We start from the raw sequence: 57,671 nt of genomic DNA on the forward strand, positions 1-57,671 counted from the left end.
TCTCGCGGAGTAACTTGTGATGCTGATAATCTTGTTGACTATCAGTCTGACTCCACAAGCACCCACACGAATTGCTTGATTCAGTTGTTAAAGAGCGGTTGGTTAAGATCTTTCGTCTCAACCGAGGGGCGCACTCTACAGCACACATCCCCAAGTAGCAACCTTAAAAGTTTCTGATTTTCTAATAAAATCAATTACTTAGACTAGAAGCAACATCAAGCTGCTCGCTAGCGGGAGGCGAATAGTACAGTATTAAAATACGCGGTCAACCCCCCACCTGAAAATTCTTTTCCTTATAAAGGAGCCCAGGGTACCTCTATGAAAACGTCCAAGGTCTGATGCTAACGTTCAGGCGTTTCCCTATCCAGGTCCTGGACAACCATCCAAGGGCGGCCAATAGAACAGCACTGCCCGCGGCAGGCGCAATTGTGGCCAGAGCGAATTCATCCGCGTACTGCCCAGTGGGCATATGAGCTATTAGGATCACCTGGGCACGGAACAAGAACGTCCCCCTTGGCCGTGTCGGTAAGATAACGCTCGAGCAGGCCCGCCAGGAAACCGCCCGCTATTTGGCCGATACCCACGAGCACGGCGAACCACTGGCAGTCCCCCAAGGCCGTAAAGGTGCGACCTCCCCTACCCTGCGCGCCTTTATACCTAACACCTATCTATCGTGGTTCGAGCAGCCATCGAGACCGGCATGACGGGTATCCCAACGTTTATGACTCAGGCAGCCCACTTCCCATTGGGGTTTCAGCTCATTCGAGACACGCCATTGTTGAGCGCTCACGACCCATTCGCCAAAAACAAATCGACATAATATTGACACCAAAATACCCATCCGTCGGAATATTGGCACGCCGCACTGTTAACTGCGCTTAACACCTTTACAAAGCCTGACCCCACAACTAAACAACATCAAACTGATATCAGGAAAGGCCGTATCCCTGAGTCGGTGCTACCCCAAAACACGGCCTCACCCAGCCTTTCTCCAGGAGACCCTTCCACATGGGTACTCTCAGTCTATTGCGTGCCATGCGCAGCGCAGCCCCAGGCTGGCGTCCACGTTCGCCCGACTTGTCCTGCGATCCGCGGCTCAAGCGCGGCGAACATTTCCACCCCCGCAATACCCGCGCGGCTCTACCGGCAGCGCTTGTCCCGTCAGCTGGCCGACGATGTCCGACGGCCGCCTCGCACCGCCCCAGAACAACCTGAGCGGCGCAAGAACGGGACATCGTCCTGTTAGCAGTCCCTAACGATTCTAAAAATAAAAAATGGCATTTCCGGGAGAAAGACATGGCTACCACCACAACGACCAGCGGCGGCACCGTTACTTCGCTTTCCAACACTGCGCAAGCGCAGGACGACATTTTCACTACCGGTGTTATTGGCGCGAGCACCGCGGCCATCACTGAAGACCTGCTGGGAGTCGTATACCTGGACGTCATGTCCAATGACCTCGGCGGCAACGCAAAGACACTTTGGTCACTCGATGACGCGACCAGTCTTTCTACTGCCACCAAGATTTATGCGCCGGCCGACCTCCTGATCCAGGACACGGGCAGAATTGAGGCGACGAGCACTGACACCAGTTTCAACGGGGCGAAGATCTGGATTTCGTCGGATGGCAAGGTCGGCTACGACGCCGCTACGTTGTCGACTGCTTTCAAGGCACAACTCCAGTCACTTGCTGCCGGAGGCTCCCTGACAGACAGCTTTACCTATGCGATTCGTCTGGGTAACGGCACGCTCAGCTGGGCCACTGCGCAGGTGCAATTCGCTGGCGTGAATGACGCTGTGACAATAGGCATCGGCGCACAGTCCGGCACGGTAACCGAGGAACCAACTACAACGTCGAGCCTGACCGACTCGCTGAATGCGACAGGCACTATTGCTTTTAACGATGTCGACCTGAGCGACACACATACCGCCTCTTTCGTGGCGGCGGGAGGCAACACCACAGCGCTGGGCAACTTCGTCCTTGCGCCAGTGAGTGAAGCGGCCAACGCGGCAAACGGCACCGTTAACTGGACTTACACCCTGAATAATGCGGCAGCCCAGCATCTGGCCCAGGGTCAGACTGCTACCGAAACCTATGTGGTCACCCTCAATGATGGGCATGGCTCGACGACAACGCAGAATGTAACTATCACCATCACCGGCACCAACGACCAAGTGCAGATCACCAGCGGCGTGCAGGCCGGCGATGCCAAGGAAGACAGCGGCGACTACGCAGCCAACGGCAGCATTACCTTCACCGACGTCGACCGGATCGACACTCACAGCGTCAGCGTCACGCCGGGCGCTTCCGGCTACTTGGGCAGCTTCACCCTCCATCCACTGAGCGACAGTACCGGAACGGGCAGTGGTTCGCTGGATTGGAACTTCGCGGTGAGCAACACCGCCCTGCAGTTCCTCGGCGAAGGCCAGAGCGTCACTCAAACCTATAACGTGGTGATCGGCGACGGCGCGGTACAGACCGTGACCATTACCATTACCGGCACCAACGATCAGGTACAGATCACCAGCGGCGTGCAAGCCGGCGATGCCAAGGAAGACAGCGGCGACTACGCAGCCAACGGCAGCATCACCTTCAGTGACGTCGACCTGATCGACACCCATAGCGTCAGCGTCACACCGGGCGCTTCCGGCTATTTGGGCAGCTTCACCACCGATCCATTGAGCGACAGCACCGGCACGGGCAGTGGTTCGCTGGGATGGCACTTCGCGGTGAACAACGCCGCGTTGCAGTTCCTCGGCGAAGGCCAGACTCGCACCCAGACCTATAACGTGGCGATAGGCGACGGTACGGTGCAGACCGTGACCATTACGATTACCGGCACCAACGACCAGCCGACGCTGACGATTGTCGACAGCACTGGAGCGATGAACGAAGGCAACGGCACGGCCACCCTGAGTGACAGCGGAGCCCTGAGCTTTGCCGATCTGGACAGCACCGACACAGTGACCGTGTCGCAGACCGCTAACAACGACATCGTCTGGAGCGCTGGCGTGCTCAATGCGGGCGTGGCCTCGGCGCTGGTAGCCGGTTTCTCGGTCGACCAGAACAGCTGGGACTACAGCAGCCATCAGAACCTCGACTTCCTCGGTGCAGGTGAAACCATCACTTTCTCCTACGCGGTGGTCGCGACCGACGATAGCGGCGCGGCTAACGCTGCCTCGGCGACGCAGACTGTCACCATCACTATCATCGGCACTAACGACGCGCCCGTACTCAGCTTCGCAACGGGCAATGATGCCGGTGCAGTGCAGGAAGACACCACGCTCAGCGTGAGTGGCCAGCTCAGCTCGGCCGACATCGATCACGCTGCCACGTCCACTTGGACCATCAATGGCTCGGCTTCGGGCACTTACGGTTCGATCGCGGTGGACAGCACCGGAAAATGGACTTACACCCTGGCCAATGGCACCGATGGCGTCGCCAGTGCGGTGCAGTCGCTGAAGGCGGGCGAGAGTCACGATGAAGTGTTCAGCGTGCAGGTCAGCGATGGCCAGGGTGGCGTGGACACTCAACTGGTGACCGTTACCGTCAGCGGCACCAACGACGCAGCCGTGCTGTCCTCGGCCAGCGTCACGCTGACCGAAACCGATGCCCCACTGACCACCAACGGCACCCTGGCCATCAGCGACGTCGACAGCGCCGCGACCTTCGTCGCCCAGTCCAACACCGCCGGCAGCTACGGGCAGTTTTCCCTCGGCACCGATGGTGCCTGGAGCTACGTCGCCGACTCTGCTCACAACGAGTTCGCCGCCGGCACCACCTACACCGACACCTTTACGGTGAGCAGCGCCGACGGCACCCTCACCTCGGTCACCGTGCATATCAACGGGACCAACGATGCCGCGGTGCTGTCCTCGGCCAGCGTCATGCTGACCGAAACCGATGCTCCACTGACCACGGCTGGCATCCTGACCATCAGTGACGTCGACAGTGCCGCGACTTTCGTCGCGCAGAGCAACACCGCCGGCAGCTATGGCCAGTTCTCCCTTGGCACCAACGGTGCCTGGAGCTACGTCGCCGATTCCGCCCACAACGAGTTCGCCGCCGGCAGCAGCTACACCGATACCTTCGCGGTGAGCAGTGCCGACGGCACCGCGACCGCAGTGACGGTGACCATCACTGGCAGCAACGACGCCGCCGCGCTGTCCTCGGCCAGCGTCACGCTGACCGAAACCGATGCCCCACTGACCACCAACGGCACCCTGGCCATCAGCGACGTCGACAGCGCCGCGACCTTCGTCGCCCAGTCCAACACCGCCGGCAGCTACGGGCAGTTTTCCCTCGGCACCGATGGTGCCTGGAGCTACGTCGCCGACTCTGCTCACAACGAGTTCGCCGCCGGCACCACCTACACCGACACCTTTACGGTGAGCAGCGCCGACGGCACCCTCACCTCGGTCACCGTGCATATCAACGGGACCAACGATGCCGCGGTGCTGTCCTCGGCCAGCGTCATGCTGACCGAAACCGATGCTCCACTGACCACGGCTGGCATCCTGACCATCAGTGACGTCGACAGTGCCGCGACTTTCGTCGCGCAGAGCAACACCGCCGGCAGCTATGGCCAGTTCTCCCTTGGCACCAACGGTGCCTGGAGCTACGTCGCCGATTCCGCCCACAACGAGTTCGCCGCCGGCAGCAGCTACACCGATACCTTCGCGGTGAGCAGTGCCGACGGCACCGCGACCGCAGTGACGGTGACCATCACTGGCAGCAACGACGCCGCCGCGCTGTCCTCGGCCAGCGTCACGCTGACCGAGACCGATGCCGCACTGACCACAGCCGGTACGCTGACCATCAGCGACGTCGACAGCGCCGCGACCTTCGTTGCCCAGTCCAACACCGCCGGCAGCTACGGCCAGTTCTCCCTCGGCACTGACGGTGCCTGGAGCTACGTCGCCGACTCTGCTCACAACGAGTTCGCCGCCGGCACCACCTACACCGACACCTTTACGGTGAGCAGCGCCGACGGCACCCTCACCTCGGTCACCGTCCACATCACCGGGACTAACGATGCCGCGGTACTGTCCGCCGACATTGCCAACCTGACCGAGACCGATGCCCCACTGACCACAGCCGGTACGCTGACCATCAGCGACGTCGACAGTGCCGCGACCTTCGTCGCGCAGAGCAACACCGCCGGCAGCTATGGCCAGTTCTCCCTTGGCACTGATGGTGCCTGGAGCTACGTCGCCGATTCCGCCCACAACGAGTTCGCTGCCGGCACCACCTACACCGACACCTTCACGGTGAGCAGCGCCGACGGCACCGCGACCGCAGTGACGGTGACCATCACCGGCAGCAATGACGCTGCGGTGTTGTCCGCCGACATCACCAACCTGATCGAAACCAATGCCCCGTTGACCACCAACGGCACCCTCAGCATCAGCGACGTCGACAGCGCCGCGACCTTCGTCGCCCAGTCTGGCACCGCCGGCAGCTATGGCCAGTTCTCCCTCGGCACCGATGGTGCCTGGAGCTACGTCGCCGACTCTGCCCACAACGAGTTCGCTGCCGGCAGCACCTACACCGACACCTTTACGGTGAGCAGTGCCGACGGCACCCTCACCTCGGTCACCGTCCATATCAACGGGACCAACGATGCCGCCGTGCTGTCCTCGGCCAGCGTCACGCTGACCGAAACCGATGCCGCCGCCGACATCTCCACCACTGGTACGCTCAGCATCAGCGATGTCGACAGCGCCGCGACCTTCGTCGCCCAGTCCAACACCGCCGGCAGTTATGGCCAGTTCTCCCTTGGCACCGACGGTGCCTGGAGCTACGTCGCCGACTCCGCCCACAACGAGTTCATCGCCGGCACCACTTACACCGACACCTTCACGGTGAGCAGCGCCGACGGCACCCTCACCTCGGTCACCGTGCATATTCTCGGCAGCAACGACGCTGCCGTGCTGTCCTCGACCAGCGTCACGCTGACCGAAACCGATGCCCCACTGACCACCAACGGCACCCTGACCATCAGCGACGTCGACAGCGCCGCAACCTTCATCGTCCAGTCCAACACCGCCGGCAGCTACGGCCAGTTCTCCCTCGGCACCGACGGGGCCTGGACCTATGTTGCCAACTCGGCCCACAACGAGTTCGCCGCCGGCACCACCTACACCGACACCTTCGCGGTGAGCAGTGCCGACGGCACCCTCACCTCGGTCACCGTCCATATCAGCGGGACCAACGATGCGCCGGTAATGACGACTGGTGGATCGCTGTCATACACAGAAAACCAGACAACAACGGCGATCAACTCGGCGCTGACGATCACCGATATCGACAGTAGCAACCTGACGGGCGCCACAGTATCGATCACCAGTAACTTCGCCACGGGTCAAGACATACTCGCGTTCACCAACCAGAATGGCATTACCGGCAGCTACAACGCTGGCACTGGCGTGCTGACACTGACCGGAGCCGCGACGGTGGTGCAGTATCAGGCCGCACTGCGCTCGGTGACCTACTCCAACAGTAGCGACAACCCTTCAACGACGGCGCGCACCATTAGCTTCCAGGTGGATGATGGGGCGGCGGCCAACCATGCCAGCAATGTCGCGACAACGACCGTCACGGTGTCGGCAGTCAACGACGCACCGACGACTTCTGGCTTGGCCATAACCGAGACGTCGATCAGCTTCGTCGCGGCAGACCCGGACAATGCGACGCTGTCGCTGCAGAGTCCGTTTGCCGCAGCGTTCGGCAACCCCTCGATCACCAGCGGCGCCAGCACGAATCTGTCCCCCGTGGAGCAAGGCTCCGTGGTATCGGGTACCTTGCAGGTGAAAGATGGCAGTGTCGCGGCGGGCGTAGTGGAGCTCTATCTCGGCACGAGCGCGGGCAACAATTTCTCGGCGGGCAGCTCCGACACAGCGATCTACGGCTTCGGTGGCACGGACAATCTGTCCGGCGGTGCCGGTGCTGACTGGATTTTTGGCGGCGCGGGCAACGACGTGATCGTCGGCGCGGCGAATGACCGCCTACTCGACGGCGGCACCGGAACCGATACCCTCAATGTCGGCAGTGTCTTCGTCAATACGAGCGACAGCCAGATCGCGAATATTGAAAACATACAACTCACCGCAGCGTCAGGAGTACTGACCCTGAACGCTCAAACCGAAAGCTTCACCATCTTTGGTACTTCGGGTGCCGATCAAATCGTCGCAGGCAGCGGGAATGACACGATCTTTGGCACTGACAACGACACACTGCTGGATGGCGGCACCGGTTCCGATACCCTGAGTACGGGGGCCCTCTTCACGAGCACAAGCGACGGCCAGATTACCGGTATCGAGAATGTATTGATCGGAACGGCTTCGACCCTGAACCTCTCCAACCAGACCGAAGGCTTCACCATTACCGGTTCTTCGGGTGTCGACACCATCACCGGCGGCACCGGTGCAGACAGCATTAGTGCGGCGGGTGGCAACGACATCATCAACGGTGCGCAGAACGACACGCTGCTCGACGGCGGAACCAATACCGATACGCTCAACGTCAGCGCGAACTTCACCAGCACCAGCAATGCCCAGATCGCCAATATCGAAAACGTGACGCTGACGACTTCCGGGCTGACGCTCAACCTTGGCAACCAGACCGAGGCCTTCAATATCAATGGTTCATCCGGCGTCGATAACATCAGCGGCGGCAGCGGGGCCGACACCATCAACGGCCAGGCGGGCAACGATACGCTGACCGGTAATGGCGGGGCTGACCAGTTCCGGCTGCGCACCAACGGTGGCACGGACACGATCACCGACTACACGGACAACACCGACAAGATTGGCTTCCTGGGTGGTGCCGTGACGGGTGGTGTCGGCTTCACAACCGTCGGGAGTTCGTCCGGTACAGCGCTGCTCTCCGCCGACTTTCAAACCCGCAACAGCATCAGCAACATCAACATCAATGACGACAACAAGATTGATGTGATCGACTCGAGTTCGCAGACGACGGCACAGATCACAACCGGCACTGGCGGCGGTGCCACCAACACCTACGTGATCGTATTCAACTCGACGACCGGCAAGGGCGAAATCTGGTTTGACACAGACTGGAGCAATACGGCGAGTCGGGTACAAGTGGCAACGCTGAACAACGTTACGACGTTGGCCGGGGTCGCTAACATCACAGCCTCAGATATCGTTGTCCATGACAATACCTTCGGTCCAGCCGGTATTGCCGGCAGCCCGATTAACCTGGGCCTGGCCGATGCGGTGACTCACGCAGGTGTCACCACGGTGAGCATTTCCGGTCTTCCCGCAGGCTGGACCCTGAACCAGGGCTCCGACAATGGTAATGGCACCTGGACGGTGGACCAGAGCAGCCTGGACACACTGACGGTCACGACAGCCGCGGATTTCGTGGGCGCCAGGGTTTTGCCGGTCACCATGACCTGGACCAATGCCGATGGCACGGTGGAAAGCGAAGTCATTCGTGACAATGTCGAGGCCTACGCTCCTGGCTCGCCAATCTTCGCCTTGTCAGCGGACGACAACCTCACCGGTTCCAGCAGCGCCGACCTGTTCGTGTTCGCCCAGCCGATTGGCAATAACGTCATCCATAGCTTCGATGCGGCGGCGGACAAGATCGACTTGATCGGCTTCACCGGTGTCACTGGTTATGCTGACTTGAGCATCGCTAACGACGCAAACGGCGATGCGCTAGTCAACATCGGCTCCGACCAGACGGTCACCCTCAAAGGTGTCGATGCGGCGGACTTGAGCGAAGCGAACTTCCAGTTCGATGTGGACCCGCTCACCAACAACACCGGGACCCTCAGTATTGCCGACGGCGCGATCATGCCGTTCGGTGGCAGCATCCATAACAGCGGCACGATCGAGCTCGGCTCCGCCGGCAGTGCGACCCACCTTGAGATTCTGTTTCGTGGCGCAACCTTGACCGGTGGCGGTCAAGTGCAGCTATCCGACAGCGCGCAGAACGTGATTTTCGGCGGCAGCGCCGACACCGTGCTGACCAACGTCGACAACCGCATTACCGGCGCCGGCCAGTTGGGCGCCGGGCAGATGGTGTTGGTCAATGCGGGGCTGATCCTGGCCAGCGGCGTGAACAGCCTGGTGCTCGACACCGGCACCCACACCATAACCAACAGCGGAGTGCTGGAATCTACGGGTACAGGCGGGATGACGGTGGCCAGTGCGGTCGACAACTCCGGCCACCTGTGGGCCAATGGTAGCGACCTGCACCTGCTGGCCGACGTGACCGGCAATGGCAGCGCCACCATCGACGGCGACGCAACCCTGAGCTTCGATGGCACCGCCCATACCTCAGTCGCCTTCCACGGCGAAGGTGCGGGCACGCTAGTGATCGCACAGGCCGAAGCGGCGGGCTCGCTGGTCGGCATCCTCGGTCTGGAAAGCGATGACATGCTAACCTTCGGCGATCTCGCCTTCGGCGCCAACACCCAACTCAGCTACAACGCCAACGCCTCTGGCGCCGGCGGCCTGCTGACGGTGGATGACGGTGTGCACCGGGCTGAAGTGAATCTGCTGGGCCACTATTCGGTGAATGACTTCCAGGCCACCGACGGCGGCGAGGCCGGTACCCAGGTCAGTTACCACGGTGAATCCAGCGGCACACTGGTGGGGACTATGGCGGCGGACGTAATCAGTGGCGGCGACGGCAACGACATCATTGTCGGTCGTGGCGGGGAGGACACGCTCAGCGGTGGCGCGGGAGCCGATATGTTCGCCTACTTCAACGTGAATGAAGGCGGCGACCATATTCTCGACTACAACTTCGCCGAAGGTGACACAGTCGACCTCTCCGCGCTGCTCAACGCCAACTTCGTTAACGGCACCAGCCAGGTGTCCGACTTTGTCCAACTGGCGCAGTCCGGCAGCGACATCACCGTGAAGGTGGATGTCGATGGCGCAGCCAATGGTACAAACTTCGCCGATGTGGCGGTCCTTGCCAACACGGGCACGAGCGGTACCGATCTGGTGCGCACCTGGTTTGGGGAGGCTGACCATACGCTGACGGCTTGATGTTGGGCTGGAGCTGAATCCACCGCTGCAGACAGCCACAAAAAAGCCCCACCAGATCACTCTGCGTGGGGCTTTCAAATTTATGGTGTCCCAGGGCAGGTTCGAACTGCCAACCTTCCCCTTAGGAGGGGGATGCTCTATCCAATTGAGCTACTGAGACACAGATCGACCACGAAGAAACGCGGTGCGATGGACGGCGTGCATGTTAACGGGCAGGCCTGCTTTTGTCATGTCGTCCTTTGGGCTTTTTAAGTGTAGGCAGACGCCTCGCAGGAGCGTGGCTTTGTTTACCGTGCAAATTGCATCACCGCAAAAGGCCATCATTGCAAAATGCAATGCAGGCACTTCGGGAAAATATCTTAATTCATTGTTTTTAAAGGATTTAATTACCGCTAGACTCTTGGCATGCGGGCTGCTTTAGCTGTTCTCGAAGAACAACGGAGGCAAGCCTCATGAACAGCGCCCTTTTACTCTCGATCGCGACCGCTCTGGCGATTCTGCTGGGCTTTCATTTTGCCCCCGAGAGCGGTGTTCAGCCGGTTGCTCAACGCATGCCTCATTACCTTCAGGTGCAAAGAGCACCTCAACTGGCGGTAATGAGCGATCAGCGCAGCTTTGTCAGCCAAGAGGTGAGCCAGGAGGGCATTCTGCTGCCGGCTCAGTCTTCAGAACGTTTGGTATTTTGAATCACCCCCATCAGGAGCACCGCATGTCCAAATCAGCCGCAGGGTTTTTCATCCTCGCCTTACTGAGTGGCGTTCTTCATCTGTCAGTGGTCCAGGATACGGTCGTCACCCTGCCTTTGATCGCCAGCGGCGTGTTCGGTGCGCTGTTTGTGCTGGCGCTGATTGCCGGGCGCAAGATCAAGTTCGATCCGGTACTGCGTTAATCCTCAACAGGTCCAGCAGATTGGCAACCGTGGTGGACAGTTCGCCTGAATTGTCGAGTCGATGGATCTGCGCGTCACCGATTGAACCCTCTGCCGTGAATAACCCATTGCGGTGCAGCCTCGCTTCAATCTCAGCAAAACTTTCGCGACCACGGCGCAGCAGGCGCTCTCGCAGCACTTCATCCTTGACGGTCAAGAGAACCGGCAATAGCGTTGGATACCGTCGCAGCGCCTGAGCCAGATGGCCGCGAGAGCCGTTGACCAAGACGTGCCGACCGTCATTGAGCCATTGATCTATTTCGATCGGAATACCGTAATCCAGGCCATTGGCGTTCCAGCACAGCGCGAAATCACCCTCGACTCTGTGTTGCTCGAACTCTTCCCGGGAAACGCCAATCGCATCCTCGCCCACTGATTCGGTCGACCGCGTGATGACCCGACGCACCACTTCACAATTGAGCGTCTGCAACGGCTCACGAGCGGCTTCGATGAGGCTGTCCTTGCCGGACCCAGAAGGCCCCATCAAGTAAATCAGCCTGCCATCCATCTTGAAATCACCTCCCACTGCACGTCTTCCCCTAGTAAATCGGCCAATTGCCACTATCCTGTACAAGTAAGGAACGCTGATCGAATCTGCACAGCATGCGCCTTCAGGCGTCTCAGGACATCACCTGTCGGGCAAGAGGAAACGGCCAGCAATACGGACCAGGGCAAACTTTTCAAACCAGTCCGCATTTCTGATAATTGGTGCTGGCATAACGCCTTTATCCAGTTCAATATTTGTCACAGAATTGACGCCAACGAACTGGCTACTTTGAGGCATGATGCGAGCCTCTATCAATTCAGGTTGAACATTTGGCCAGACCGCTTGTCATATCAGACATCCTGCGGCCAATCCCGAGAACCGCTCCCCTGAACTAACCGGTTAAATATATGCGCCCATTGAAACAGGCAATTTATTCCAGCCGTACGGCTGACAAGTTCGTCGTACGTCTGCCAGACGGAATGCGTGAACGCATTGCCGAGGTGGCTCGCAATCATCATCGCAGCATGAACTCCGAAATCATCGCGCGCCTTGAGCAGAGCCTTATTCAGGAAGGCGCACTGGGCGAAGAATTGAGCATGCGCCTGGACAGCCCGGAGCTGTCATTGCACGAACGTGAACTGCTGCAACGCTTCCGCCAACTCTCCCACCGTCAGCAGAATGCTCTTGTTTCGCTGATTGCGCATGATGCCGAAATGGCCACAGACGCTTCCTGATTTCATCCGAAAGTTCAAGCCAGCTTAATCGCTGGCTTTTTTTTGCCTGAAATTCGGACATAAAAAAACCCGCCGATTGATTGGCGGGTTTTTTATATCGATAAGTCAGAGCAGGAAGATCGTCGCCAACCCGAGAAAGATGAAGAACCCGCCACTGTCCGTCATAGCGGTGATCATCACACTGGCGCCCATCGCAGGATCACGCCCAAGCCGCGCCAGGGTCATGGGAATCAACACCCCCGCCAATGCCGCCAGCAACAGGTTGAGCGTCATGGCAGCAGTCATCACTACCCCCAGAGACCAACTGCCATACAGCAGATAGGCGACGACACCGATCACCCCCCCCCAGACCAGGCCATTGATCAGACCTACCGCCAACTCCTTGCGCATCAGGCGCGAAGTGTTGCCGGTGCTGACCTGATCCAGCGCCATGGCCCGAACGATCATGGTGATCGTCTGGTTACCCGAGTTACCACCGATACCCGCCACGATCGGCATCAGTGCCGCCAACGCCACCAATTTCTCGATGGAGCCTTCGAAAAGACCAATCACCCGGGATGCGATGAATGCGGTGATCAGGTTAATTGCCAGCCAGGCCCAACGGTTACGCAGGGATTTCCAGACTGACGCAAAAATATCTTCCTCTTCACGCAGACCCGCCATGTTGAGAACTTCGTTTTCGCTCTCTTCACGAATCAGGTCGACCATTTCATCGATGGTCAGACGGCCGATCAGCTTGCCGTTCTTGTCGACTACAGGCGCCGAGATCAAGTCATAACGTTCGAATGCCTGAGCAGCGTCATAGGCGTCTTCGTCCGGGTGAAAACTCACCGGGTCGCTGGCCATGACTTCAGAAACCTGTTTTTCCGGGTCGTTGACCAGCAAACGCTTGATTGGCAGCACGCCCTTGAGCACGCCGTCGTAATCGACCACGAACAGTTTGTCCGTGTGGCTTGGCAACTCCTTGAGGCGACGCAGGTAACGCAAAACCACTTCGAGACTGACATCCTCACGGATCGTCACCATCTCGAAGTCCATCAGCGCACCGACCTGCTCCTCGTCGTAGGACAACGCAGAGCGGACGCGCTCACGCTGCTGACCATCGAGGGTTTCCATCAGCTCGTGGACGACGTCTCGCGGCAGCTCGGAGGCCAGGTCAGCAAGTTCGTCGGCATCCATGTCCTTGGCCGCAGCCAGGAGCTCGTGATCGTCCATGTCGGCGATCAGCGTTTCACGAACCGAATCGGATACTTCGAGCAGAATGTCGCCGTCGCGATCGGCCTTGACCAATTGCCAGAGCGTCAGACGATCGTCCAGCGGCAAGGCTTCAAGGATGTAGGCGACGTCGGCGGAGTGCAGATCATCGAGCTTGCGTTGCAACTCGACGAGGTTTTGCCGGTGAACCAGGTTCTCGACCCGGTCGTGATGCGGACCTTCCTGGCGGTGAGTCAGGTCTTCGACCACCCGCTGACGCTGCAGCAGCTCAACAACTTGAGCGAGGCGGTCCTGCAAGCTTTCCTGCGTTTTCTTTACTTCAACTTCAGACATAGGCGAACTCCACTCCCAGCAGCGGGGCACGCCGGAAGGATCAATCAGTCAATTCATGATTGGAAAAACGGGGTACTGAGTAACTACTGGGTAAGTCCATGGAGGTATTCCACAAGCCCCGGCGGGGCTGACGGGCGCAATGATACACCGCCCGACGGTTTTAAACGTTAAAAAATCGTGGCTGAAACAAGTGCTTGCAAGACAAACCTGAGCGCCGCCTGATCCACCAAACTGCGACGACTCATCCTGAAAAGAAAACACACCACGACCGAAAAATGTAACGACTACCCTTCAGATGGACCGTCATGGAGGACGTTTGATGCGATCGAATGCACATTGTTTTTTGTTGATCACCCTGCTCTGCCCGTCGCCCTGGGTGCTTGCCACGACCGTTCACCGCTGCGAGGCGGCCAACGGGCGCATCACCTTCACTACGTTGAGCTGTACGGCCGGAGACAGCCTTTCGCTTCAGGATGTCCGCACCTTCACCCCGGGCAGCGTGACCGCTCTCATGCCGGAAGCCGAGAATCGCGAAACATCAGGTATGAAAATCAAAAGGAGAGATCCGACCGTCGTCGGCAAGACCGATGACAAATGTGGAAACCTCATCAGCGCCAAAGAACGCCGCGAAGCGATCATCAATCAGCGGATTGTTGCCGGCATGAGTCAGCAGGACGTCGAGAGCGCCCTTGGCAAGCCAGACAAGATCAGTATTCGCAATTCGGCCACGAGTTACCGTTACGACACCCGGCGAGGTCGTAGCGCACACGTTGAGTTCGATGAGAGAGGATGCACCAAAGGAAAAGCCAAATCCCAGACGGCAAAAAGCCCGCGTTAAACGCGGGCTTTTTGGTGTTTGGTGCACTCGACAGGATTCGAACCTGTGACCGCTCGGTTCGTAGCCGAGTACTCTATCCAGCTGAGCTACGAGTGCATTTGTGTTTTTATACCAGATCACAACTGGTTGAAGCCAAGTCATTCACATTACTGCAGATGACTCTTAAATGGTGCACTCGACAGGATTCGAACCTGTGACCGCTCGGTTCGTAGCCGAGTACTCTATCCAGCTGAGCTACGAGTGCATTTGTTGCCGCGCATTATAGGCCGTCTAATCTCTATGTCAAACACTTTTTCTAGTAATTTCAAACACTTACCGAAGAAGCCAGATTACAACGTACTACGCAAATAATGGCGGAGAACGGGGGATTCGAACCCCCGACACCCTTTTGAGGTGTACTCCCTTAGCAGGGGAGCGCCTTCGGCCACTCGGCCAGCTCTCCGCAACACGGGGCGTATATTAACCAGCTTCTTCCCCGTTTGCAAACATAAAAAACGATAAAAATTAATGGCTTGGTTCTTCGTCCTTCTCTTTCTTTATACGCAGGTAAATTTCCTCACGGTGGACCGCAACCTCTTTCGGGGCGTTGACACCGATACGCACTTGATTTCCTTTGACGCCGAGCACGGTCACGGTGATTTCGCCATCACCAATAATCAGGCTTTCTGCGCACCGACGAGTCAGAATCAGCATACCTTTCTCCTCACGCATTTCATTTCAGGGACAACAGTCTGCAAAAAAAAGGCACTCGACCTACAACCTGAACGATCGCAGCCCTACATGCCTGAGTATTGACTAGCGCGAGCAAAAGAACAGCCTCGAGTCGCGCCATTCAAAAAAACAAAAGGGCGCGGTCAGACCGCGCCCTTCGGTTAACGCATCACTCGCCCTGACGGGCCGGTGCGTCCAGTTCGAAAGCCGTGTGCAGAGCGCGCACAGCCAGTTCCAGGTACTTCTCTTCGATCACTACGGAGACTTTTATTTCCGAGGTCGAGATCATCTGGATGTTGATGCTTTCCTTGGCCAGGGATTCGAACATGCGACTGGCCACGCCTGCGTGGGAGCGCATGCCGACACCGACGATCGACACCTTGGCAATCTTGATGTCGCCAACGACTTCACGGGCACCGATCTCGCGAGCGGTGTTTTCCAGCACGGTTTGCGCGGCCTGGAAGTCATTGCGATGCACGGTGAAGGTGAAGTCGGTGGTGTTATCGTGCGCAACGTTCTGCACGATCATGTCGACTTCGATGTTCGCGGCACTGATCGGGCCGAGGATCTTGAATGCAACACCCGGGGTGTCTGGCACGCCACGGATGGTCAGCTTGGCTTCATCGCGGTTGAAAGCGATGCCGGAAATGATCGGCTGTTCCATGGTTTCCTCTTCATCAATAGTAATGAGGGTGCCCGGACCCTCTTTGAAGCTGTGCAGTACGCGCAGCGGAACGTTGTACTTGCCGGCGAATTCCACCGCACGGATCTGCAACACCTTGGAACCGAGGCTGGCCATTTCCAGCATCTCTTCGAAGGTAATCTTGTCCAGACGCTGAGCCACGGACACCACACGCGGGTCGGTGGTGTAGACGCCGTCGACATCGGTGTAGATCTGGCATTCATCAGCCTTCAAGGCTGCCGCCAGCGCCACGCCGGTGGTGTCGGAACCGCCACGACCGAGGGTGGTGATGTTGCCGTGCTCGTCGACGCCCTGGAAACCGGCGACAACGACCACACGACCAGCCTTCAGGTCGCCACGAATCTTCTGGTCATCAATCTGCAAGATACGCGCTTTATTGTGCGCACTGTCCGTCAGAATCCGCACCTGGTTGCCGGTGTAGGACACCGCTGGCACGCCGCGCTTGATCAGCGCCATGGCCAACAGTGCAATCGTCACCTGCTCACCGGTGGAGACGATCACGTCCAGCTCACGAGGAACCGGTTGGCCGTCGCCACTGATTTTCTTGGCCAGATCGATCAGACGGTTGGTTTCGCCGCTCATTGCAGACAGCACGACCACCAGGTCATCGCCGGCTTCGCGGAATTTCTTAACCTTGTCGGCGACCTGCTCGATTCTCTCGACAGTGCCGACCGAGGTGCCTCCAAATTTCTGTACGATCAAAGCCATTTCAAAGCCGCCTCTGCCCATGAAGGGCGCCCAAATAATCACTCAAACAGCGTTCTGGCCCGCCACTAGACTGCGGGCCGGACACACTGCCTTATAAACCCTGCTCTACAAATGGAACAGTCAGGGCCAATGCCGCATCCAGTGCGCCAGCGTCAGTACCACCGCCTTGCGCCATGTCTGGACGACCACCGCCCTTCCCGCCCACTGCCGCAGCGGCTTGCTTCATCAAATCACCGGCTTTGAGTTGGCCAGTCAGGTCTTTGGTTACGCCTGCAACCAGAACGACCTTTTCCTCATGGACACTGCCGAGCAGGATCACTGCGCGGCCGAGTTTGTTTTTCAGTTGATCGACCAGCGCCAGCAGCGCCTTGCCGTCCTGACCGTCCAGACGCACGGCCAGCACTTTCACGCCTTTGACATCCAGGGCAGAAGCCGACAGATCGTCGCCCGCCGCACTGGCAGCCTTGGCCTGCAGCTGCTCGAGTTGCTTCTCCAGCAGACGGTTGCGCTCCAGCACAGCCGACAGCTTGTCGATCAGGTTGTCGCGGCTACCCTTGACCAGGTTGGCCGCTTCCTTGAGTTGTTCTTCAGCAGCGTTCAAGTATGCCAGCGCCGCGGCGCCAGTGACCGCTTCGATACGACGCACGCCAGAAGCCACACCGCCTTCGCTGATAATTTTCAGCAGGCCGATGTCACCAGTCCGGTTGGCGTGGATACCACCGCACAGCTCGACGGAGAAACTACCGCCCATGCTCAGCACGCGCACGTTGTCGCCGTACTTCTCGCCGAACAGCGCCATGGCGCCCTTCTGCTTGGCGGTTTCGATATCGGTTTCTTCGGTTTCAACTTCGGAGTTCTTGCGAATCTCGGCGTTGACGATGTCTTCCAGCGCCTTCAACTGCTCAGGCTTGATGGCTTCGAAGTGGCTGAAGTCAAAGCGCAGGCGCTGACTGTCGACCAACGAGCCTTTTTGCTGAACGTGGTCGCCCAGCACCTGACGCAATGCGGCGTGCAACAAGTGAGTCGCCGAGTGGTTCAGCGAAGTCGCGTGACGTACTTCGGCATCAACATGAGTTTCTACCGGTGCGCCGATGGTCAGGCTGCCCGAGGCCAGTACGCCGTGATGCAAGAAGGCGCCACCGGTTTTGGTGGTGTCACGCACGTCAAAGCGCGCGTTGCCGACCTGAAGGTAACCGCAGTCACCAATCTGACCGCCGGATTCAGCGTAGAACGGCGTCTGGTTCAGTACGACCACACCCTCTTCGCCTTCACTGAGGACGTCAACCGACTGGCCATCTTTATAGAGGCCAACGACTTTCGCCGAACCTTTAGTCGCTTCATAGCCGGTGAATTCGGTGGCCACATCAACCTTGACCAGGCTGTTGTAGTCCATGCCGAATGAGCTGGCGGAACGGGCACGGACGCGCTGGGCTTCCATTTCGCGCTCGAAGCCTTCTTCGTCGATGGTCAGGCTGCGTTCGCGAGCGATGTCGCCGGTCAGGTCCATCGGGAAACCGTAGGTGTCGTAGAGTTTGAATACTACGTCGCCCGGCACCACGTCACCTTTGAGATCGGCCAGATCCTGCTCAAGGATTTTCAGGCCCTGCTCCAGGGTCTTGGCGAACTGCTCTTCTTCAGCCTTCAGTACACGCTCGATGTGCGCCTGCTGGGATTTCAGCTCTGGGAAGGCTTCGCCCATCTCGGCGACCAGGGCCGCAACGATCTGGTAGAAGAAGCTGCCCTTGGCGCCCAGCTTGTTGCCGTGACGGCAGGCGCGACGAATGATCCGGCGCAGCACGTAGCCGCGGCCTTCATTGGACGGCAGCACGCCGTCGGCAATCAGGAAACCGCACGAGCGAATGTGGTCGGCGACGACTTTCAGGGACGCCTGATTGTCGTTGGTGCAACCGATGGCCTTGGCCGATGCGCTCAGCAGGCTCTGGAACAGGTCGATTTCATAGTTCGAGTGAACGTGCTGCAGCACGGCACTGATCCGCTCCAGGCCCATGCCGGTATCGACCGACGGCGCTGGCAACGGGTGCAACACGCCATCGGCGGTGCGGTTGAACTGCATGAACACGTTGTTCCAGATTTCAATGTAACGGTCGCCATCTTCTTCCGGCGAGCCCGGTGGGCCACCCCAGATGTCAGCGCCGTGATCGTAGAAAATCTCGGTGCAAGGACCGCACGGGCCGGTATCGCCCATGGTCCAGAAGTTGTCGGACGCGTACGGCGCGCCTTTGTTGTCGCCGATACGAACCATGCGCTCGGCCGGAACCCCGATTTCCTTGGTCCAGATGTCGTAGGCCTCGTCATCGCTGGCGTAGACGGTGACCCAGAGCTTTTCTTTCGGCAGGTTCAGCCACTGTTCGGACGTCAGGAAGTTCCAGGCGTAGGTGATCGCATCGCGCTTGAAGTAATCGCCGAAGCTGAAGTTACCCAGCATTTCGAAGAATGTGTGGTGACGGGCGGTATAACCGACGTTTTCCAGGTCGTTGTGCTTGCCGCCGGCGCGCACGCATTTCTGGCTGCTGACCGCGCGGGTGTACGCGCGCTTTTCCTGGCCCAGGAAACAGTCCTTGAACTGGTTCATCCCCGCGTTAGTGAACAGCAGGGTTGGGTCGTTGCCCGGAATCAAAGAGCTGGAGGCTACACGGGTGTGGCCTTGCTCTTCGAAGAAGCGAAGGAAGGCTTCACGGATTTCTGCGCTTTTCATTAGGTTCTTCCACGGAGGCTGCGGCCAAAGGCCTGTGCGAAACGTCAACAGACGAAGCGACGGCAAAGGGCCGCATTATATCGGCCCTGCGCGCGGGGTACAGCGTGTTTATACGATAGAAACGGTCAATTGGACCGCTAACGCTATCAGTTGCGCGAAAACTCGACGAATGTCGCGACGACCTGCTCGATTTGAGCGCGGCTGACGTCCATGTGCGTGACCATGCGCAGACGTCCGGCAGCGCTCAGCTTGATCCCGCGTTCGGCGGCAAACGCCTTGATGGCCTCGGCCTTGTCGCCCATCTGCACGTAAACCATGTTGGTCTGCACCGACTCGACCTCGTAACCCGCCGCTCGCAAGCCTTCGGCCAGCAACTGCGCGTTGGCGTGGTCATCAGCCAGACGCTGAACATGGTTATCCAGCGCGTACAAACCTGCTGCCGCCAGAATCCCGGCCTGGCGCATGCCGCCGCCGACCATCTTGCGCAGGCGTCGCGCCTTGGCGATCAATTCGACCGAGCCGCACAGCACCGAACCGATCGGCGCGCCCAGGCCTTTGGACAGGCAGACCGAGACCGAATCGAAATACTGCGTGATTTCCCGGGCATCGACACCCAATTTGACCGCCGCGTTGTACAGCCGCGCGCCGTCCAGGTGCAGTTGCAACCCATGTTCGCGAGTAAAGCTACGAGCCCGCGCCAGATACTCCAGTGGCAAAACCTTGCCCTGCATAGTGTTTTCCAACGCCAGCAAGCGAGTCCGGGCGAAGTGGAAGTCGTCCGGTTTGATCGCGGCCGCCACGTGGGCCAGGTCCAGCGATCCGTCGGCCTGCACTTCCAGTGGCTGCGGCTGAATCGAACCGAGCACGGCCGCACCGCCACCTTCGTACTTATAGGTGTGAGCCTGCTGGCCGACGATGTACTCGTCACCGCGTTCGCAGTGGGCCATCAAGCCCAGCAGATTGCTCATGGTGCCCGTCGGGACAAACAGCGCCGCAGCAAAACCCAACTGATTCGCAAGCTCGGTTTCCAGTCGATTGACCGTCGGATCTTCGCCGTAAACGTCGTCACCGGTGGCCGCGCTGGCCATCGCGTCGAGCATCCCTGCGGTCGGTTGGGTGACGGTGTCGCTGCGAAGATCGATAACGCTCATGAATCTGGCCTCGGTAAGCAGGGGAAAATCCCTTTCAAGTAGGAATTACTGCGGTCATGCCGACGAATAATCAACCCTTGGGTGCGAAAAGGCTTCTCGAACCGACGAAAAAGTCGATAGCAATCATCAGATAGCAGCAATGCACAGGTGAGAAATATGTGTTAAAAACGCTTCGCCGCCAAACAATCTGGCGGCAAAACGTTCTCAGGGCGGGGTGCAACTCCCCACCGGCGGTAATTGCGCGCAATGCGCATAGCCCGCGAGCGCTTGGCGACAGATACGGCAATGGCTGTGATGGCGGCAAGGTCAGCAGACCCGGTGTGATCCCGGGGCCGACGGTCATAGTCCGGATGAAGAGAGAACGGGATTGGCGCCGCCTAGGCTCTATACCAAAGCGCCGTCCGCAGGCATTTGTGCCTGCGTGCCATTAAATCCCATTCGATTCATATGCCCTGTTTTTTACATAAACAGGAGTCAGAACATGCAACCCACCGCAATCGATAGCAAAAGCAAAAACCATCAGGGCGAGCGCGTTGCGTTCATCCAGGCCTGCTGGCACAAAGAAATCGTCGATCAGAGCCGTAAGGGCTTTGTGGCCGAAATGATTGCTCAGGGTTATCAGGAATCGGAGATCGATTTCTTCGAAGTCGGCGGCGCCTTTGAAATTCCGCTGCACGCCAAGCTGCTGGCCAAATCCGGTCGTTATGCCGGCATCGTAGCGGCGGGCCTGGTAGTCGACGGCGGCATCTATCGCCACGAATTCGTCGCCCAGTCGGTGATCAGCGGCTTGATGCAAGTTCAGCTGGAAACCGAAGTGCCGGTGTTCTCCGTGGTTTTGACCCCGCACCACTTCCATGCGGGCGAAGAACATCAGAAGTTCTTCTTCGAGCACTTTGTGCATAAAGGCCAGGAAGCGGCGAAAACGTGCGCGGATACGTTGCACAAGATGCGTGCGTTGCGTCGTAGCGAGCCACGTGCGGTAGCTGTCTAGTCAGATGATCATGGTGTGAGTGAGGTCTTTGACTTCACTCAAATCAACTGTGGGAGCGGCGGTCCGACTTGCTCGCGAAGGCGGTGTATCAGTCAACATAGCCGTCGACTGTTAAGCCGCTTTCGCGAGCAAGCCCGCTCCCACATTTGTTATGCGTTGAATTCAGGCGAGGTTTTCGTCGGTGGTCGGCACAATCAGGATGCCGGCGCGCAGGCCGTTCTTGACCCTGGGGTTCGGGAAGATGATCCGGGCACCCTCCTCCTCAATGATCCACCGGGTCTGGGCGATGTCTTCGGCCAGCAGGTAACCCACTTCCAACTCCGAAAAGTTCTCGATGTCCGCTGGCAGGTTCAAGCGGAAGCTATCGCTGTGCTTGATGATTTCTCGCGCCACGCTAAACAGCTGCAAACCGTCCAGCGCTTCTTCGGTCTGGGCTGGCTCGCTGCCTTCGATAATCTGTTTGAGGCGAGTTTCCAGCAGATCGACGTTGACCCCATCGTTCTGGCCGAATGGCCGCGCCTTGCCCAGTTCAAGGGTAAAAGACTCGGCACCGAGTTTGTCGTAAGTGTAGGAGCTGAAAACGATGGACGGCTTGTTTTGCAGCAGCACCGCTTCCATGCCGGCAGCACGCAAACGCGCCAGTTCCAGGCGGGAATGCTGTCGGCCTTCCTTCCAGGGATACAGCGCGAACTGCTCGATTTTCGAGCCACGAATCGCGGTGTGCAGGTCATAGTGCAGACGGTTGCGATCCGGCAGGCTGAAGAAACTCGCCGCCAGCCGCTCCAGTTCACACGCGCGCAGGGCTTCGGAGCCGCTGCTTTGTTCGTGACGGCCGTTGAACAGCCGATTGACGTCCTGCTCGATGAAGCGCTCGCCTTTGCGAATCGCTTCCGGGTTGCCGAACAGGAACAGAATACGTGTACGCGGTTTCAAGTCGCCGCGGGCGATGTCATGCAACAGGCGATCGAGCAACTCGATCGGCGCTGTTTCATTGCCATGGATGCCGGCCGATAGCAGCAGGTCCAGGCCATTGTCGCGAGCTTCAGGTGGCCGGACTTCCAGCGCACCTTCGCTCAACCAGCGCATGCGCACGCCTTCGACAGTCAGTTGAGTCTTCTCCGCCGGTTCGCGGCCGGCGAGGGTCAGTTCAAGCAATTTGCCGAGGGCGAGCATAGAGCGGTTTCCTTAGTGGTCGTGCTGGCAATCCGGGCCGTGCACGTGGTCTTCGTCACCGACTTCAGCCGGTTCCATTTCCAGTTGCAGACTTACCAGATTAGTCGCCAATGGGCGCAGCAGCAGGTTTGCGTATTCAGCGTCACCTTCTTCGACGTCCACGCCGATCAGCAATTGGCCGCGGCCGTCATGCTGAATCCACAGCTCTTTGCCTTGCCACATGACCGCGACGCGGGTGCAGGAAGTTTCCAGTTGCGTGCCGTCGGTGTCTTCAAGGATCAGCTGCAGGGTATCGCTCATGTTTTTTACGCTCTCGACGTTCAATTGATCTGGAATGGATAAACCGCGCCCAGTTTAAGGATTTGCGTCAGTTCATCCAGTGCCGTCCGGCACTCAAGCAGCAATTGCGGGTCCGCAAGATCGTTTTCGGTCATGCGGTCGCGGTAGTGCTTGTCGACCCATTCGGTCAGGGTGCCGTACAACGGTGCCGTCATGATAACCCCTGGGTTGACGGCCGCCAGTTCGGTTTCGTTGAGCGCGACGCGCAGTCGCAGGCAAGCCGGGCCGCCGCCGTTCTGCATGCTCTGCTTCAAATCGAACACTTTCACTTCGCGGATCAGGCCGCCGGAGCTGGTCAAACCTTGCAGGTACTGCCAGACACGCTCGTTGCCACGGCATTCTTCCGGCACGATCAACAGCATCGAGCCGTCAGGACGCGACAGCAGTTGGCTATTGAACAGGTAGGAGCGAACGGCGTCTTCCACGGTGACCGCAGAACGCGGTACGCAGATCGACTGAAATTTCCCACCGACTTTGGCGAGTTTGCTCTGCAATTCGGCCAGCATCTGCTCGGTGTCGAGGAACGCGTCCTCGTGATAGAACAACACTTCGCCGTTACCCACCGCGATCACATCGTTGTGGAACACGCCCTGATCGATCACCGAAGGGTTCTGCTGGGCGTAGACCACGCCGTCATCGCTCAAGCCGTGCAGGCGGGCAACCGCCTGGGAGGCTTCGAGGGTCTGGCGGGCCGGGTATTTCTGCGGTGCCGGGTAACGGGTGTCGAACGCGCTGCGACCGAACACGAAGAACTCGACGCCTGCTTCGCCATATTCACGGCAGAAACGGGTGTGGTTGGCTGCGCCTTCGTCCCCGAACTGCGCCACGGCTGGCAATGCAGCGTGGTGAGCGAAGTGTTTCTGGTCAGCGAACATCGCCCCCAGCACGCGACTGGTGGTCGGGTGTTCGATGCTGCGGTGATATTTGCAGTTCAGGTTGGCCGCGGTGAAATGCACACGGCCATCCGCGGTGTCGGCACTCGGGCTGACGGTGGCGGCGTTGGCCACCCACATGCTCGACGCCGAGCAACTGGCGACCAGCAACGGCATCGCATCTTTAGCCGCCTGCTCGATCACCTGAGCGTCGGTGCCGCTGAAACCCAAACGACGCAGGGCGGCCACGTCCGGGCGCTCCTGTGGTGCCAGCACGCCCTGTTGAAAGCCCATTTCCATCAGCGATTTCATTTTCGCCAGGCCTTGCAGCGCGGCTTCCTTCGGGTTCGAAGACTGCTGGCTGTTGCTCTGGGACGCGACGTTGCCGTAGGACAAACCGCCGTAGTTATGGGTCGGCCCCACTAGACCGTCAAAATTGACTTCATAGGATTTCATCAGCGAGGCTCCACGAGAATCTGTTGTTATGGCTTCAGTAACTATTCAGTAAGACCGCGGCGCGGCCATCGCCAGCAGGCTGGCTCCCACAGGTTCGGTGGGTGTTCACACATTTTGTGTGCGACCCAATCACTGTGGGAGCCAGCCTGCTGGCGATGGGGCATCACGTCATTTTCACGCCGGGCGTAAGGGTCGCAGGCATCACCAGACTCGGCGTTTCCAGCGAAGCAACCGGGTACGCGCAGTAATCTGCCGCGTAGTAGGCGCTGGCGCGGTGGTTGCCCGAGGCGCCGACCCCGCCGAATGGCGCGCTGCTCGCAGCACCGGTCAGCTGTTTGTTCCAGTTGACGATGCCCGCACGGCTTTCCAGCCAGAACTGCTGATAACGTGCTTCGGAATCCGACAGCAGACCGGCCGCCAAGCCATAGTCGGTGTCGTTGGCTTCAGCGATCGCCGCCTCAAAATCAGCGTAGCGGATCACTTGCAGCAGCGGGCCGAACAGCTCTTCGTCAGGGCGATCAGCCACTGCCGTTACGTCCAGAATGCCAGGGGTCAGCAAGGCAGCTTGAGCTTGTGGCTGAGTCATTTCCAGCAGCGCGACTGCGCCATTTCCCAGCAGATGCTCCTGGGCATCCATCAGTGCTTTCGCAGCGCCGAGGGAAATCACCGAGCCCATGAACGGTGCCGGTTGCTGATCAAACGCGCCGACTTCAATCGTACGGCTGACCGCCACCAGACGCGCCAGCAGTGTGTCGCCCCAGGCGCCCTGCGGCACCAGCAAGCGGCGGGCGCAGGTGCAACGCTGACCGGCGGAAATGAACGCCGACTGAATGATGGTGTAAACAGCCGCATCGAGGTCTGCAACCTGATCAACGACCAGCGGGTTGTTTCCGCCCATTTCCAGCGCGAGGATCTTGTCCGGACGGCCGGCAAATTGTTGATGCAGGTGATTGCCAGTGCGGCTGGAGCCGGTGAAGAACAAGCCATCGATGCCCGGGTTCGCCGCCAGGGCGATACCAGTTTCGCGAGCGCCTTGCAGCAGGTTCAACACGCCTGCCGGCAGACCGGCTTCGATCCAGCACTTGACCGTCAGTTCGGCGACTTTCGGCGTCAGCTCGCTGGGTTTGAACAGCACGCTATTACCGGCCAGCAGCGCCGGCACGATGTGACCGTTCGGCAGGTGACCCGGGAAGTTGTAAGGCCCGAACACCGCAACCACACCATGTGGCTTGTGGCGCAGCACGGCGGTGGCGTCGCCCAGCGGGCCGCTCTTCTCGCCGGTACGTTCGCGGTAGCTCTGCACCGAGATCGCAATCTTGTTGACCATGCTGGTGACTTCGGTCGCCGCTTCCCACAAAGGCTTGCCGGTTTCCTCACCGATGGTGCGAGCCAGTTCGTCAGCATTGTTCTTCAGCGCGGCGGCAAAGGCCTCCAACACGGTGATGCGCTCTTCCAGGGTCCGTCGGGCCCAGCTCGGGAATGCCTGGCGCGCGGCTTGTACGGCCGATTCAACCTGAGCAGCCGTAGCGCCTTCGCCGGCCCACAGCACTTGTTGGGTTACCGGGTTCAGCGATTGAAAAGCTTCACCCTGGCCGGCCAGCCATTCACCTGCGATGTATAGCGAATTCATTATTTCGACTCCCTGGCAGCAGACAACGGAACGGCGCGCACTTGATCGCCGGCGTTGAGTTGAAGACGTTTGGCGGTCAGGGGATCGACCACCAGCGTACCGGCGGCGAAACGTGCAGGAGCAGCAGTGATCCGGCAGTCTTCGCGTTTGCGGTTATGAATCAGGAACGGTGTGGCGTCGTCACCCGGCGTGCCGATGGCCAGCACCAGCGCCTGGCTGTCGCGTACTGCGCGGATCTTGCCGGTTTCGCACTCCACCGCTGGACCGGCGTCGAAGATGTCGACGTAGCCCTGATAGCTGAAGCCTTCACTTTTGAGCATGGCCAACGCCGGCTCGGTGTCCGGATGAACCTGGCCGATCACGTTGCGCGCATCTTCCGACAGGAAGCAGGTGTACAGCGGGAATTTCGGCATCAGTTCGGCGATGAACGCCTTGTTGCCCACGCCAGTCAGGTAGTCAGCCTGGCTGAATTCCATCTTGAAGAAGTGACGCCCCAGGCTTTCCCAGAACGGCGAACGCCCCGCTTCGTCGGACATGCCGCGCATCTCGGCGATGATCTTGTTGCCGAACAACTGCGGGAACTCGGCGATGAACAGCATCCGCGCCTTGGCCAGCATGCGACCGTTGAGGCCCGTGCGGTAGTCGGCGTGCAGGAACAGCGAGCACAGCTCGGAGTTACCGGTCAGGTCGTTGGCCAGGAACAGCGTCGGAATTTCGCGGTAGATGTTCAACTCTTGCGAAGCGCTGACCGTCAGGCCAACCCGGAAGTTGTACCAAGGCTCACGCAGGCCGACGGCGCCAGCGATGGCGGAAATTCCCACCACGCGGCCGTCATCATCTTCGAGCACGAACAGGTAGTCCGCGTCGCCCCGCCCGGCTTCGCCGCGGAAGGTCTTCTCGGCCCAGCCGACCCGATGGGCCAGACGCTCTTCATTAGCCGGCAAGGTGGTCAGGCCGGTGCCGGTGCTGCGGGCCAGGTCGATCAGAGCGGGTAAATCGCTGCTGCGTACGGGACGAACGATCATGCTATCTCCTCAAACGGGCCGCTTGCGCCACCCGTGAAACTCGCTGCTTTACTAAGCATTCACTCTTTATAGGCATAGCAGCAGGCGTTAAACCGCCACCAGGCGCACGCTGGCACCTTCACCGACGCCCAAGGCTTCGGCCGCTTCAAGATCCAGGGTCACGGGTTTGCCCGGCGCGTAATCGAGCTCAAGCAAAACGGCGCGGTAATCCTGCAACTGGGCGTTGGCCACCAGGTACTGACGACCGACGCCTTTGACCGGCTCGCCGATTTTCACCGGGACGACCCGGCTCTGGGCGATCGAACGGATCCCCGAGACACGGGCGTGCAGGGTCGGCCCGCCATCGAAAATGTCGATGTAGTGATCGGTCTCGAAGCCTTCGCGCATCAGGATGTCGAAGGTGATCTGCGCCCGAGGGTGCACCTGCCCCATCGCCTCTTGAGCGGAGTCCGGCAGCAGCGGCACATAGATCGGATAATGCGGCATCAACTCGGCCAGGAACGTCCGGCTCTTCAGACCGCACAGACGCTCTGCTTCGGCGTAGTTGAGGTCGAAGAAGTTGCGACCGATGGCATCCCAGAACGGCGAATCGCCATTTTCATCGCTATAACCGACAATCTCGGTCACCACGGAATCGGCGAAGCGCTCAGGATGGCTGGCGACGAACAGCAAGCGACCACGAGAGTTGAGTTCCGACCAGGCCGAACCCACCAGCTCCGGCAACACGTAGAAACTGGTCAGCAAACTGTTGCCGGTCAGGTCGTGGCACTGGGAGAGCACGTGGATCTTGTTATGAATCTTCAGCTCGCGGGAGGCGTGCACAAAGGTTTCATTACGGAAGCTGTAGAACGGCTCGGAATAACCGGCCGACGCAACGATCGCCGAGCAGCCCACCAGTTTGCCGGTGGCGGTGTCTTCGAGGACGAAGAAATAGCTCTCTTCACCGTTGAAGCTGACTTCGGCGGCGAACGAGGCTTCGCTTGCCGCGATCTTGTCGCTCAGGCGTTCAACGTCATCCGGCAAGGAAGTGACACCAATCGGGCTGTCCGCAGCCAGACGCTGTACCTCGCCCAGATCAGCCATTTGCGCGGGGCGCATCACCAGCATGGTGTCACTCCTTTCTCGAAAAACTCTATGAGGAAAATAACCGGGAAGTCATTGCAGACACAGAGATCAGTGTGGGAGCGGGCTTGCTCGCGAAAGCGGTGCATCAGTCAACATCGTTGCTGTCTGACCCACCGCTTTCGCGAGCAAGCCCGCTCCCACATTTGATCCAGCCCGGTACAAAAATTTGGTTCGACGCCTGAAAATGTCAGGCGTCGAAGGGTCTATCAGGCTTGCGTCAGTTTCGCCGCAGCGCGCTCGAAACGGTCCAGCCCCTCATCGATATCAGCGTCTTCAACCACCAGGCTTGGCGCGAAACGAACCACGTCCGGGCCGGCTTGCAGAATCATCAGGCCTTCTTTTTCAGCGGCGTTGAAGATGTCCTTGGCCTTGCCTTTCCAGGCGTCGTTCAGCACGCAACCGATCAACAAGCCCATACCCCGGACCTGGGTGAACAGGCCGTACTTCTCGCCGATTTGTTCCAGGCGGGCCTTGAACTTGTCGTGCTTGGCGTTGACGCCGGCCAGCACTTCAGGGGTGTTAACCACGTCGATCACGGCTTCAGCGACAGCGCACGCCAGCGGGTTACCGCCGTAGGTGGTGCCGTGAGTGCCGACGACCAGGTGTTTCGCCAGGTCTTCGGTGGTCAGCATTGCGGCGATCGGGAAACCGCCGCCCAGGCTCTTGGCGGTGGTCAGGATGTCCGGAATCACGCCGTATTGCTGGTAGGCGAACAGCTTGCCCGTGCGGCCCATACCGGTCTGCACTTCATCGAACACCAGCAGCGCTTGGTGCGCGTCGCACAGATCACGGGCACCTTGCAGGTACTTGAGTTCGGCCGGAATGACGCCGCTCTCGCCCTGGATTGGTTCCAGAACCACAGCGCACGTCTTGTCGGAAATAGCCGCTTTCAGCGCGGCCAGATCGTTGTACGGTACGTGGGTGATACCGGTGATTTTCGGACCGAAGCCATCGGAATACTTCGACTGACCACCGACGTTCACGGTGAACAGGGTACGACCGTGGAAGCTGTTAAGCGCGGCGATGATTTCGTACTTCTCGCTGCCGAAACGATCGAAACCGACGCGACGGGCCAGCTTGAAGGCGGCCTCGTTGGCTTCGGCGCCGGAGTTGCAGAAAAACGCGCGCTCGGCAAACGTGGCGTTGATCAGCTTATGGGCCAGGCGCAAGGCCGGCTCATTGGTGAACACGTTGGACACGTGCCACAGCTTGTTCGCCTGCTCGGTCAAGGCACCGACCAGCGCCGGGTGCGCATGGCCCAATACGTTAACGGCAATCCCGCCGGCGAAGTCGATCAGCTCGCGGCCTGACTGGTCCCAAACGTGGGAACCGGCGCCACGCACAGGGATGAAAGCGGCAGGCGCGTAGTTGGGAACCATTACCTGGTCGAAATCGGCGCGTTGTACCGCAGCGTGCTCAACGGACATCGGAGTCTCCTGATGAGGAACACTCGCCTGAAACTGGCGAGCGATGGGGGGATTGTAAGGACAGTTTTCAGCCCGGCCTTGCCGCCAAGCGACAACTTCTTATAGCGCAAACCCCGGTTTCAGCCGGGTTTACGGCAATGCGACATATAGCGTCGCAAAGGCGCAGTTTAAACTGCCGGCACAGGTTATAGGCAGGGTTGTCGAGCGGTGCGGTAAATATGTACCGCACGGAACCGATCATCGTCTGTTTTGCTGGCGGCTCATTCAAAACGCTAAGGGAATAGCGCATGAGCCGATACGAGAATGATCGTCCTTCCACTACAGGAGGCAGCGAATCCGCTACGCAACCGGACGATCACTACCATCACCTGTTCAACAATCTGCCAGCCTGGGTATTAGAGGCATCGTCCAGTACACACAGCGCCCTCAAGAACGCCACGCCTATGACGCAGGACTGGCATGGCACCGCAACACCGCTGCAGCACCAGTCGCTGAAAAAGCTCAGTCAGGAACACTGGACCCATCGAAATCGTCTGGACTCAATGCTGTCGAACCTGCAAAGCGCACAAGCCTTCGCCGAACCGCTGCTGAGCGACGCCCTGAAAACCCGGTTTGACCTGGATCTGGACGTCAAAACCACCTTCCTGCGCCTGTACATCCCTCAAACCGTGCCGATTTTCGGAATCAAGACTGGCGCGGCGCGCACCTGGACCGTGTCGATGCTCGATGCCGCCCTGCATAACTTCCAGGAATCGGAAACAGCGGCAGGGGCTTACGAGCCAGCCTCGACGTTCATCACCCAACCTTCACCCACAGGGCAGTTCGATACGCTGCCGGCGGTCAAGCAAAAGCTCACGATCCCGACCTTTACCCGGTTATGCCGGGAACTGGACATCGGTGCCCGGTACACCGCTTACCTCAAAGACAATCTGGGCCTGTCCAACCCGGTAGCTGGCGCGGTGTTGAAATCGAAGGTGATCGGTTCGCACAAAACAGCACTCAAATCTGCACTGCAGATGGCGCAAATCCGAAAGGACATTCCAGCGGATGCCCATCTCTCGATCCAGCGCATTCTGGAGGGGCGTTCGGGTGCTCGACTGGGTGGGCAACCGCTGTATGGTCACGACCTGACAATGATGTCCTCCTCGCTGACCGGCATCGTCATTTTCGCGGCGAGCCTGGAGCGCGCACGCACGGCAACACGGATCATCGCCTACATTCCCGATGATCCAGAGTATCCTCTCAAGGAATACCCGAACACGTTGGCGTTCATGGCAGAGCTAACCCGCAAATTGCGCTCGCCCGCCTATCAAACGTTCTTCAGTCGTTTCGTCGACCACAAGGAAAGAGGACATTTTTTCGCCGACCTCGACCGTCGCCTCCAGAGCGTGACCTGGCAACAACACCGATACGGCGACCCACTGCCGAGCTGGCGCGAAACGCCCATCGACAAGCCTGATTTGCGGTTTTCGGCGATCCCGTTCAGAGCGGACCTGTGGAACCATCTCTATCAGCGACAGCTGAACAAGATCCTCAACGATGCAAGCACACTCGCCGTCTCCACCGCCTCTGTCGACAGCAACGCGCGATGGGCATTGTGGGACGCTTTCAGCAAAGTGGCCTCGACAATCCTTGAAATCGCGACGTTCGTTGCCTTGCCTTTCGTCCCGTTTCTCGGCGAATTGATGCTCGCCTACATGGCCTACCAGTTACTCGACGAAACCTTCGAAGGCATCGTGGACCTGGCTGAAGGGCTGAAAAAAGAAGCGCTCGGACATCTGGTGACGTTCGTCGAAACGGTGGTTCAGGTGGGGACATTTGCAGTGGGCGGCGCCATCGCTGCCCGGACCCTCAGCCCTCTGCTCTCTCGTGAAGCTATTGCACTTGTCGACCCACTCAAACCCGTCACAACGCCCCAAGGAAAAACTCGCTACTGGAAGCCGGATCTCAAGCCTTACGAACAAGCACTCATTTTGCCGGAAGGAGTAAAACCCGATCATCTCGGCCTCTATCAAAACGAGGGCAAGACGCTGCTGCCACTGGAGGGAAAACTGTATGCCGTGAAGCCCGACCGCGTGTCAGGCACGTTTCAGGTTGAGCATCCAAACCGAACCGATGCCTATCAACCGCCTCTGCTGCATAACAACCACGGCGCCTGGCATACAGAACTGGAGCAACCCCTGAACTGGGACCGGGAAAAGGTCATGCGCCGCCTCGGCCATAGCGTCGAGTCATTCACCAACGCCGAGCGCGAACAGATCTTGCGGGTCAGCGGTTACCACGACGACGTCATGCGCGAAATGCATGTCGAACATTACCGTCCGCCTTCGCTGCTGACAGACACGATCAAGCGCTTCAGGATCAACCGGGACATCGAAACCTTTATCGAACAGATCGGCAGCGACCAACCCGAGCGCTATCGCAAGGCCGATGTAACCCTGCAACATCAACTGCTGAGCAGCTACGACTCGTGGCCCGTCGACGCGCCAATGCCTGCACCGCAAAACCAAACGCAAGCCTTCAGAAAACAAACGGCCGAACTCGCCCGAAAGCACCACCAATCGCTGTTCGAGACCCGCTACCGCGCACAGGAAAAAACCGATGATCGGCACGTTCAGCGATTGCTCGACGATGTGAGGGGTTTGCCGACCGATGTCGCGCAAGAGTTGGTGAGCAATGCAACCGGGACCGAGTTACGCCTACTGCACAACGGTCGCACGCCCCCGCGGCTGAAGGAGGCAGCTCTGAAAGCCATGGAGGCCGTACGCGCAACCCGAGCTTGCGAAGGCCTTTATTCCGACGTTCTGGACAACACCGACACCCACCGACTGGCCTTGCAAAGCCTGAATTCGCTGCCCGGTTTTTCCGCCGAACTGCGGATTGAAGTGAGGGACTACACCTATAACGGACTTATGCGCGACAGCATTGGCCTGGCCGATGCACCGATCCTGAAAACGCTGGTGCGCGCCGAAGACGGTACCTATCAGGTTTATCAAGACAGCGAATCGGTGCCCGGTGATTTTTATCAGGGACTTTTTCAGGCGTTGTCGCAAGCGCAGCGCAATGCGTTGAGCCCATCGATCACAAATGCCCAGGCACTCAAACTACACATCGCCGAACACGCATTAAACCAACCGGCACTTCGCAAGCTGTTCGCAAAAAATCCCAATCGAAAACCGTTCTATGATCCGACGACCATGCGCTTGCCTGGCGGCTCAGATGGATACCGGCGCACCCCCTCCCCGACACCATCGCTCAACGAGCGTGTTCGCGAGGTTTACCCCAGCCTTTCCGAGGAGGAACTCCGGTCTGTCGTTCACCAGTTACAAACGCATCCCGATGGCGCTCGCGTAGAGCTCTCACGCCTGGCCCGCGAGCTCTCGCGACTGCATCAGGAACTGAACATCTGGATAAATGACTCGCCCACTGTCCACCCGCAAACCCGAGCCCCGCTGAGCGAACTGGAACGACAGGCCGCTCAACACAATCGCAGGCTGCTGGCCCAGGAAATCCAGCGCAGCTGGCGTCGACAATCAGAACGGGACCTCGATGGCTCGAATGACACGCCGCGCTATGCGCTCAGATTCGCCGAGCCGATTCTTGGTGATCTACCCACGCTGACGGCCGATTTCTCCCACGTGTCGTCGCTAACCCTTGAAGGCAGTCGTGCTGTGCAGGGTGTCCCCGAGTTTCTTCAACGCTTCACCAACTTGCGCCGCCTCGATTTAAAACGCTTTTCCCTGACCACTCTCCCCGAGGCCATTCCTCGGATGGCCAACCTTGATGCACTGGTGTTAAGCGACTGCGCAATCAGGTTCGATGCAGCTAACTGGGCGAAACTGTCTTCATTGAACAAACTGGTCAAGCTGGATCTGTACCAGAACCCGTTCACGATGGTGCCCAGTGTCGAATCCATGCCCGAGCTTGTTTACCTGGACCTGAGCCGTACCGGCCTGACCGGCATTCCCGACAGCGTAGTTCGCCACTCCAAACTTGATACCGCCAAGCTGCTACACAACCGGATCAGTGAACTGCCTGCGCAATTGTTCGAAAGCCCGGCGTACACCAAACGCGCAATACACCTGACGCACAATCCGCTTTCGGATAACGCCCGACAACTGATCAAGCATCACTACTTCAGCAGCTCATATGATTTGGGCGTCTATGCCCCAGAGGCGGACATCAACCGAGTCAGGGCCCTGTACCCGAACCTGGAGGTCGAACAGGCGAGCGAGTTTGTCTATGAATTGGCCGGCACTCTGGCTGACGGCCGGATCGAGCTGACACACCTTGAAGCGGAGTTGGCTCAACTGAGCAACGACCTGGCGGTATGGACTTCCGACCTTCCGACCCAGCACCCGTTGACGGGTGAACCGTTCACCGCTCAACAACAGCTGGTCGAACACATGAACCGCGACCAGTTCAAACAGACGCTGGAGCAGTGCTGGCGGCATGAAAGCGAACTGGATGATTTCAATGAGGCGTTGGAGCCCACCTATGAACTCTTTTTCGAGTCCGACATCAACGGCGAGCTGCCGACCCTGAACGCCGACTTCAGTCATGTGACATCGCTGGAGTTGCGCAGCGTCGACGGAGTGACCCGCATCGGGCATTTTCTGGAGTCGTTTACCCACCTCAAAAGCCTGCGACTGCGCGACTGTAATCTGGGCAACATTCCCGATGCTGTGTTCAAGATGGGTCGACTGCGGTCGCTGTCACTTCCGCAGTGCCGCGTCAGACTTTCAGCGGAATCGGCAAGTGCGCTGGCGGGTATGGAACAGCTCGATTATCTCGATCTGGCCCACAACCCTCTGGGGCAAACGCCAGACCTGAGCCAGATGACGGAGCTCGTTACCGTACTGCTGAATGACACCGGCATCACCGAAATCCCGTCTGGCCTGCTGCAAATGACAGAGTTGGACTGGGCCGACCTCAGTGGCAACGCCATTACTGAAGTCCCCAGCGACGTAATGGAACTGCCGACGGAAGTCGCTGAAAACATCAGTTTTCGAGGTAATCGGTTTTCCGAGGAGAGCCTGCTGCGGCTGATCGGTTACTTCGAACGGACGGGCATAGACTTTGGTGTGGAAGAAGTGATCAATCGAGGAGAGATGGACGTCTCGACGTCTGAAGGCTCCGAAACAGAGGAGTAAACCAGCCTCGGCAGGTGACGTGCTGCCCGGTCACCCACGCTCCGAGGGCACCGACGACAATTCGAACGGGCTGCTGCTGCGCCGCTGGTTGCGATCTTCCCGCGGCGTGGCGCCGAAGAAGTTGCGGTAGGCGCTGGAGAAATGCGGCCCCGAGGAGAAGCCACACGACAGACCGATCTGGATGATCGACTTGCTGGTTTGCATCAACATCTGCCGGGCCTTGTTCAGGCGCAGTTCCAGGTAGTACTGGCTCGGCACGCGGTTGAGGTATTGCTTGAAGATCCGCTCCAGCTGCCGACGGGACACGCACACATGCTGGGCGATTTCGTCAGTGGTCAACGGCTCTTCGATGTTGGCTTCCATCAGCAACACCGCTTGGGTGAGCTTCGGATGGCTGGAGCCGAGACGATTCTGCAGCGGGATGCGCTGGCGCTCGCCACCCTCGCGGATGCGCTCGACCACCAGTTCTTCCGAGACTGCACCGGCCAGTTCGGCGCCGTGGTCGCGTGCCAGCACGGCCAGCAGCAAGTCGAGTACCGACATGCCGCCGCACGCGGTCAGGCGATCGCGATCCCAGTCAAACAGATGACTGGTGGCGATGACTTTCGGGAAGCGTTCGGTGAAATCGTCCTGCCAGCGCCAATGCACGGCAGCGCGATAACCGTCGAGCAAACCCAGTTGCGCCAATGGGTAAACACCGGCCGACAAACCACCGATCACGCAGCCAGCACGCACCAGTTGTTTCAGCGCACTGCTGAGCGCCGGCGCGAGCGTGGTCGGCGGCTCATCGGCGAGCAGGAACAGTTTCTGGAAGTTTTCGAGCTTGCCGGCCCACGGTTCACCCGGCAATTGCCAGGCACCTTCGGTCGGCGGTTCGGCCTGCAAAAACGACAGTTCGTAGACAACGTCCGGATGCACACGCTGGGCAACACGCAAGGCCTCCTCAGCCAGCGCAAGCGTCAGTGCTTTAGTGCTGGGCCAAATCAGGAAACCAATTCGATGGGCAGTCATGGCGGGCAATCCGAAACAAAGAACAGAATGAAGGCATGGGCCAAGGCTAGCCCGTAAATGAACGCAAATCTCGAAACCGGCAGAAATCAAAAATGTGGGAGCGGGCTTGCTCGCGAAAGCGGCGTATCAGTCAACATCGTGGCTGTCTGAACCACCGTTTCGCGAGCAAGCCCGCTCCCACAAGGGATCAGGGCCAGCCTCTAGATTGCGAAGCATGCACTATCCCGGTGCGCAACGGGAGTTCGGTTTACTTCAGGCTACCCGAGAGGAATTGTTGCAAACGCTCGGACTGTGGATTGACCAGCACCTCACGCGGGTTGCCGCTTTCTTCGACGACACCTTTGTGCAGGAACACCAGCTGGTTCGACACTTCACGGGCGAAGCCCATTTCGTGCGTCACCACCACCATGGTCCGGCCTTCCAGCGCCAGGGCCTGCATGACTTTCAGCACGTCGCCCACCAGCTCCGGGTCGAGCGCCGACGTCGGTTCGTCGAACAGCATTACCTCAGGTTCCATCGCCAACGCACGGGCAATCGCCACACGCTGCTGCTCGCCGCCGGACATGTGGCCCGGGTAAGCGTCTTTACGATGGGCCACACCGACCTTGTTCAGGTAATGCTCAGCCTTCTCGCGGGCTTCGGCCTTGGACATGCCGAGCACGTGGACCGGCGCTTCCATGATGTTTTCCATCGCGGTCATGTGCGACCACAGATTGAAATGCTGGAACACCATCGACAGGCGCGAACGCATGCGTTGCAGCTGTTTCGGGTCGGCGGCTTTCAGCGCGCCTTCCTTGTTGGCGACCAGTTTCAGCTCTTCGTTGTTGAGCAGAATCTTGCCCGCGTGCGGTTGCTCGAGCAGGTTGATGCAGCGCAGGAAAGTACTTTTGCCGGAGCCACTGGAGCCGATGATGCTGATCACATCGCCAGCCGCCGCTTTCAGGGACACGCCCTTGAGCACTTCGTGACTGCCATAGCGTTTATGCAGGTCTTGGACTTCAAGTTTGTACATGCGGTCGGTTCTCACAAAAACAGTCAGTCAGTCGTTGAGCAAGCGCCCGTGACGCAGCGCTTCGCGCCCCGCCACCTTGGCCAGCCAGAAACCGGGTTGGGCATAACGCAGCCGTTCAATGGCAAACAGCACCCCGGACGTACCAGCACACACCGTGCTGACCCGATCCGATAACGGATCGATCACTTCGAAAATCTCATCGCCGGCTTCAATCCATTCACCGGGTTTACGCAAGAAACTGATCACGCCAGGGTGTGGCGCAAACAGTAATTCGGTGCCTTCGAACGGCATGCCTTCGCAAGCGTCTTGCGCAGGTTTTGGCCATTCGCCGCTGATCAAGCCTTGCTCGGCAAGGAACGCCAAAATGCCTTCGGCGTAAGCGCTGGCTTCAGCGCGCCCGGTATCGGCCTGACCACCCAGTTCAATGGTAGTCGCCAGGCAGGCCAGGGGAATCTGCGCATCCGGAAACAGACGCGACAGACGCAACCACGGCAGCGAACAGGCTTCGTCAAACGAACTGCCACCGGAATCTTCCGCCAGCAGCCCCACCTTTACGTTCAGGTGCGCGGCCAACGAACGCCATTGCGGCCAGTGTTGCGGCAAGGCGTACATGTGCAGCGCCGCTTCGGCATCGCAATGCAGATCCAGTACCACGTCAGCGGTGCAGGCATGGCTGAGCAAAATGCGCTGCATGCCTTGCAACTGACTGGCGGCGGGCGGCAATGCGGCGAGCACATCGCTCATGGTCTGACGGATCAGCTGAATATTGGCGTGCGGATCATCACCCAGGTGCCCGTCCAGCTCGGCGGCCACTGGCGCGCTCAGCTCGACGAAATCCCGGTTGAAGTTCTTGCCGCTGCCCGCCTCGAAACGCCCTTGATGATTGCCCTGAAGCAGTTGGCCGAGGCCCAGTGGATTGGCCACCGGCACCAGTTCGATCACACCGTTGAGCAAGCCTTGGGCTTCAAGTTCGGTCAGGCGCTTTTTCAGCTCCCAAGCCGTACGCATGCCCGGCAATTCATCGGCGTGCAGGCTGGCCTGGATGTAGGCCTTGCGCTCGCCAGAGCCGAAGCGGAACACCGAAATCTGGCGTTCGCTGCCCAAGTGGCTCCACGGCAATGAATGATCGATGCGTTCCATATCAGTGCTTCCGCGGGGCCAGATAGCCCAGCCAGCGGCGCTCGGCCAGTTTGAACATCCGCACCAGAATGAACGTCAGGCACAGGTAGAACACGCCGGCGGTGATGTAGGCTTCGAACGGCAGGTAGAACTGAGCGTTGACCGTGCGCGCGGCACCGGTGATGTCGATCAGGGTCACGATGGACGCCAGACTGGTGGTCTGCAGCATCATGATCACTTCGTTGCTGTACTGCGGGAGTGCCCGGCGCAGGGCCGATGGCAGCAGGATGCGCTTGTACAGTTTGAAGCGCGACATGCCCATGGCCTTGGCCGCTTCGATCTCGCCGTTCGGCGTAGCACGCAGGCTGCCGGCGATGATTTCAGCGGTGTAGGCGCTGGTGTTGATCGCGAAGGCCAGGCACGCACAGAACGTCGCGCTGGACAGCCACGGCCAGAGGAAGCTTTCACGAACCGCTTCGAACTGCGCCAGACCGTAGTAGATCAAGAACAGCTGCACCAGCATCGGCGTGCCGCGGATCACGTAGGTGTAGAGCCAGGCCGTCATGTTGACGGCTGCGTTCTTGGAGACGCGCATCAAGCCCAGCGGCAATGCGCACAGCAGGCCGAAAAACAGCGACAGCGCGAGCAATTTGAGGGTGGTCACCAGGCCGCCGAAGTACAGCGGCAGGGCCTCCCAAATGACGTTGTAGTCGAAGATCATAGATCAGCCGCCCTTACGCCTACCGAGTAGCGCTTCTCAAGGTGACGCAATGCGAGCAACGAAACGCTGGTGATCACCAGGTACATTGCCGCCACTGCGAGGAAGAAGGTGAAAGGCTCGCGGGTGGCATCTGCCGCCTGCTTGGCCTTGAACATCATGTCTTGCAGCCCCACCACCGAAATCAGCGCGGTGGCCTTGGTCAGGACCAGCCAGTTGTTGGTGAAACCCGGAATCGCCAGGCGAATCATCTGTGGCACCAACACCCGGAAGAACACCTGAAAACTGCTCATGCCGTACGCCATGCCGGCTTCTGCCTGACCCTTCGGGATCGCCATGAAGGCACCACGGAAGGTTTCCGACAGGTACGCACCGAAGATGAAGCCCAGGGTGCCGATACCGGCGGCCAACGGGTTCAGGTCGATGTACTCGTCAAAACCAAGCATCGGCGCGACGCGGTTGAGCAGGTCCTGACCGCCGTAGAAAATCAGCAGGATCAGCACCAGGTCGGGAATCCCGCGGATCACCGTGGAATACAGGTCGCCCAGCCAGGCCAGCCAGCGAATCGGGGACAGACGCAGCGCAACGCCGATCAGACCCAGAACAATGGCCAAGACCATGGACGACAAGGCGAGCTGAAGCGTCAGCCATGCGCCATCGAGGATGACAGCCCCGTAGCCTTTCAACATGATTCAGGTCCTCGAAAAGGGGGATGAAAAAATGGCGCAAACCTCAGAGATCCTGTTGCTTGCGCCATTTCGGACTTGTCGCCGGGGCGTATTACTTGCCGTAGATATCGAAGGCGAAGTATTTGTCCTGGATTTGCTTGTACTTGCCGCTCTCACGAATGGCGGTGATCGCGGTGTTGATCTTGTCTTTCAGCGCGTCACCCTTGCGAACGGCGATACCTACGCCGTCGCCGAAGTATTTGACGTCGGTGAACGCCGGGCCAACGAAGGCGAAACCTTTGCCAGCGTCGGTTTTCAGGAAACCGTCATCCAGCAGCGTCGCGTCTGCCACGGTGCCGTCGAGGCGGCCAGCAGCCACGTCGAGGTAGATTTCGTTTTGCGAACCGTAAGGCTTGATTTCGGCACCCAGTGGAGCCAGCACTTCACGGGCGAAACGCTCGTGGATCGAACCACGTTGCACGCCGATGTTCTTGCCCTTGAGCTCAGCCAGGCTGTCGCTGACTGGCGTGCCGGCCTTCATGACCAGGCGAGCCGGGGTGTTGTAGTACTTATTGGTGAAGTCCACGGACTTCTTGCGGTCTTCAGTGATCGACATGGACGACAGGATCGCGTCGATCTTGCGCACTTTGAGTGCCGGGATCAGACCGTCGAACTCTTGCTCGACCCAAACGCACTTGACCTTCATCTCTTCGCACAGCGCATTGCCGATGTCGTAGTCGAAACCAACGATGCCGCCGTCCGGCGCTTTGGAAGCGAACGGAGGGTAAGCCGCTTCGATACCAATTTTCAGAGGCTTTTCATCGGCGAAAGTCGGCAGGGACAGCACGGACAGTGCCAGGGCGCCAAGCAGCACGAGTTTCTTCATCTTGGGACTCCATCGGTAAAGGGCTAAAACGGCAGAGTGAGCGATAGCCCAATATGCGAATGAGTGGAACCGCAAAGCGGTGCTGCGTCGTACGAATCGCGCGCTTTTTTCAACGCGAGCAACAACGAGCGAGTGATCGGCATTCTAACGACAGGCCCGAAGCCGATATTTCTTCAATGCGACAACTAATTACAGAAGCACCGAGAAAGCCGCCTGGGCGCGTTGACAGCCTTGCAAATTCATGCAAGAGCAAAAGACAGTGAACCGATCTATGCTGCAAATTGCGGGCCTATTATTGGCAAACCCTTCTAATCCGGCAAGCGCAGCGTTGTGTCTTATTTTTTATGAGCGCTTATGAGGTGCGAAAAGGCATTTTGGCGTTTCCCTATGCCCCGGATTCGATTGAGCGGTTACACATTCAGTTACTTGAACGGTGGCTGGTAACAGTGGGAAACCACCTACAGGCGATACCGATAATTATTGGCTGTTGTTGATGTGGTGTCTGACAGGACGCCTTCGCGAGCAAGCCCGCTCCCACAGTAGTTCTTTGGTGATCACAAGTGCTGTGTCCACTGGAGATCCTGTGGGAGCGGGCTTGCTCGCGAAGAGGCCCGGACTGCCAATACAAAAACCCCAGGCAGTAAAAAGCCCCGCCAGGCGCAATGCCGGGCGGGGCTTTGGTGACTCAAGAACCGTTTAGGCGACGTTCATGATCTTGTGCTCATCAATCAAATGCTGCACCACACCCGGATCGGCCAGGGTGGAGATATCCCCCAACCCATCGTATTCGGCCGTAGCAATCTTGCGCAGAATGCGGCGCATGATCTTGCCCGAGCGAGTCTTCGGCAGCCCCGGCGCCCACTGGATAACATCCGGCGAAGCAATCGGACCAATCTCCTTGCGCACCCAGTTTTTCAGCTCCAGGCGCAACTGCTCGCTCGGCTCTTCGCCAGCGATCAGGGTGACATAGACATAAATGCCCTGCCCTTTGATGTCGTGCGGCACACCGACCACGGCCGCTTCGGCGACTTTCGGGTGGGCGACCATCGCGCTTTCAATCTCGGCGGTGCCCATGCGGTGGCCGGAGACGTTGAGCACGTCATCCACGCGACCGGTAATCCAGTAGTAACCGTCTTCGTCACGACGCGCACCGTCACCGGTGAAGTACATGCCGCGGAACGTCTTGAAGTAGGTATCGACGAAGCGGTCATGGTCGCCGTACAGCGTGCGCGCCTGACCTGGCCACGAATCGAGAATCACCAGGTTGCCCTCGGCCACGCCCTCGATGATGTTGCCCAGGTTGTCCACCAACGCCGGCACCACGCCGAAGAACGGACGCGCCGCAGAACCCGGCTTGAGCGCGTGCGCACCCGGCAGCGGGCTCATCATGTTGCCGCCCGTTTCGGTCTGCCACCAGGTGTCGACGATCGGGCAACGGGACTGGCCGACGTTCTTGTAGTACCAGTCCCACGCTTCCGGGTTGATCGGCTCACCGACCGAACCCAACAGACGCAGGCTGCTGCCATCAGCGCCTTCCACAGCGGCCTTGCCCGACGCCATCATCGCGCGGATCGCCGTCGGCGCGGTGTAGAGGATGTTGACCTTATGCTTGTCGACGATTTTCGCCACCCGGGTAATGTCCGGGTAGTTCGGCACACCTTCGAACAGCAGCGTGGTCGCGCCATTGGCCAGCGGGCCGTAGACGATGTAACTGTGGCCGGTGACCCAACCGACGTCGGCGGTGCACCAATAGACTTCGCCCGGACGGTAATCGAACACCCGCTCGTGAGTCATCGCCGCGTACAACAGGTAGCCGGCGGTGGTGTGCTGCACGCCCTTCGGCTTGCCAGTGGAACCGGAGGTATAAAGGATGAACAGCGCTTCTTCAGCACCCATCTCTTTCGGCGCGCAGACACTGCCCGCCACTTTCATCAGGTCTTCGTACCAGATGTCGCGATGCTGGTTCCACTTGATGTTGCCACCGGTGCGCTTGCACACGATGACTTTCTGAATGCTGCTGGTTTCCGGGTTGGTCAGCGCATCGTCGACGTTGGTCTTGAGCGAGATCTTCTTACCGGCACGAACACCTTCGTCGGCGGTGATCACCACTTTGGATTTGCAGTCGATGATCCGGCCGGCCAGGGCTTCCGGCGAGAAACCACCGAACACCACCGAGTGAATCGCGCCGATCCGGGCACACGCCAGCATGGCGACCACGGCTTCGGGGATCATCGGCATATAGATAGTCACCACGTCGCCGCGGTGCACATCCTGGCCACGCAAGGCGTTGGCGAATTTGCAGACTTGTTCGTGCAGCTCGCGGTAGGTGATGTTGCGGCTTTCGGCAGGGTCATCCCCTTCCCAAATAATCGCGATCTGATCGCCGCGCTCGGCCAGATGACGGTCGAGGCAGTTGTAGGAAACGTTCAGGGTGCCGTCGGCGAACCATTTGATGTCGACATGGTGATCGTCGAAAGAAGTCTGTTTCACCGTGGTGAAAGGCTTGATCCAGTCGAGGCGCTTGGCTTGCTCGCGCCAGAAGCCGTCCGGGTTAACGACCGACTGCTGGTACATGGCCTTGTAGGTCGCCTCGTCAGTCAGCGTGTTGGCCAAAACCTCGGGACGAACGGGATACAGAGAAGCCGCACTCATCTTTGTTACCTCGGTGGAATAGTTGTTTTTGTATGACCCAGTTGTAGCCGGGCCGGGCCTATAGAACCATTCGACGATGGTAGTAACAAGCCCCTACAAAATGTGGCTATACCTCGCCGACGCGCTCAAGAGCGGTGATTTCAGGGGCTTTGGGCATTTATGACAATGGCTTCATCAGCGAGCCAAAGGTCGCTTTTCGAGGATTGTTACAGGATCTGCCAATAGTGTTTATCAAAAGCACGCCTATATGAATGTAAACCCCACGCCTAAAATCAGCCTCGCCAACCCGGCAACGTGATTAACCAAGTTGCAGCCCCCACGAAGGCAGTTAATCCAAAACCTAGTACTTAAGTTCTACACGCAACCCCAAAAAGGTTGCGTGACCCCATTCGCCCTCTAAAAGGTAAATCTGAAATGAAAGCTTTATTAGTTCTGGCCCTCAGCAGCCTGTGCGCAACCGCCATGGCAGACGAGGTTCCGACTGATGTCGCACAGCAGCAACCCGCCGTTGAGGAATACACTTACTCCACTCACCTGGACATCGCCAAAGTTATCTCCATGAGCGAAATCCCGAACGTCTGCGAAGTTGTTCCGGCGAAAATGGAGTACGACGACTCCAAAGGCCAACGCCACATTCTTCGTTACAGCGTCATGGGCAACGGCTGCTCTAACGGCTGATCACCCGCCCTCACCTTCCCAAGGTTCGACCCACCCGCCCGCTATTAAGGCAGATGAAGCGCCGAACCTTATATATCGATATATACGATTGATTTAAGCGTTTACTTGCGCTTTTTAATCAAATTAACTGGCGTAGCATGAATTCCATACCCAAGGCACAAAACGCCAACGAACCTGGAGCCACTACCATGAAAACCAAACTGATCCTCGCCCTGACCCTCTCTGTCCTGGCCGCTAACACCTTCGCCGCTGACGGCTACGACCGTACCGGCTCGGCAACTTTCACTACCGAAGCGGCTGTCGCTTCTGATGGTTACGACCATACCGGCTCAGCGTCTTTCGCCTCCGATGGCTCCGATCACACGGGCGCTGCCAAACTCGCTGCTGACGGTTTTGATCACACTGGCGCCGCCAAAGTCGCTGCTGACGGCTTCGATCACACCGGTGCAGCCAAGGTCGCAGCTGATGGTTCCGACCACGTGGGTGCAGCTCGCCTCAGTTGATCATTGAGTGCGACTTCATAGCCTGACTTCGGTCGGGCTTAGTTGTGTCTGGGGGCATCGAAAAGTGACTCAAAACACAACATGTAGTGAAAAACGCAGTTTTTTGGCTGTTTTTTGAACAAAAAAATGACTAGCCAAAATTTATGAAAAAAAATCTTCACGCCCGACATCCAGCCAAAGCCCTATAAACCCTCGCTCCGACCGAAAAACCCTCCTTCTCGACCGCTCCATGCGCGGATTCGCCCCACCACGGCAGCAAAAATTTCCCTATAATGCCGCCTTAAACGGGCCTGCAATATTCCCTTACAGGGATAACAGCCAGTCTGAAGCCCACGCCGAAGTCTTCACCGATTTCTGCGCCCCTCAGAGGCTCTCGGAACCCCGTACAAATTTATGTTTATTTGCCTGCGTGTACCGCTGCAAAAAACGCTATCCAACGCGGCCAGTACGGCCGTGTGAAAAACAACCAATCAGTTTTCACACGGGCATCTGGCCCTCACGCAGGAGACGACACGTCATGCTGAGCTGGGACGAATTCGACAAAGAAGACAGCGGCGAAACCGTTGTAAAAGGCGCCAACGCCGGGCACGCAACTGAAGCCAACATGGACCGCCTCGACACCGCTGGTGGCGTCGCGGCTCAAGAAGCCCGCGCTGTAACCGCGTCCGACTCCGCCGCAATCGCCCGTGCAAAAGCTGCCCTGGACAACCTCGACATCGCCGAAGGCCTCGCCGAACTCGAAGGCGCCTCCGCCCGCGTCGCCGTCGACGAAAAGCGCATGATCAACTGCCGCGCCGACCTCAACCAACTCGTACCCTTCAAGTACGACTGGGCCTGGCAGAAGTACCTGGACGGTTGCGCAAACCACTGGATGCCGCAAGAAGTCAACATGACCGCCGACATCGCCCTCTGGAAAGACCCGGAAGGCCTGACCGACGACGAACGCCGCATCGTCATGCGCAACCTCGGCTTCTTCTCCACCGCCGACTCCCTGGTTGCCAACAACCTGGTCCTGGCCGTGTACCGCCTGATCACCAACCCGGAATGCCGCCAGTACATCCTGCGCCAGGCCTTCGAAGAAGCGATCCACACCCACGCCTACCAGTACTGCATCGAATCGTTGGCCATGGATGAAGGCGAGATCTTCAACATGTACCACGAGATCCCATCGGTCGCGAAAAAAGCCACCTGGGGCCTCAAATACACCCGCTCGATCTCCGATCCGAAGTTCGAAACCGGCACCGTCGAAACCGACAAAGAGCTGCTGCGCAACCTGATCGCCTACTACTGCGTTCTGGAAGGCATCTTCTTCTACTGCGGCTTCACCCAGATCCTCTCCATGGGCCGTCGCAACAAAATGACCGGCGTCGCCGAGCAGTTCCAATACATCCTGCGCGACGAATCCATGCACCTGAACTTCGGCATCGACGTGATCAACCAGATCAAAATCGAAAACCCACACCTGTGGGATGCTGAAATGAAGGAAGAAGCTTCGCAGATGATTCTGCAAGGCACTCAGCTGGAGATCGAATACGCGCGTGACACCATGCCTCGCGGCGTGCTGGGCATGAACGCGGCGATGATGGAGGACTATCTGAAGTTCATCGCTAACCGTCGTCTGTCGCAGATTGGGTTGAAGGAAGAGTATCCAGGGACGACTAATCCGTTCCCTTGGATGAGCGAGATTATGGACTTGAAGAAAGAGAAGAACTTCTTTGAGACTCGGGTTATTGAGTATCAGACTGGTGGGGCGTTGAGCTGGGATTGATTTTTAGATTCAGCATCCACTGAGCCAATTAAAAAGGCCCGTAACGCATAGCGCGTTCCGGGCCTTTTTCTTCACGCCGAAAAAGTAACGTTTTTGCACATTACTAAGGGGTTAGCGCTGCATCGGGTGTTGCGAATCCCCCCTGAAACAGCTGGTCAGGGACTGGTGCAAGGGTATGCGTCATGGTGCACAATGGCACCACTATCATTATTGGTCCCAAGCTTATGGCTCGCTCCCCCATCGCTCCTGATCGAAAGACCGTCAGGACTTCAGTCATGTTGCCTGAGGACGTCCACTTCCAAGTGCAAGCTCTTGCCGACGCAAATCACGTTTCGTCCGCCTGGGTCATCCGCATGGCGGTGCAGCGCTTCCTGGACGAGCACCAGGGCCAGCTGGAACTGCCTCTTCGCCTGTCTTCGCGACAAGGATCTGATTCATGAGTAAAGATGTCTTTCTTCGTAAACTAGCGCGTCTCCAAACCTCTGCGAAGCCCCGCGTACTGGATCTATTTTCCGGCTGTGGCGGAATCTCACTAGGCTTCGAGTCCGCAGGCTTCGAGATGCGGGGCTCCGTTGAATTTGATCCCGATGCCGCCAGGTCGCATGGCCTGAACTTCCATGGCGGCGCCGAGGCCCACAGCCAGCCGATTGACATTACAAAGACTTCTCCGGCTGATCTGTGCCTCAAGCTTGATTTAGGCAATGTTGCAGATGCCTTCGACATCGTAGTGGGTGGCCCTCCCTGCCAAGCATTTGCTCGAGTGGGCAGGTCCAAACTCCGCGAGATTGAGGAGCATCCCGAAGCGTTCATGCATGATCCGCGTGCGCAGCTCTACAAGAAATATCTGGAGTACGTAGACGCGTTCCAACCACTTGCTGTGCTCATGGAAAATGTACCCGACATTCTCAACCATGGCGGCCAAAACATTGCCGAAGAAACCTGCGAAGTCTTGGAGGCAAAAGGTTACGTCTGTGGCTATACCCTGCTAAATGCTGCGTTTTATGGAGTCCCGCAGATGCGGGAGCGAATGTTCCTGATTGCATACCGACGTGAGTTGGGGGCAACCGTTTCGTTTCCCTCTCCCAGTAACTGGCTGATATTGCCTCCTGGATATGAGGGCTCTCGCTCCGTCGCGCTCAAGTCATTGCGCAATTTGACCGATCAGGCTCACTCTTATATAGAACCGCCCGCTGCAACTTCAGACCTCCCGCCCGCGGTAACGGCGGAAGACGCGCTAGGCGATCTTCCAGCAATTAATGCTCGTGAGCTACTTGCTGCCGGGAAAATTACCCGTGGTGCGCGCCGCTTCGATAGTCCGGTCAACTACAGCCGCAGAAAGCTTTCTGCCTATGCAGAACTGATACGCACTTGGCCAGGCCATGAAGCTCCCCCAAACGGGGTGGCGGATCATGTCATCCGCTATCTGCCACGGGACTATGAGCTGTTTGCCCGTATGAACCCAGGAGATCAATATCCGGAGGCATATGCGCATGCTATGGACATGTTCCAGGAGCGCTTGTCAGTGGCTCGTGCCCGCGGAGAGGAGCTTGCTGACGATTCATCAGAGTACAAGGCTCTGAAGGATTCGATTGTGCCGCCATATGACGCAAGCAAGTTTCCAAATAAATGGCGCAAGATGTGGCGCGACCAGCCAGCACGTACACTCATGGCCCATTTGGGCAAGGATGGCTATAGCCACATTCATTACGACAGCAACCAAGCCCGGACCATTTCGGTGCGCGAGGCTGCACGCCTGCAATCTTTCCCAGATGGTTTCCGTTTCAGCGGAACTATGAATCCCGCCTTCAAACAGATTGGCAATGCGGTCCCGCCCTTGCTGGCCAAGGCTCTGGCCACTCATATGATGCAAACAATTAAGCAGGCAATCACACAAAAGGATATGGCAGATGAGCCTCGTCGAGCGGCAACAGCAGTTTCTTGAAGCCGCCCAGAAACACTTCGGCACATCAAAGGCAGTTCGCCCACGAGAACTGTTTGGCGTCTCGAACAGTGCCAAGATTGTCGAGGGAGGCATCCAGCTTGGTGTAGTCAACTTGGATAACGTCAAAGGAGATACCGAGGCCCTGATATTAGGCTGCGTTCTCCGATTCCCGCCAGAAGATGAGGTTTACTTTGCCGTCCTGGTTCGCAAAGACAAAGCGAACTTTCTTGAGCGCCTAGCCGAGATGAAACGCCTCGGCGTTGCTGCAAAGAGTGCCGGAGAAGACACAGAGTTTGCGCTGGAAGCTTCTGGCGATAGCGAAGCGCAGTCGGAACCCCCTGGAGCCACTATCAAGTACAGCGCCAGGAATAACCTAGTGCCGATCTATCTGGCTAGGGATGGGCGGCTTTGGCTACGCAACGCCAAATTCTGGGACAGCCTAGCTTTCGATCTTTCACCTTTCGGGCCCTCAACAGAACCGGACGAGATCGTTGTTGCACTGTATCCGCCAACAGCCTCCGCAAGGCGCAGCCTGCTTGCCCGCGAATTCATCGGATGGCTAGGCAGTTTGGTCGGCAGGGAAAAAATTCACGAACTTCTCGTCTGGACGGATACGGCGACGCTCAGCCCAGACATGCTGCGCATGCCTCCAACCCTTCCAATTGAAGAAATAGAGAAAGCCATCAAGACCCTGGGTGGTCATTATCCAAATGGAGAGGTTCGGCGGTTTCATGCTGCGCTGAACTTCCTAGACCATAAGCACTTCGTGATCCTCTCCGGACTTTCAGGTACGGGAAAGACGCAACTGGCATTGAAATATGCACGAGCGGTTCACGGTTTGACCTCGAATACAACCGCCGATCCATTGCTTTTCGAGTGCCCGGTTCGTCCAGAATGGACTGACCCTACTGGGCTTACGGGATACTACGACGTACTAACAAACCGCTACGTCGTGCCGACCTTTCTGGAAGCCGTGCTGGTCGCGACAGCGCACCGGGACTCTCCGGTATTTGTAATCCTCGATGAAATGAACCTCGCGCGGATTGAGTACTACCTCTCTGACATATTGTCAGCCATCGAAACCCAGGGAGCTCTGCAACTGCACTCAAACGGTGTGCCTCTGGAGGGAACCACCGGTGCCAGTGTCCGGGCGGAAATCCCCTTACCCTCTAACCTCTTCATCATCGGCACAATTAACATCGATGAGACAACTAACCCTGTCAGTGACAAAGTACTTGATCGGGCATCGGTGATTGATATGTCTGCGGTGGATGTCTCGGGTTTCATGGCCTCACTGACTGAACGTTACCCCGAACTGCAGGACGCGAAGGATGCATCCGAACCGAAACTAACCGAAATCCACAGGCTCTTGGAGCAATACGGCCTAGGGTTTGGTTACCGGGTGATTGAGGAGTTTGTGCGATACCATGCCTTCGACGCCAAGCATCTGCAAAACTCGGCTGACAGTGTCACAGACCAATTACTGGTACAAAAAGTCCTGGTCAAGCTGCGTGGCTCCGAGCGCCAGCGTCCACTGTTGAATGCTCTGGACAAAGTCTGCAATAGCCTCCCCAGCGCGCAGAAGTATGTCCGTAGACTACTGAGTGATCTAGATGAGTTCGGCTCCTTCCAGGCGATGCGTTGATAATGACAACGTTACACGTTCAGAGCGAAAACGGAGGGCCTGCATGGCAGGTCTGGCCGACACAGGAAGTAATTCCTAGCGGTTCGATCAAGGAGGCTTCTTCTTATCTATTTGAACTACGCGATAGCGATGATGCACTTGATGCCGATCTTCTGATCGACGATGTACCTGTCGAGGCTTTGCGTTCTCGCCAGCCCCGCGTTGCACGCTGGCGATGGACGCCTGGTTTCCACGCCGGCTCTGTAGAGGTAGCTCTGCGCCTCCCTGGCACGGGAATACGCCGCTTCGAAATCACTACTGATCCTGATCTTCGCAAGCTCACTCGTAATGACTTTGACGTTATGGTGCGTGAGGTTTTGGAAGATACCTTCGCACTTTTCTCACTTAGTGCTTTTCGCAAGGGCATCGCACGCCAGTCAAGTAGTAAACCACCACCATTGGCCCGGCTAGAATTTCTTCGCTCGCGGGCCGAGGAGATCACGCAAACGATTGAGGCGATCAACCGCTCCCCCAGACACTTCCTTCGCGCCGAACAGATAACCTTACCCTTTCATCGCGCTGCGCGTGCGACAGGACCGGAAATTATAAAGTCGCTTCGGTCCGGACTTATCCGAACGGAAACCAACAGACCATCCCGGTTACCTGCTGCGCTCGGCGGACGCCTGCCAGCACAGATCACAATACGCCAACGTCGCAACAGCGTAGACATTCCGGAGCACCGACAGATCAAGGCATGCCTCCAGTCTTGGGCAGCTTGGTTGTCAGGCGTCGCCGATGTGCTTGCCAAGACAAGTCGGAGCAACGACTCGGATGCGCTTTCTACAGCCGGCAGTTGGGCTGTTCGTACACGACGAATTGCACGTCAGCTCAACGACGCTGCCGACTCAGGCTTTATGACAGAGGTCACCGACAGCCCGCCCATGCTGCAGATGTCTTCGCTGTTTCGCAACGACCCTGTTTACCACCGCTTCTACCGACTATGGCAAGACATGAATCTGGGCCTCGCCGCTCTGTTCGGCGACTTCTTGCAAATGCCGCTGGCCAGAACGTACGAGCTGTACGAGCTATGGTGCTTTCTGCGCCTCCTTCGCGCGGCCGTTCAAGAGTACGGTTCGACCGGTGTAGATCTGAACAATCTGTTCGTAACCAATGCGGCCGGTGGTGTAACGATTTCCGCAGGTGCCGTTATCGTTTCAGTCAGCCCTGACAAGGTCTTGTGCTTCCAGCGTCAGTACCGTGAGTATTGGGTAGAACCAAGTGGCGAAGGCAGTTTCAGCCGAGTCATGGTGCCCGATGTGGTTCTTGCAGGTACCGGTTTTGGCAGCCCTGGGAAGCAGGTCATTGTCCTGGATGCGAAGTACCGCATTAATGACGGTCTGAATGATGCGTTGAATTCCATTCACATGTATCGCGACGCACTGGTGCAAGAGGCTAAGAGCGGGGAGATTGAGGGTATTGTCACAGCCGCCTATTTGCTAACACCGCACACTCCTGCCCTCAACGCCGACTTCAAAAATACACCTGTACCTGGGCGGCTTTTCCATCCTCAATACCGGGATAAGTTCCGCTTCGGTGCTATTACTCTACGTCCGGGTATGAGCAGCGACGATCTGCGAAACAGCCTGAAGACCATTGTCGCAGATGCTATCGGAGAGACCTGATGGCTGATGTACTTACCCCGGCGCAGCGTAAGCTCAATATGAGCCGGATCCGAGGCCGCGACACTAAGCCGGAAATGCTTATCCGGCGCGGGCTGCATGCACGAGGTTTTCGATATCGATTACAGGATCGCAAATTGCCTGGCCGTCCGGACCTTGTTTTTCCACGTTATCACGCAGTAGTCTTTGTCCATGGTTGTTTCTGGCACGGGCATAGTTGTCCAATGTTCAAACTTCCGGTAACCCGCCAGGAGTTCTGGGCCACAAAAATTGCGTCTAACCGCGCCAGAGATGAGCGAGCTGCCGGAGATCTGCTTAAACTCGGTTGGCGGGTCGTGAATGTGTGGGAATGCAGTATCAGAGGCCCTGCCAAACTTACCGCCGACGAAGTTATTACAAGATGCCAGAAATTCCTGCTTTCCGACGAAGTTACTCTGCTGGATATTTCCGGAGTTGCAAGAGCGCATGAAAAAAATCAGCGATAAGTCCGACGAAAGTAGCAGTGAGTACGTCGATAACATCATGCTGACCGCGCCAATCGCTCATGTCGCCATTTTGCAAAGCCGTAAGTTCGCCCAAGGTAACCCCGTGATAGCAGCGGCTTCATCCGCAGCTACCCTCCCCAAATCATCAGCTCCGATTCAACAAGCTCATGGAACAAGAAAGCAAAGTAGTTAATAAAAACAGGATTGCATACTTCAAGAAACTCATCGGGACACTCCAGATCAATGATCGATAAGTTCTTTTCATGGAACAAGTAATGAAAAAACTGATTTCTAAAGCCGACAATCAGCGCATCAATATGCATGTACTTTATTTCGATAGAATCCACAGTCTCCGATACAATATCCTCAGCTTTAATATAGCGTTTGACAACCATAATATTTTGCTGTGGATTCCCTGTCCTGGAAAAAGACAGGTTGGCAACGGAATTGGCGACAGATCCATTCAGATGATTTCTTGAGTACTTTTTTAGAACAGCCAAGTCAGATTTAGCTCCTCCTTCAATCAAACCCTTAAATTCTGAAAAAGTATTATTAAACCCGCCCTTCTTTATAATCGACACAATAGGCAAGCACAGAGCGATTTGCTCAACTATCCTGTAGATATGCAAAAAACAGCCAATATGGTTATTTTCTGCTCGATACCCAAACACATTTTTAAGTTCATTGCAAATATTGCGATGAATGATCATGTTTTTGAAATTAGCTGACTTAAAAAAAACATCCAATTGCTTTCGAGTGTAGGTCGGAAACTTTGAGGCAGCCTGAACAATTGAACTTGTCGCCACAGCCTGATGGGGTATCAACATAAAATCAAATTCAAGCCTCTTTGGTGCGACTGAACCGATCCTGCCAACCTTTCCAATTCCAACGAGCAACAAAAGAGACTTCAACCTGAAGTTTTCAGAAGGAGTTACGCATCCATACACAGAGTTCCGTAACTTTGCTGGCGAAAAGTAGTCAAACGCCGGCATTATTTTTGACTCAACTCAATTACAACATCACTATCCGATGACACCTTGAACCGAGATAAAGCCCCAAAGTACTCTGCAACCATTCTACGTCGATAATCACCGACCTTGATTTTCTTTTTATCAAAATTCAAGAATATATTTTCAAAGCGAGCAATTTGGACATTTAGCGACTCAATACTTTCATCTTTTAGTTCGTCGAAATTGTTTCTTGCAGCTACGCAAAACCCAATAAAATTATTGCCAGACAGGAACCACTTACTTATAGCGCTATCCACAGACCGATCAGCAATCCAACCAAGCACTTCTGTAAACTCATATCCATCCGAACTGATATCGCTCGCAATTATCCGTTCAGCAATGAGCTCATCCATCTTTTCCTCAATGATAAGCTTATTGTCGATCGCGGTTGTGTTAGCAAGAAAAGCGATATATCCCTTTACAATATCAGACCTATGCACAGATAACTTATTGGAAGAAACCTGCTTCGTCTTATGAGACTGGTTCCTTAGAGATAAATTCTCAAAGTCGAACATAGTCTCAGACAAAATATCAATTTGATGACGCGGAGACATAGGCTTTTGTCCATTATTCAGCGTAATCATTCTGTACAGCAGGCGATCCATGGATGGGGCCACTATTATATTTAAATGCAGAATACGCTCATGAAACACTGCTTGAATATCTCCTTCCAGTTCAGTGTTTGCGCGGTGAATGGCACTGAGCCGCTGAATTCCGTCCAGAATAAACCCTTCAGATATATTCTCATTGATATATTCTTCGTCAATGACTTGAGGGCCATCCTGAATCACAAAAGCAATTGTAATTGGAGGAATAATGCAGCCTATTTTTAAATCGTTTCTAAGCCTGCTATAGAAGGATGGATTTTGCAAATTTCTTTGAATGTCGAGCCGTTGAACCAGAGGATATAACTTATCAATCGCGAGGCCATATATTGTCTGACCGACAAAGTAAGTTGCCCCCAGCACCTCATCTCGCAATGGAGCTCCAAACAAATCTATTTTCATTTTCCGCCCTTATATTTTATTCTTAAACAATTATGCCACCTGAAGGTACGAATAATACTTCTTGGCAGGCAGGATTATCAGCACTTCAAAGATTAGCGCATACCATAACGCAAAAACAACAGTAGAACGACTTGGACACCACCAAAATCGCGACACGAAAACCTGCTTCTGGCCGGCGCTTTATTAAAATATTCGAAGCCGGCAGTTCCGATGCTTTTGACGGTTTCTTGTCCATTTACCGAGGATAAACCTGTGTCTATGCGATTAGTAGACGCAACGCCTAAAGTGGATTAATCAACAGAGTATGAAATTCTCCCTTTACGAAACGCAGTGCTACCGCGCTGCGCTCAGGTCAGGTCAGGTTCGGTAACGGGGGTTGACCATACGGCAACGCGCCCATACCCTCTTAATCCGGCGCCTAAGAAACGCCTCAACCAGAGCGGTCCTCCGCACCCGACAGTCATGCGGCTTTTTTTCGTCTGCGGTTTCCCTACGCCTGCGAGAAAATCCCCGTTATGTCGGGAGTGGGCGAATACAAGACCCGAAAGGGGAATATGTCCGGCCCGTCTCTGGTGGGTTTCTTAGCTCCCGACACCCATAACGAATGCCCTAAGAAAGCAGCCAGAGGTAAAGGAAATGCCTGATTTCACTACCTTCACGATGAAGGTGAATCGCCGTACCTGTAGATCCATTCCCGCGCTTCCGTTTCAGGAGGCACGCCATGTCTGAACCACTTTTACCAACTCTGTTCACCCGCCATAAATCGCACCTGCACGCGATTCTGGTAGAGAACCAGGCGTGGTTCTGTGCTCACGAGCTAGGCCGGTTGATGGGTAAATATCTTGATGAGCGCATGCTGCGCAAACTCGACGCTGATCAACGGCAGATGATGTGCGTGCAGACCTATGACACAGCCGGAGAACACTTGATGGTGAGTGAGTCCGGTGTGTACGCGCTTTTGGTCTATCACTACTGCCCCGAGTATCGCCAGCTTCGTGAGTGGCTGACGCATCAGGTTGTGCCTGCGTTGCGTGATGCCCGTCCGGTGCGTTCGGTCGAGCGTCCGACGTTGAGTGTGCTGAGTTGGCCGCAGATGTCGCTCAGCATGCTGCACTGGCAGGATGAGCCGTGGATTCGGTTGCGGGATATGCCTTGCTTGCTATCGGATGATCCGTTCAATCGCAAGGAATCCTGGTGGCGCAGGACTTCGCGGTTGCTGCGAGGATATTGACTGTTCACAAATCCGCTGTTTGAGTTTTCAGGCAGCGGATTTTTATTGGATGAATAAACTGGGGCCGCTTCGCGACCCAACGGGGATAAATCCCCTCACCACAGGTTCGTGCCTGGCTTGGTTACTGTGTTGATGTTGGGAATCGCGAGCAGGCTCACTCCCACAAGGTTTGGTGTGTTGCCGCAGATTTTGCGCTGTGTTGAAAACATTCAGTGCAACCCGCCCCACCTCCCGCTATTAATACCCTTCCCCACTCAAGGACCCGAGCCCGCCATGAAATTCGACCTCGCCTACTGCCTCAGCCTCGACGACAAGCTGTCGATCTATGACGTGCGCGATCTCAATTTCGACGAAACCATGGATTTCGACTCCGCCAAAGAACACTTCCAATGCCCCAACGATGCTTGTCGTTTGGCGTTCGATGCGGCGAATGTGTTGACGACGTTCAACGCCAAGAACGTGAACTACGTGCGCACCCCGCACTTCAAGAACACGCCCAGCACCCGGCATGTGGCGGATTGTCCTTATGTCAGTCTCAAGGCGTCGACGTCAGGTGTGGACGCGGACGGTGCGGAAACGGATGACAGTCGTGAGGAGCATTTCCCGTCGGAGTTGTTGCTGACGCGGCGTGAGTATGTGCGTAAGCCGTCGAACCCTGCGGTGGCGGCTGACGTGATACGGGACGATCCGAAACCCTCTTCAGAGGCCAGTGATGTCGAACACCCGAGCCCCGAGTCGGCACCGGACAAGACCAGTGTCTTCGCCCACCCGGTGGAGTGTTTTGTGTCGAACTTCGAGGACAAGGAGCTGCTCAAGCGCATGCCGCTGAAGATTGGTGAGCACACGGCGCCTTATGGGTCGTTCTTCAAGAAGATCGAGTATCTGCAGGACAACAAGGGGCTGATTTACTGGGGCAAGATCAAGGAGATCAAGGATTACACGCAGAGTTTTCGCATCGATTTCGAACAAAAGGTCTGGTTCAAGCAACCGGACGAGGCGAAGAAGAAGCCTTATTCAGTCAACGTTTACTTGAGCAAAAAGCTGATCGACAACTACCGCAAGCGCAAAGCGTTTCTGGAAGAGATCAAGCACGCCAGTGAGAGCGGGAAAGAATTGTATTGCTTCTTTTATGGCGTGACGCCGGAGTTGAAGATGGTGCCGAGCAAGAAAAACCCCGAGCAGACGTTCGGGGTGTTCAGTGCGAATATTGAGAACCTGGATCACTTTATTATTCGGGAAGCACCGGGGTTGGAGGCGAAGTAACGGCGATTAACTCAGGCACAGGCTGAGCATCACCAAAACCAGCAAACCAACATACACCCGCGCATGCATTCGATCCGGTATCCGCCCAATCCACGGCGTAGCCAACCGAATCCCCACCAGCGACCCCACCGTCAACACCGCAAACGCCAGCACATCCACATAACCGACAAACCACGGCCCAAGATCAAACTCGGTAAACCCAGCCATGGCCATGTAAGTCAGCGTCCCGGCCAGCGCCACGGGCAAACTCAGTGGATTGGCCATGGACGTCGCCTGGGACATGCTTAACCCACAACGCCGCAACAACGGCACGGTCATAACGCTGCCGCCTACGCCGAGAAACGTGGCGATGGTGCCGATTCCGACACCGCCGCCTGACACTTCTGCCCTTCCCAATCGCCGTGGGATGGCGGTGTCGGACGCTGTAAGAAAGCCGCGTCGCAACAAGCAATCCGCGATGGTCACGCCCAGGTACGCGATGAAGGCATAGCGAATCACCTCGCCACTGGCCCACATCGCCGCGACGGCGCCGACGACCGCGCCCACGCCGATGAACCCGCCCAACGGCCACAGGTAATGACGAATGAGATTACCGGCGCGGCGGTGTTTTCCGGTGGCGATCGTTGCGTTGACGATCATCACGCAGGTCGAGGTTGCCACAGCAATGTGCATCGCCGATTGGCTGACGGGGTCGTCTGTGCCGTGGCGGGTCATGAGCATGCGGTACAGCAATGGCACAACGACGAAACCGCCGCCGAAGCCGAACAGCACGGCCGTGACGCCTGTCATGCAGCCGAAGAGTGCCAGCAAGAGGTAGAAGAACATCGCGCATCGTCCGTTGGTTGAGAGTGGCCGACGATAGAGCGATGGGGGTTGGCCTATCGCCGGTAAGTTAAGTAAGAGCAATCCTTGTGGGAGCGGGCTTGCTCGCGAAAGCGGTGTGTCAGGCGACATCAATGTTGGCTGTGCCGCCGTCTTCGCGAGCAAGCCCGCTCCCACAAGGATTGCTCTTAACTTACGGGTATTAGGGCTTGGCCTGCTTCAGCAAGTCAGCCAATAATATTTGCGTTTACGCCAACCGCTGGATGACGCTTGATGCGCAATGTTTCGATTGATCTGCTGGACGACACGCCACGACCGGTGGTGGCCATCGGCACGGATTACCCCAACGGTCAGCTATTGCCGCGCCATACCCATCGACGGGCGCAGTTGTTGTACGGCGCCACCGGGGTGATGCAGGTGAGTACGCACGACGGCAATTGGGTGGTGCCGCCGCAGCGGGCGGTGTGGATTCCGCCGGGGGTGGCGCATGAGGTGTTGATGCTGGGCGTGAGCACCCGCAGTTTGTACATCGAACCGGGAACGGTTGATTTGGGCAAGCGCTGCCAGGTGATCAGTGTTTCGCCGTTGATGCGGCATTTGCTGATGGAGGCGGTGGAGGTTGCGCTGGAGTACGACGAGGCCGGACGCGATGGTGCGCTGATCGACTTGCTGCTGCATGAGTTGGCCCATAGCGCTCACTTGCCGTTGCACATTCCGCTGCCCCTGGATGCGCGGCTGCTTGGGTTGTGTCAGATGTTTCTCCAGCAACCGAACGCTCATCAATCACCGCCACAGTGGGCCGATCAGTTGCATATCAGTCTGCGCACCTTCAATCGCTTGTTCCGC

General features: G+C 57.5%; 42 protein-coding genes, 4 tRNA genes and 1 riboswitch (1 of these 47 running past the window's edge). Of the genes, 18 read left to right on the forward strand and 28 right to left on the reverse strand.

The window, feature by feature from the left end:
- Positions 1-1,296: 1,296 nt before the first annotated feature.
- On the forward strand, positions 1,297-10,032 hold the full coding sequence (locus tag KW848_RS28145) for a VCBS domain-containing protein (RefSeq protein ID WP_218538756.1): 8,736 nt from the start codon (positions 1,297-1,299) through the stop codon (positions 10,030-10,032).
- Positions 10,033-10,115: 83 nt separating this feature from the next.
- On the opposite strand, the gene KW848_RS28150 is transcribed toward KW848_RS28145, so the two are convergent.
- Positions 10,116-10,192 (reverse strand) — tRNA-Arg (locus KW848_RS28150).
- A 292-nt stretch (positions 10,193-10,484) separates the two neighbouring features.
- Here KW848_RS28150 and KW848_RS28155 point away from each other — a divergent pair.
- Both KW848_RS28155 and KW848_RS28160 read left to right on the forward strand, forming a co-directional pair.
- Entirely contained in the window at positions 10,485-10,718 is a 234-nt protein-coding gene (locus KW848_RS28155; RefSeq protein WP_111451543.1) for a hypothetical protein, read from the forward strand.
- A gap of 23 nt (positions 10,719-10,741) precedes the next feature.
- Positions 10,742-10,921 (forward strand): PA3371 family protein, encoded by a 180-nt coding sequence (locus KW848_RS28160; RefSeq protein WP_111451542.1) that lies wholly within the window; start codon positions 10,742-10,744, stop codon positions 10,919-10,921.
- Here the strand turns inward: KW848_RS28160 and phnN are convergent.
- Both phnN and KW848_RS28170 read right to left on the reverse strand, forming a co-directional pair.
- Entirely contained in the window at positions 10,896-11,468 is a 573-nt protein-coding gene (gene phnN / locus KW848_RS28165; RefSeq protein ID WP_218538757.1) for a phosphonate metabolism protein/1,5-bisphosphokinase (PRPP-forming) PhnN, read from the reverse strand. The genes KW848_RS28160 and phnN overlap by 26 nt on opposite strands.
- 120 nt (positions 11,469-11,588) lie before the next feature.
- On the reverse strand, positions 11,589-11,744 hold the full coding sequence (locus tag KW848_RS28170; protein ID WP_165934052.1) for a hypothetical protein: 156 nt from the start codon (positions 11,742-11,744) through the stop codon (positions 11,589-11,591).
- Positions 11,745-11,854: 110 nt separating this feature from the next.
- Here KW848_RS28170 and KW848_RS28175 point away from each other — a divergent pair, with 110 nt between their 5' ends.
- Positions 11,855-12,181 (forward strand): Arc family DNA-binding protein, encoded by a 327-nt coding sequence (locus KW848_RS28175; RefSeq protein ID WP_008154293.1) that lies wholly within the window; start codon positions 11,855-11,857, stop codon positions 12,179-12,181.
- A gap of 105 nt (positions 12,182-12,286) precedes the next feature.
- Here KW848_RS28175 and mgtE read toward each other — a convergent pair whose 3' ends face one another.
- Entirely contained in the window at positions 12,287-13,729 is a 1,443-nt protein-coding gene (gene mgtE / locus KW848_RS28180) for a magnesium transporter (protein ID WP_008154295.1), read from the reverse strand.
- A 319-nt stretch (positions 13,730-14,048) separates the two neighbouring features.
- Between mgtE and KW848_RS28185 the strand changes: the two genes are divergently transcribed.
- Complete coding sequence (locus tag KW848_RS28185; protein WP_218538758.1) at positions 14,049-14,567, forward strand: cell envelope protein SmpA; 519 nt, start codon at positions 14,049-14,051, stop codon at positions 14,565-14,567.
- 19 nt (positions 14,568-14,586) lie between these two features.
- Here KW848_RS28185 and KW848_RS28190 read toward each other — a convergent pair.
- The 7 genes from KW848_RS28190 to ltaE all read right to left on the reverse strand — a co-directional run bounded on the left by KW848_RS28190 (position 14,587) and on the right by ltaE (position 20,556).
- Positions 14,587-14,663: transfer RNA gene (locus KW848_RS28190), tRNA-Arg, on the reverse strand.
- A gap of 71 nt (positions 14,664-14,734) precedes the next feature.
- Positions 14,735-14,811 (reverse strand) — tRNA-Arg (locus KW848_RS28195).
- Between the two features lie 107 nt (positions 14,812-14,918).
- Positions 14,919-15,009, reverse strand: a tRNA-Ser gene (locus KW848_RS28200).
- A gap of 62 nt (positions 15,010-15,071) precedes the next feature.
- Complete coding sequence (csrA, locus tag KW848_RS28205; RefSeq protein ID WP_002554426.1) at positions 15,072-15,260, reverse strand: carbon storage regulator CsrA; 189 nt, start codon at positions 15,258-15,260, stop codon at positions 15,072-15,074.
- Between the two features lie 187 nt (positions 15,261-15,447).
- Positions 15,448-16,689, reverse strand: coding sequence for an aspartate kinase (locus KW848_RS28210; RefSeq protein WP_008154299.1), 1,242 nt, complete (start codon positions 16,687-16,689; stop codon positions 15,448-15,450).
- A gap of 91 nt (positions 16,690-16,780) precedes the next feature.
- Positions 16,781-19,405, reverse strand: coding sequence for an alanine--tRNA ligase (alaS, locus tag KW848_RS28215; RefSeq protein ID WP_218538759.1), 2,625 nt, complete (start codon positions 19,403-19,405; stop codon positions 16,781-16,783).
- Positions 19,406-19,551: 146 nt separating this feature from the next.
- Positions 19,552-20,556 carry a low-specificity L-threonine aldolase gene (gene ltaE / locus KW848_RS28220; protein WP_218538760.1) on the reverse strand — a complete coding sequence of 335 codons (1,005 nt, stop codon included), beginning with the start codon at positions 20,554-20,556 and terminating at the stop codon, positions 19,552-19,554.
- A 196-nt stretch (positions 20,557-20,752) separates the two neighbouring features.
- A riboswitch (FMN riboswitch) is annotated at positions 20,753-20,923 on the forward strand.
- 114 nt (positions 20,924-21,037) lie between these two features.
- Here ltaE and KW848_RS28225 point away from each other — a divergent pair.
- Entirely contained in the window at positions 21,038-21,547 is a 510-nt protein-coding gene (locus KW848_RS28225; protein ID WP_007943897.1) for a 6,7-dimethyl-8-ribityllumazine synthase, read from the forward strand.
- A 162-nt stretch (positions 21,548-21,709) separates the two neighbouring features.
- On the opposite strand, the gene astE is transcribed toward KW848_RS28225, so the two are convergent.
- From astE to KW848_RS28260, 7 genes are all read right to left on the reverse strand, one after another.
- Complete coding sequence (gene astE / locus KW848_RS28230; protein WP_218538761.1) at positions 21,710-22,720, reverse strand: succinylglutamate desuccinylase; 1,011 nt, start codon at positions 22,718-22,720, stop codon at positions 21,710-21,712.
- Positions 22,721-22,732: 12 nt separating this feature from the next.
- Positions 22,733-23,020, reverse strand: coding sequence for a topoisomerase II (locus KW848_RS28235; protein WP_192411127.1), 288 nt, complete (start codon positions 23,018-23,020; stop codon positions 22,733-22,735).
- 20 nt (positions 23,021-23,040) lie between these two features.
- Positions 23,041-24,387 carry an N-succinylarginine dihydrolase gene (gene astB / locus KW848_RS28240; protein WP_033056736.1) on the reverse strand — a complete coding sequence of 449 codons (1,347 nt, stop codon included), beginning with the start codon at positions 24,385-24,387 and terminating at the stop codon, positions 23,041-23,043.
- A gap of 163 nt (positions 24,388-24,550) precedes the next feature.
- Entirely contained in the window at positions 24,551-26,020 is a 1,470-nt protein-coding gene (astD, locus tag KW848_RS28245) for a succinylglutamate-semialdehyde dehydrogenase (RefSeq protein ID WP_218538812.1), read from the reverse strand.
- Complete coding sequence (gene astA / locus KW848_RS28250) at positions 26,017-27,042, reverse strand: arginine N-succinyltransferase (RefSeq protein WP_008154313.1); 1,026 nt, start codon at positions 27,040-27,042, stop codon at positions 26,017-26,019. The genes astD and astA overlap by 4 nt, the downstream gene beginning before the upstream one ends.
- An 87-nt stretch (positions 27,043-27,129) precedes the next feature.
- Positions 27,130-28,149, reverse strand: a complete 1,020-nt coding sequence (gene aruF, locus KW848_RS28255; RefSeq protein ID WP_074879219.1) for an arginine/ornithine succinyltransferase subunit alpha — start codon at positions 28,147-28,149, stop codon at positions 27,130-27,132.
- A gap of 224 nt (positions 28,150-28,373) precedes the next feature.
- On the reverse strand, positions 28,374-29,594 hold the full coding sequence (locus KW848_RS28260; protein WP_111451534.1) for an aspartate aminotransferase family protein: 1,221 nt from the start codon (positions 29,592-29,594) through the stop codon (positions 28,374-28,376).
- A gap of 287 nt (positions 29,595-29,881) precedes the next feature.
- Between KW848_RS28260 and KW848_RS28265 the strand changes: the two genes are divergently transcribed.
- Positions 29,882-34,747 carry a dermonecrotic toxin domain-containing protein gene (locus KW848_RS28265; RefSeq protein ID WP_218538762.1) on the forward strand — a complete coding sequence of 1,622 codons (4,866 nt, stop codon included), beginning with the start codon at positions 29,882-29,884 and terminating at the stop codon, positions 34,745-34,747.
- A 30-nt stretch (positions 34,748-34,777) separates the two neighbouring features.
- Here the strand turns inward: KW848_RS28265 and argR are convergent, their stop codons facing one another.
- The 7 genes from argR to acs form a co-directional block, all read right to left on the reverse strand.
- Positions 34,778-35,758 (reverse strand): transcriptional regulator ArgR, encoded by a 981-nt coding sequence (argR, locus tag KW848_RS28270; RefSeq protein WP_008154322.1) that lies wholly within the window; start codon positions 35,756-35,758, stop codon positions 34,778-34,780.
- A 247-nt stretch (positions 35,759-36,005) separates the two neighbouring features.
- Complete coding sequence (locus KW848_RS28275; RefSeq protein WP_111451532.1) at positions 36,006-36,770, reverse strand: ABC transporter ATP-binding protein; 765 nt, start codon at positions 36,768-36,770, stop codon at positions 36,006-36,008.
- Between the two features lie 27 nt (positions 36,771-36,797).
- Complete coding sequence (locus KW848_RS28280) at positions 36,798-37,910, reverse strand: M14 family metallopeptidase (RefSeq protein WP_218538763.1); 1,113 nt, start codon at positions 37,908-37,910, stop codon at positions 36,798-36,800.
- A 1-nt stretch (position 37,911) separates the two neighbouring features.
- Positions 37,912-38,610: an ABC transporter permease gene (locus tag KW848_RS28285; RefSeq protein WP_218538764.1), complete on the reverse strand. Its 699-nt coding sequence runs from the start codon at positions 38,608-38,610 to the stop codon at positions 37,912-37,914.
- Positions 38,607-39,296: an ABC transporter permease gene (locus KW848_RS28290; protein WP_111451529.1), complete on the reverse strand. Its 690-nt coding sequence runs from the start codon at positions 39,294-39,296 to the stop codon at positions 38,607-38,609. The genes KW848_RS28285 and KW848_RS28290 overlap by 4 nt, the downstream gene beginning before the upstream one ends.
- Positions 39,297-39,387: 91 nt before the next feature.
- The gene (locus tag KW848_RS28295) at positions 39,388-40,161 is read right to left on the reverse strand and encodes an ABC transporter substrate-binding protein (RefSeq protein WP_218538765.1); all 774 of its coding nucleotides are present in this window, start codon (positions 40,159-40,161) and stop codon (positions 39,388-39,390) included.
- 696 nt (positions 40,162-40,857) lie between these two features.
- A complete protein-coding gene (gene acs, locus KW848_RS28300; protein WP_218538766.1) occupies positions 40,858-42,813 on the reverse strand; it encodes an acetate--CoA ligase in 1,956 nt (651 codons plus the stop codon).
- Positions 42,814-43,227: 414 nt separating this feature from the next.
- On the opposite strand from acs, the gene KW848_RS28305 reads away from it, so the two are divergent.
- From KW848_RS28305 to KW848_RS28335, 8 genes are all read left to right on the forward strand, one after another.
- The gene (locus tag KW848_RS28305) at positions 43,228-43,491 is read left to right on the forward strand and encodes a DUF2790 domain-containing protein (RefSeq protein ID WP_008145979.1); all 264 of its coding nucleotides are present in this window, start codon (positions 43,228-43,230) and stop codon (positions 43,489-43,491) included.
- A 188-nt stretch (positions 43,492-43,679) separates the two neighbouring features.
- On the forward strand, positions 43,680-43,994 hold the full coding sequence (locus KW848_RS28310) for a hypothetical protein (RefSeq protein ID WP_111451526.1): 315 nt from the start codon (positions 43,680-43,682) through the stop codon (positions 43,992-43,994).
- A gap of 517 nt (positions 43,995-44,511) precedes the next feature.
- Positions 44,512-45,762, forward strand: coding sequence for a ribonucleotide-diphosphate reductase subunit beta (locus tag KW848_RS28315; RefSeq protein WP_008034875.1), 1,251 nt, complete (start codon positions 44,512-44,514; stop codon positions 45,760-45,762).
- Positions 45,763-46,037: 275 nt separating this feature from the next.
- Positions 46,038-46,202 (forward strand): hypothetical protein, encoded by a 165-nt coding sequence (locus KW848_RS32555; protein ID WP_008038478.1) that lies wholly within the window; start codon positions 46,038-46,040, stop codon positions 46,200-46,202.
- Positions 46,199-47,704: a DNA cytosine methyltransferase gene (locus KW848_RS28320; protein ID WP_218538767.1), complete on the forward strand. Its 1,506-nt coding sequence runs from the start codon at positions 46,199-46,201 to the stop codon at positions 47,702-47,704. The genes KW848_RS32555 and KW848_RS28320 overlap by 4 nt, the downstream gene beginning before the upstream one ends.
- Positions 47,670-49,349, forward strand: a complete 1,680-nt coding sequence (locus KW848_RS28325; RefSeq protein ID WP_218538768.1) for an McrB family protein — start codon at positions 47,670-47,672, stop codon at positions 49,347-49,349. The genes KW848_RS28320 and KW848_RS28325 overlap by 35 nt, the downstream gene beginning before the upstream one ends.
- 2 nt (positions 49,350-49,351) lie before the next feature.
- Positions 49,352-51,010, forward strand: a complete 1,659-nt coding sequence (locus KW848_RS28330; RefSeq protein ID WP_218538769.1) for a DUF2357 domain-containing protein — start codon at positions 49,352-49,354, stop codon at positions 51,008-51,010.
- A complete protein-coding gene (locus KW848_RS28335) occupies positions 51,010-51,492 on the forward strand; it encodes a very short patch repair endonuclease (protein WP_218538770.1) in 483 nt (160 codons plus the stop codon). The genes KW848_RS28330 and KW848_RS28335 overlap by 1 nt, the downstream gene beginning before the upstream one ends.
- A gap of 128 nt (positions 51,493-51,620) precedes the next feature.
- Here KW848_RS28335 and KW848_RS28340 read toward each other — a convergent pair whose 3' ends face one another.
- Positions 51,621-52,484: a hypothetical protein gene (locus tag KW848_RS28340; protein WP_218538771.1), complete on the reverse strand. Its 864-nt coding sequence runs from the start codon at positions 52,482-52,484 to the stop codon at positions 51,621-51,623.
- The gene (locus KW848_RS28345; RefSeq protein ID WP_218538772.1) at positions 52,484-53,509 is read right to left on the reverse strand and encodes a hypothetical protein; all 1,026 of its coding nucleotides are present in this window, start codon (positions 53,507-53,509) and stop codon (positions 52,484-52,486) included. Before KW848_RS28345 ends, KW848_RS28340 begins: the two co-directional genes overlap by 1 nt.
- 721 nt (positions 53,510-54,230) lie before the next feature.
- Here KW848_RS28345 and KW848_RS28350 point away from each other — a divergent pair.
- A complete protein-coding gene (locus KW848_RS28350; RefSeq protein ID WP_218538773.1) occupies positions 54,231-54,740 on the forward strand; it encodes a Bro-N domain-containing protein in 510 nt (169 codons plus the stop codon).
- A 273-nt stretch (positions 54,741-55,013) separates the two neighbouring features.
- Positions 55,014-56,003: a hypothetical protein gene (locus tag KW848_RS28355; RefSeq protein ID WP_218538774.1), complete on the forward strand. Its 990-nt coding sequence runs from the start codon at positions 55,014-55,016 to the stop codon at positions 56,001-56,003.
- A 6-nt stretch (positions 56,004-56,009) separates the two neighbouring features.
- On the opposite strand, the gene KW848_RS28360 is transcribed toward KW848_RS28355, so the two are convergent.
- A complete protein-coding gene (locus KW848_RS28360) occupies positions 56,010-56,828 on the reverse strand; it encodes a sulfite exporter TauE/SafE family protein (RefSeq protein ID WP_218538775.1) in 819 nt (272 codons plus the stop codon).
- 270 nt (positions 56,829-57,098) lie between these two features.
- Between KW848_RS28360 and KW848_RS28365 the strand changes: the two genes are divergently transcribed.
- On the forward strand, positions 57,099-57,671 hold the 5' portion of the coding sequence (locus KW848_RS28365; protein ID WP_218538776.1) for a helix-turn-helix domain-containing protein. 195 nt of this gene lie beyond the right edge of the window; 573 of the gene's 768 nt are visible here — the first part of the coding sequence; it begins with the start codon at positions 57,099-57,101; its stop codon lies beyond the right edge, outside the window.

The sequence above is a fragment of the Pseudomonas sp. PDM25 genome, assembly GCF_019219045.1.
GTDB lineage: Bacteria > Pseudomonadota > Gammaproteobacteria > Pseudomonadales > Pseudomonadaceae > Aquipseudomonas.

Bases quoted from the DNA above. Each gene is read 5' to 3' on its own strand.
- KW848_RS28280 (WP_218538763.1), bottom strand. From the start codon at position 37,910: ATGGAACGCATCGATCATTCATTGCCGTGGAGCCACTTGGGCAGCGAA.
- KW848_RS28225 (WP_007943897.1), top strand. From the start codon at position 21,038: ATGCAACCCACCGCAATCGATAGCAAAAGCAAAAACCATCAGGGCGAG.
- KW848_RS28325 (WP_218538768.1), top strand. From the start codon at position 47,670: ATGAGCCTCGTCGAGCGGCAACAGCAGTTTCTTGAAGCCGCCCAGAAA.
- KW848_RS28210 (WP_008154299.1), bottom strand. From the start codon at position 16,689: ATGGCTTTGATCGTACAGAAATTTGGAGGCACCTCGGTCGGCACTGTC.
- KW848_RS28330 (WP_218538769.1), top strand. From the start codon at position 49,352: ATGACAACGTTACACGTTCAGAGCGAAAACGGAGGGCCTGCATGGCAG.
- KW848_RS28355 (WP_218538774.1), top strand. From the start codon at position 55,014: ATGAAATTCGACCTCGCCTACTGCCTCAGCCTCGACGACAAGCTGTCG.
- argR (WP_008154322.1), bottom strand. From the start codon at position 35,758: ATGACTGCCCATCGAATTGGTTTCCTGATTTGGCCCAGCACTAAAGCA.
- KW848_RS28185 (WP_218538758.1), top strand. From the start codon at position 14,049: ATGCGATCGAATGCACATTGTTTTTTGTTGATCACCCTGCTCTGCCCG.
- KW848_RS28285 (WP_218538764.1), bottom strand. From the start codon at position 38,610: ATGATCTTCGACTACAACGTCATTTGGGAGGCCCTGCCGCTGTACTTC.
- KW848_RS28360 (WP_218538775.1), bottom strand. From the start codon at position 56,828: ATGTTCTTCTACCTCTTGCTGGCACTCTTCGGCTGCATGACAGGCGTC.
- ltaE (WP_218538760.1), bottom strand. From the start codon at position 20,556: ATGAGCGTTATCGATCTTCGCAGCGACACCGTCACCCAACCGACCGCA.
- KW848_RS32555 (WP_008038478.1), top strand. From the start codon at position 46,038: ATGTTGCCTGAGGACGTCCACTTCCAAGTGCAAGCTCTTGCCGACGCA.
- csrA (WP_002554426.1), bottom strand. From the start codon at position 15,260: ATGCTGATTCTGACTCGTCGGTGCGCAGAAAGCCTGATTATTGGTGAT.
- KW848_RS28235 (WP_192411127.1), bottom strand. From the start codon at position 23,020: ATGAGCGATACCCTGCAGCTGATCCTTGAAGACACCGACGGCACGCAA.
- KW848_RS28160 (WP_111451542.1), top strand. From the start codon at position 10,742: ATGTCCAAATCAGCCGCAGGGTTTTTCATCCTCGCCTTACTGAGTGGC.
- phnN (WP_218538757.1), bottom strand. From the start codon at position 11,468: ATGGATGGCAGGCTGATTTACTTGATGGGGCCTTCTGGGTCCGGCAAG.
- astB (WP_033056736.1), bottom strand. From the start codon at position 24,387: ATGAAATCCTATGAAGTCAATTTTGACGGTCTAGTGGGGCCGACCCAT.
- KW848_RS28340 (WP_218538771.1), bottom strand. From the start codon at position 52,484: ATGCCGGCGTTTGACTACTTTTCGCCAGCAAAGTTACGGAACTCTGTG.
- KW848_RS28295 (WP_218538765.1), bottom strand. From the start codon at position 40,161: ATGAAGAAACTCGTGCTGCTTGGCGCCCTGGCACTGTCCGTGCTGTCC.
- KW848_RS28260 (WP_111451534.1), bottom strand. From the start codon at position 29,594: ATGTCCGTTGAGCACGCTGCGGTACAACGCGCCGATTTCGACCAGGTA.
- astA (WP_008154313.1), bottom strand. From the start codon at position 27,042: ATGATCGTTCGTCCCGTACGCAGCAGCGATTTACCCGCTCTGATCGAC.
- KW848_RS28305 (WP_008145979.1), top strand. From the start codon at position 43,228: ATGAAAGCTTTATTAGTTCTGGCCCTCAGCAGCCTGTGCGCAACCGCC.
- KW848_RS28310 (WP_111451526.1), top strand. From the start codon at position 43,680: ATGAAAACCAAACTGATCCTCGCCCTGACCCTCTCTGTCCTGGCCGCT.
- KW848_RS28335 (WP_218538770.1), top strand. From the start codon at position 51,010: ATGGCTGATGTACTTACCCCGGCGCAGCGTAAGCTCAATATGAGCCGG.
- KW848_RS28315 (WP_008034875.1), top strand. From the start codon at position 44,512: ATGCTGAGCTGGGACGAATTCGACAAAGAAGACAGCGGCGAAACCGTT.
- KW848_RS28290 (WP_111451529.1), bottom strand. From the start codon at position 39,296: ATGTTGAAAGGCTACGGGGCTGTCATCCTCGATGGCGCATGGCTGACG.
- KW848_RS28155 (WP_111451543.1), top strand. From the start codon at position 10,485: ATGAACAGCGCCCTTTTACTCTCGATCGCGACCGCTCTGGCGATTCTG.
- alaS (WP_218538759.1), bottom strand. From the start codon at position 19,405: ATGAAAAGCGCAGAAATCCGTGAAGCCTTCCTTCGCTTCTTCGAAGAG.
- KW848_RS28275 (WP_111451532.1), bottom strand. From the start codon at position 36,770: ATGTACAAACTTGAAGTCCAAGACCTGCATAAACGCTATGGCAGTCAC.
- astE (WP_218538761.1), bottom strand. From the start codon at position 22,720: ATGCTCGCCCTCGGCAAATTGCTTGAACTGACCCTCGCCGGCCGCGAA.
- KW848_RS28145 (WP_218538756.1), top strand. From the start codon at position 1,297: ATGGCTACCACCACAACGACCAGCGGCGGCACCGTTACTTCGCTTTCC.
- aruF (WP_074879219.1), bottom strand. From the start codon at position 28,149: ATGCTGGTGATGCGCCCCGCGCAAATGGCTGATCTGGGCGAGGTACAG.
- mgtE (WP_008154295.1), bottom strand. From the start codon at position 13,729: ATGTCTGAAGTTGAAGTAAAGAAAACGCAGGAAAGCTTGCAGGACCGC.
- KW848_RS28175 (WP_008154293.1), top strand. From the start codon at position 11,855: ATGCGCCCATTGAAACAGGCAATTTATTCCAGCCGTACGGCTGACAAG.
- acs (WP_218538766.1), bottom strand. From the start codon at position 42,813: ATGAGTGCGGCTTCTCTGTATCCCGTTCGTCCCGAGGTTTTGGCCAAC.
- KW848_RS28350 (WP_218538773.1), top strand. From the start codon at position 54,231: ATGTCTGAACCACTTTTACCAACTCTGTTCACCCGCCATAAATCGCAC.
- KW848_RS28320 (WP_218538767.1), top strand. From the start codon at position 46,199: ATGAGTAAAGATGTCTTTCTTCGTAAACTAGCGCGTCTCCAAACCTCT.
- KW848_RS28345 (WP_218538772.1), bottom strand. From the start codon at position 53,509: ATGAAAATAGATTTGTTTGGAGCTCCATTGCGAGATGAGGTGCTGGGG.
- KW848_RS28170 (WP_165934052.1), bottom strand. From the start codon at position 11,744: ATGCCTCAAAGTAGCCAGTTCGTTGGCGTCAATTCTGTGACAAATATT.
- KW848_RS28265 (WP_218538762.1), top strand. From the start codon at position 29,882: ATGAGCCGATACGAGAATGATCGTCCTTCCACTACAGGAGGCAGCGAA.